General features: G+C 66.6%; 50 protein-coding genes (1 of these 50 cut by a window edge). 20 read left to right on the plus strand and 30 right to left on the minus strand.

Features of this window, described 5'->3' with window-relative positions; genetic code table 11:
• Nucleotides 1-997, minus strand: partial view of a phospho-N-acetylmuramoyl-pentapeptide-transferase gene (mraY, locus tag KBY77_RS09050; protein ID WP_255103403.1) — the 5' portion only. The gene continues 92 nt to the left of window position 1, outside the view; 997 of the gene's 1,089 nt are visible here — the first part of the coding sequence; it begins with the start codon at nucleotides 995-997; its stop codon lies off the left edge, out of view.
• A gap of 73 nt (nucleotides 998-1,070) precedes the next feature.
• Entirely contained in the window at nucleotides 1,071-1,322 is a 252-nt protein-coding gene (locus KBY77_RS09055) for a DUF3134 domain-containing protein (protein ID WP_006172708.1), read from the minus strand.
• 71 nt (nucleotides 1,323-1,393) lie between these two features.
• Between KBY77_RS09055 and KBY77_RS09060 the strand changes: the two genes are divergently transcribed.
• Both KBY77_RS09060 and KBY77_RS09065 read left to right on the plus strand, forming a co-directional pair.
• Nucleotides 1,394-1,582 (plus strand): hypothetical protein, encoded by a 189-nt coding sequence (locus KBY77_RS09060; protein WP_255103409.1) that lies wholly within the window; start codon nucleotides 1,394-1,396, stop codon nucleotides 1,580-1,582.
• A 44-nt stretch (nucleotides 1,583-1,626) separates the two neighbouring features.
• Nucleotides 1,627-2,850: an argininosuccinate synthase gene (locus KBY77_RS09065; RefSeq protein ID WP_255103411.1), complete on the plus strand. Its 1,224-nt coding sequence runs from the start codon at nucleotides 1,627-1,629 to the stop codon at nucleotides 2,848-2,850.
• Nucleotides 2,851-2,882: 32 nt separating this feature from the next.
• On the opposite strand, the gene KBY77_RS09070 is transcribed toward KBY77_RS09065, so the two are convergent.
• The 4 genes from KBY77_RS09070 to KBY77_RS09085 all read right to left on the minus strand — a co-directional run bounded on the left by KBY77_RS09070 (nucleotide 2,883) and on the right by KBY77_RS09085 (nucleotide 5,363).
• A complete protein-coding gene (locus KBY77_RS09070; protein WP_255103414.1) occupies nucleotides 2,883-3,356 on the minus strand; it encodes a hypothetical protein in 474 nt (157 codons plus the stop codon).
• A gap of 68 nt (nucleotides 3,357-3,424) precedes the next feature.
• Nucleotides 3,425-3,778 (minus strand): 30S ribosomal protein S6, encoded by a 354-nt coding sequence (rpsF, locus tag KBY77_RS09075; protein ID WP_006172704.1) that lies wholly within the window; start codon nucleotides 3,776-3,778, stop codon nucleotides 3,425-3,427.
• Nucleotides 3,779-3,893: 115 nt separating this feature from the next.
• Nucleotides 3,894-4,385: a Tic20 family protein gene (locus KBY77_RS09080; RefSeq protein ID WP_255103533.1), complete on the minus strand. Its 492-nt coding sequence runs from the start codon at nucleotides 4,383-4,385 to the stop codon at nucleotides 3,894-3,896.
• A gap of 39 nt (nucleotides 4,386-4,424) precedes the next feature.
• The gene (locus KBY77_RS09085) at nucleotides 4,425-5,363 is read right to left on the minus strand and encodes a shikimate dehydrogenase (protein ID WP_255103417.1); all 939 of its coding nucleotides are present in this window, start codon (nucleotides 5,361-5,363) and stop codon (nucleotides 4,425-4,427) included.
• 154 nt (nucleotides 5,364-5,517) lie between these two features.
• On the opposite strand from KBY77_RS09085, the gene dnaK reads away from it, so the two are divergent.
• Nucleotides 5,518-7,434 carry a molecular chaperone DnaK gene (gene dnaK, locus KBY77_RS09090; RefSeq protein WP_255103419.1) on the plus strand — a complete coding sequence of 639 codons (1,917 nt, stop codon included), beginning with the start codon at nucleotides 5,518-5,520 and terminating at the stop codon, nucleotides 7,432-7,434.
• 151 nt (nucleotides 7,435-7,585) lie between these two features.
• Here dnaK and pstS read toward each other — a convergent pair whose 3' ends face one another.
• From pstS to psbQ, 3 genes are all read right to left on the minus strand, one after another.
• Nucleotides 7,586-8,602: a phosphate ABC transporter substrate-binding protein PstS gene (gene pstS / locus KBY77_RS09095; RefSeq protein ID WP_255103535.1), complete on the minus strand. Its 1,017-nt coding sequence runs from the start codon at nucleotides 8,600-8,602 to the stop codon at nucleotides 7,586-7,588.
• A 67-nt stretch (nucleotides 8,603-8,669) separates the two neighbouring features.
• Nucleotides 8,670-9,740: an FAD-binding oxidoreductase gene (locus KBY77_RS09100; protein WP_255103422.1), complete on the minus strand. Its 1,071-nt coding sequence runs from the start codon at nucleotides 9,738-9,740 to the stop codon at nucleotides 8,670-8,672.
• Nucleotides 9,741-9,790: 50 nt separating this feature from the next.
• Nucleotides 9,791-10,288 carry a photosystem II protein PsbQ gene (psbQ, locus tag KBY77_RS09105; protein WP_255103424.1) on the minus strand — a complete coding sequence of 166 codons (498 nt, stop codon included), beginning with the start codon at nucleotides 10,286-10,288 and terminating at the stop codon, nucleotides 9,791-9,793.
• Nucleotides 10,289-10,404: 116 nt separating this feature from the next.
• On the opposite strand from psbQ, the gene purU reads away from it, so the two are divergent.
• Nucleotides 10,405-11,259 carry a formyltetrahydrofolate deformylase gene (purU, locus tag KBY77_RS09110; RefSeq protein WP_255103426.1) on the plus strand — a complete coding sequence of 285 codons (855 nt, stop codon included), beginning with the start codon at nucleotides 10,405-10,407 and terminating at the stop codon, nucleotides 11,257-11,259.
• On the plus strand, nucleotides 11,256-12,536 hold the full coding sequence (locus KBY77_RS09115) for an O-antigen ligase (RefSeq protein ID WP_255103428.1): 1,281 nt from the start codon (nucleotides 11,256-11,258) through the stop codon (nucleotides 12,534-12,536). The genes purU and KBY77_RS09115 overlap by 4 nt, the downstream gene beginning before the upstream one ends.
• Here the strand turns inward: KBY77_RS09115 and KBY77_RS09120 are convergent.
• The 6 genes from KBY77_RS09120 to acnB form a co-directional block, all read right to left on the minus strand.
• Entirely contained in the window at nucleotides 12,508-14,091 is a 1,584-nt protein-coding gene (locus KBY77_RS09120) for a radical SAM protein (protein WP_255103537.1), read from the minus strand. The two genes, KBY77_RS09115 and KBY77_RS09120, sit on opposite strands and share 29 nt — an antisense overlap.
• 154 nt (nucleotides 14,092-14,245) lie before the next feature.
• A complete protein-coding gene (locus tag KBY77_RS09125) occupies nucleotides 14,246-14,695 on the minus strand; it encodes a hypothetical protein (RefSeq protein WP_255103430.1) in 450 nt (149 codons plus the stop codon).
• A 754-nt stretch (nucleotides 14,696-15,449) separates the two neighbouring features.
• Entirely contained in the window at nucleotides 15,450-15,575 is a 126-nt protein-coding gene (locus KBY77_RS09130; RefSeq protein WP_255103432.1) for a hypothetical protein, read from the minus strand.
• 40 nt (nucleotides 15,576-15,615) lie between these two features.
• Nucleotides 15,616-16,311 (minus strand): exopolysaccharide biosynthesis protein, encoded by a 696-nt coding sequence (locus tag KBY77_RS09135; protein ID WP_255103434.1) that lies wholly within the window; start codon nucleotides 16,309-16,311, stop codon nucleotides 15,616-15,618.
• A gap of 220 nt (nucleotides 16,312-16,531) precedes the next feature.
• Nucleotides 16,532-17,977 carry a ClC family H(+)/Cl(-) exchange transporter gene (locus KBY77_RS09140; protein WP_255103438.1) on the minus strand — a complete coding sequence of 482 codons (1,446 nt, stop codon included), beginning with the start codon at nucleotides 17,975-17,977 and terminating at the stop codon, nucleotides 16,532-16,534.
• Between the two features lie 8 nt (nucleotides 17,978-17,985).
• Entirely contained in the window at nucleotides 17,986-20,613 is a 2,628-nt protein-coding gene (gene acnB, locus KBY77_RS09145; RefSeq protein ID WP_255103440.1) for a bifunctional aconitate hydratase 2/2-methylisocitrate dehydratase, read from the minus strand.
• 130 nt (nucleotides 20,614-20,743) lie between these two features.
• On the opposite strand from acnB, the gene KBY77_RS09150 reads away from it, so the two are divergent.
• Together KBY77_RS09150 and KBY77_RS09155 are read left to right on the plus strand one after the other, a co-directional pair.
• On the plus strand, nucleotides 20,744-21,817 hold the full coding sequence (locus KBY77_RS09150) for a 3-deoxy-7-phosphoheptulonate synthase (RefSeq protein WP_255103443.1): 1,074 nt from the start codon (nucleotides 20,744-20,746) through the stop codon (nucleotides 21,815-21,817).
• A gap of 170 nt (nucleotides 21,818-21,987) precedes the next feature.
• Nucleotides 21,988-22,302 carry a hypothetical protein gene (locus tag KBY77_RS09155; protein WP_315856472.1) on the plus strand — a complete coding sequence of 105 codons (315 nt, stop codon included), beginning with the start codon at nucleotides 21,988-21,990 and terminating at the stop codon, nucleotides 22,300-22,302.
• On the opposite strand, the gene KBY77_RS09160 is transcribed toward KBY77_RS09155, so the two are convergent.
• From KBY77_RS09160 to KBY77_RS09175, 4 genes are all read right to left on the minus strand, one after another.
• Nucleotides 22,292-22,936: a diacylglycerol/polyprenol kinase family protein gene (locus KBY77_RS09160; protein WP_255094840.1), complete on the minus strand. Its 645-nt coding sequence runs from the start codon at nucleotides 22,934-22,936 to the stop codon at nucleotides 22,292-22,294. The genes KBY77_RS09155 and KBY77_RS09160 overlap by 11 nt on opposite strands.
• A gap of 49 nt (nucleotides 22,937-22,985) precedes the next feature.
• Nucleotides 22,986-23,966 (minus strand): RpoD/SigA family RNA polymerase sigma factor, encoded by a 981-nt coding sequence (locus KBY77_RS09165; protein WP_255103447.1) that lies wholly within the window; start codon nucleotides 23,964-23,966, stop codon nucleotides 22,986-22,988.
• Nucleotides 23,967-24,149: 183 nt separating this feature from the next.
• Nucleotides 24,150-26,285 (minus strand): polyphosphate kinase 1, encoded by a 2,136-nt coding sequence (ppk1, locus tag KBY77_RS09170; protein ID WP_255103449.1) that lies wholly within the window; start codon nucleotides 26,283-26,285, stop codon nucleotides 24,150-24,152.
• Between the two features lie 41 nt (nucleotides 26,286-26,326).
• A complete protein-coding gene (locus KBY77_RS09175; RefSeq protein ID WP_255103540.1) occupies nucleotides 26,327-27,583 on the minus strand; it encodes an MFS transporter in 1,257 nt (418 codons plus the stop codon).
• Nucleotides 27,584-27,600: 17 nt separating this feature from the next.
• Here KBY77_RS09175 and KBY77_RS09180 point away from each other — a divergent pair, with 17 nt between their 5' ends.
• From KBY77_RS09180 to KBY77_RS09190, 3 genes are read left to right on the plus strand one after another with little or no spacing between them, the layout of a single operon-like run.
• Complete coding sequence (locus tag KBY77_RS09180) at nucleotides 27,601-28,416, plus strand: glycosyltransferase (protein WP_255103452.1); 816 nt, start codon at nucleotides 27,601-27,603, stop codon at nucleotides 28,414-28,416.
• A complete protein-coding gene (locus tag KBY77_RS09185; protein WP_255103454.1) occupies nucleotides 28,413-29,756 on the plus strand; it encodes a hypothetical protein in 1,344 nt (447 codons plus the stop codon). Before KBY77_RS09180 ends, KBY77_RS09185 begins: the two co-directional genes overlap by 4 nt.
• The gene (locus KBY77_RS09190; protein ID WP_255103456.1) at nucleotides 29,753-30,601 is read left to right on the plus strand and encodes a DUF547 domain-containing protein; all 849 of its coding nucleotides are present in this window, start codon (nucleotides 29,753-29,755) and stop codon (nucleotides 30,599-30,601) included. The genes KBY77_RS09185 and KBY77_RS09190 overlap by 4 nt, the downstream gene beginning before the upstream one ends.
• A gap of 12 nt (nucleotides 30,602-30,613) precedes the next feature.
• Here KBY77_RS09190 and KBY77_RS09195 read toward each other — a convergent pair whose 3' ends face one another.
• The 6 genes from KBY77_RS09195 to KBY77_RS09220 all read right to left on the minus strand — a co-directional run bounded on the left by KBY77_RS09195 (nucleotide 30,614) and on the right by KBY77_RS09220 (nucleotide 37,255).
• Nucleotides 30,614-31,681, minus strand: coding sequence for a methyltransferase domain-containing protein (locus tag KBY77_RS09195; RefSeq protein WP_255103458.1), 1,068 nt, complete (start codon nucleotides 31,679-31,681; stop codon nucleotides 30,614-30,616).
• A gap of 87 nt (nucleotides 31,682-31,768) precedes the next feature.
• The gene (locus KBY77_RS09200; protein WP_255103468.1) at nucleotides 31,769-33,988 is read right to left on the minus strand and encodes an FAD-dependent oxidoreductase; all 2,220 of its coding nucleotides are present in this window, start codon (nucleotides 33,986-33,988) and stop codon (nucleotides 31,769-31,771) included.
• Nucleotides 33,985-34,989 carry an arsenosugar biosynthesis radical SAM (seleno)protein ArsS gene (arsS, locus tag KBY77_RS09205; RefSeq protein ID WP_255103471.1) on the minus strand — a complete coding sequence of 335 codons (1,005 nt, stop codon included), beginning with the start codon at nucleotides 34,987-34,989 and terminating at the stop codon, nucleotides 33,985-33,987. The genes KBY77_RS09200 and arsS overlap by 4 nt, the downstream gene beginning before the upstream one ends.
• Before the next feature lie 15 nt (nucleotides 34,990-35,004).
• Nucleotides 35,005-35,727 carry an anti-sigma factor domain-containing protein gene (locus KBY77_RS09210; RefSeq protein WP_255103474.1) on the minus strand — a complete coding sequence of 241 codons (723 nt, stop codon included), beginning with the start codon at nucleotides 35,725-35,727 and terminating at the stop codon, nucleotides 35,005-35,007.
• Nucleotides 35,724-36,320, minus strand: coding sequence for a sigma-70 family RNA polymerase sigma factor (locus KBY77_RS09215; protein WP_255103476.1), 597 nt, complete (start codon nucleotides 36,318-36,320; stop codon nucleotides 35,724-35,726). Before KBY77_RS09215 ends, KBY77_RS09210 begins: the two co-directional genes overlap by 4 nt.
• Entirely contained in the window at nucleotides 36,287-37,255 is a 969-nt protein-coding gene (locus KBY77_RS09220) for a DMT family transporter (protein WP_255103479.1), read from the minus strand. Before KBY77_RS09220 ends, KBY77_RS09215 begins: the two co-directional genes overlap by 34 nt.
• A gap of 134 nt (nucleotides 37,256-37,389) precedes the next feature.
• Between KBY77_RS09220 and KBY77_RS09225 the strand changes: the two genes are divergently transcribed.
• The 3 genes from KBY77_RS09225 to glp are packed head-to-tail and all read left to right on the plus strand — an operon-like array spanning nucleotide 37,390 to nucleotide 39,701.
• Nucleotides 37,390-37,866 (plus strand): DM13 domain-containing protein, encoded by a 477-nt coding sequence (locus tag KBY77_RS09225; RefSeq protein ID WP_255103481.1) that lies wholly within the window; start codon nucleotides 37,390-37,392, stop codon nucleotides 37,864-37,866.
• Nucleotides 37,867-37,918: 52 nt separating this feature from the next.
• Entirely contained in the window at nucleotides 37,919-38,422 is a 504-nt protein-coding gene (gene moaC, locus KBY77_RS09230; protein WP_255103483.1) for a cyclic pyranopterin monophosphate synthase MoaC, read from the plus strand.
• Nucleotides 38,423-38,435: 13 nt separating this feature from the next.
• Entirely contained in the window at nucleotides 38,436-39,701 is a 1,266-nt protein-coding gene (gene glp, locus KBY77_RS09235; protein WP_255103485.1) for a gephyrin-like molybdotransferase Glp, read from the plus strand.
• 42 nt (nucleotides 39,702-39,743) lie between these two features.
• Here glp and KBY77_RS09240 read toward each other — a convergent pair whose 3' ends face one another.
• The 5 genes from KBY77_RS09240 to KBY77_RS09260 form a co-directional block, all read right to left on the minus strand.
• The gene (locus KBY77_RS09240; RefSeq protein WP_255103487.1) at nucleotides 39,744-40,217 is read right to left on the minus strand and encodes a molybdenum cofactor biosynthesis protein MoaE; all 474 of its coding nucleotides are present in this window, start codon (nucleotides 40,215-40,217) and stop codon (nucleotides 39,744-39,746) included.
• A 4-nt stretch (nucleotides 40,218-40,221) separates the two neighbouring features.
• A complete protein-coding gene (locus tag KBY77_RS09245; RefSeq protein ID WP_255103489.1) occupies nucleotides 40,222-40,473 on the minus strand; it encodes a MoaD/ThiS family protein in 252 nt (83 codons plus the stop codon).
• Nucleotides 40,470-41,453, minus strand: a complete 984-nt coding sequence (locus KBY77_RS09250) for a class I SAM-dependent methyltransferase (protein WP_255103491.1) — start codon at nucleotides 41,451-41,453, stop codon at nucleotides 40,470-40,472. The genes KBY77_RS09245 and KBY77_RS09250 overlap by 4 nt, the downstream gene beginning before the upstream one ends.
• A gap of 50 nt (nucleotides 41,454-41,503) precedes the next feature.
• Nucleotides 41,504-41,836: a divalent-cation tolerance protein CutA gene (gene cutA, locus KBY77_RS09255; protein ID WP_255103493.1), complete on the minus strand. Its 333-nt coding sequence runs from the start codon at nucleotides 41,834-41,836 to the stop codon at nucleotides 41,504-41,506.
• 127 nt (nucleotides 41,837-41,963) lie between these two features.
• Entirely contained in the window at nucleotides 41,964-43,097 is a 1,134-nt protein-coding gene (locus KBY77_RS09260; protein WP_255103495.1) for an acyltransferase family protein, read from the minus strand.
• A 153-nt stretch (nucleotides 43,098-43,250) separates the two neighbouring features.
• On the opposite strand from KBY77_RS09260, the gene KBY77_RS09265 reads away from it, so the two are divergent.
• The 7 genes from KBY77_RS09265 (at nucleotide 43,251) to KBY77_RS09295 (ending at nucleotide 48,396) form a co-directional block, all read left to right on the plus strand.
• Nucleotides 43,251-44,666 carry a YbaY family lipoprotein gene (locus KBY77_RS09265; protein WP_255103497.1) on the plus strand — a complete coding sequence of 472 codons (1,416 nt, stop codon included), beginning with the start codon at nucleotides 43,251-43,253 and terminating at the stop codon, nucleotides 44,664-44,666.
• Between the two features lie 555 nt (nucleotides 44,667-45,221).
• Nucleotides 45,222-45,860, plus strand: a complete 639-nt coding sequence (locus KBY77_RS09270; RefSeq protein ID WP_255103499.1) for a DUF4393 domain-containing protein — start codon at nucleotides 45,222-45,224, stop codon at nucleotides 45,858-45,860.
• 411 nt (nucleotides 45,861-46,271) lie between these two features.
• On the plus strand, nucleotides 46,272-46,529 hold the full coding sequence (locus KBY77_RS09275; protein WP_255103501.1) for a ribbon-helix-helix protein, CopG family: 258 nt from the start codon (nucleotides 46,272-46,274) through the stop codon (nucleotides 46,527-46,529).
• 2 nt (nucleotides 46,530-46,531) lie between these two features.
• Nucleotides 46,532-46,939 carry a type II toxin-antitoxin system VapC family toxin gene (locus KBY77_RS09280; RefSeq protein ID WP_255103504.1) on the plus strand — a complete coding sequence of 136 codons (408 nt, stop codon included), beginning with the start codon at nucleotides 46,532-46,534 and terminating at the stop codon, nucleotides 46,937-46,939.
• 125 nt (nucleotides 46,940-47,064) lie between these two features.
• Nucleotides 47,065-47,274 carry an LLM class flavin-dependent oxidoreductase gene (locus tag KBY77_RS09285; RefSeq protein ID WP_255103507.1) on the plus strand — a complete coding sequence of 70 codons (210 nt, stop codon included), beginning with the start codon at nucleotides 47,065-47,067 and terminating at the stop codon, nucleotides 47,272-47,274.
• Between the two features lie 3 nt (nucleotides 47,275-47,277).
• Nucleotides 47,278-47,556: an ester cyclase gene (locus KBY77_RS09290; RefSeq protein ID WP_255103510.1), complete on the plus strand. Its 279-nt coding sequence runs from the start codon at nucleotides 47,278-47,280 to the stop codon at nucleotides 47,554-47,556.
• Between the two features lie 54 nt (nucleotides 47,557-47,610).
• Nucleotides 47,611-48,396, plus strand: coding sequence for a methyltransferase domain-containing protein (locus KBY77_RS09295; RefSeq protein ID WP_255103513.1), 786 nt, complete (start codon nucleotides 47,611-47,613; stop codon nucleotides 48,394-48,396).
• The last annotated feature ends 366 nt before the right edge of the window (nucleotides 48,397-48,762 follow it).

Here is a 48,762-nt window from a genome sequence, read left to right on the forward strand (position 1 = left end):
CGAAATGGTGGTGCAGCGGTGCCATGCGGAAGAGGCGACGGCCCTGGCCATCCGGGCCCTTGGTGGCCTTGAACACCCACACCTGCAGGATCACCGAGAGCGATTCCGCCAGGAACACGCCTCCCATCAGCAGCAGCGGCCAGAGGCTGTCGCTGAGCAGGGCCACCGCGCTCAGGGCCGCTCCCATCGCCAGGGAGCCGGTGTCGCCCATGAACACCCTGGCCGGGTGGCGGTTGTGGGCCAGGAACCCCAGCCAGGCCCCGGCCATGGCGGCGCAGAAACCGGCCATGGCCGGATCCCCCAGAGACCCCCGCACCATCAGCTGGGCGCCGAAGCCGGTGAAGACGATGGCGCCGCAGCCGGCCGCCAGGCCATCGAGGCCGTCGGTGAGGTTGGTGGCGTTGCTCTCCGCCAGAAACACGAACAATCCCAGCGGCAGGATCAGCAGACCGAGGGGCAGCACCCAGCCCAGGGCCAGGGAGACATCCGGGCGGATCCAGAGGTTCCACTGGGCCCAGGCCAGGAACAGGGCCGCCGCCAGGGCCTGCAGCAGCAGCTTGCCCCGTGGGGTCAGTCCGGTGTTGGTCTGGCGGGTGAGACTGCGCCAGTCGTCGATGCCGCCGATGGCCAGGTAGGCCAGGGTGATCGCCGCCACCGCCAGCAGCCGGTCATCGCCTGGTGAGACCAGCCCACCCACGATCACCCCCACCGGCACCACCAGCAAGCCACCCATGGTGGGCGTTCCGGCCTTGCCGTGGTGGCCCTGGGGACCCTCCTCCCGGATCACCTGGCCGAGCTTCAGGACCCGCAGCCTGGGAATCCCCCATTGGCAGAGCGCCCAGCTCACCAGGGCTGCCACCAGCAGGGGCGGTGTGAGCTGGGGAGCGCCGCTGAGGCGGTCAACGAGCACGCAGGCGACCAGCACGGCCGCGGCCAGCAAAAGGGTGCTTGGCCGACCATCGGCTGGGGTTGCTGGAGACCCTGCTGGGGCCGGCATTTGGGTTGTTCTGGCCAAGACTCCTGGCGCCGCCGCGGCGCTGTGGCGATGCGGCCGGACCTTAGGTCAGGACTCAGTCCTCCCAGTTCTCGTCGGACTGCTCATCGGCCTGGTTGTACTCCTCCTTCTCGCCCATCAGAGCCGAAAGCTCCTCTTCTTCCACCGTGCTCACATCCGGAGCTGCCGTTTCCTCATCGGCCACCAGGCGTCCACTGCTCTCCAGCCAGCTGAGCAGATCGGGCTCATCCCGCAGTGGTAGCACCGGAGCCGGCTCATCCCGCCGGTAGCGGGTGAGCGAGGGGTTGATGCTGTCGAGGGTGCTCATGGAAGGCCTGTTAAGCGTGCAACCGTTGGACGCCGATCGACCAGCATAAGCCAGCAGCTCGAATCCTTACCTTGATCACCGGCAAACTCACCACGCTGGTCTTCGGCTGGAGCCTGGCCCTGCTTATCAGTGCCCTGCTGGTGTCAGCAGGCCAGCGCTGGCCCGACCCTCTGCCCGTGGTGGCCTGGCAGGTGTGGGGATTGGTGCTCATCCCGCCACTGCTGATGGGGGTCTGGATCGCCAGCCGCTGGCGCCGGTGACAAGGGACAATCCTGCAACAGCTCGCACGCACAGGACTGACGGGATGGCACAGGAGCAGGGCGCCAGGGCAAAACGGGTGGTGCTCGCCTACTCCGGCGGGGTGGACACCAGTGTCTGCATTCCCTACCTGAAGCAGGAATGGGGCGTGGAGGAGGTGATCACCTTCGCCGCCGACCTCGGCCAGGGCGATGAGCTGGAGCCGATCCGCCAGAAGGCGCTCGACTCCGGCGCCAGCCAGTCGATCGTGGGGGATCTGATCGATCCCTTCATCCGCGAGTTCGCCTTTCCGGCCATCCGTGCCAATGCCCTCTATGAGGGGCGTTATCCCCTCTCCACGGCCCTGGCCCGGCCCTTGATCGCCCGTCGGTTGGTGGAGGTGGCCCGCGAACTGGGCGCCGATGCCGTGGCCCATGGCTGCACGGGCAAAGGCAATGATCAGGTGCGTTTCGATGTGGCGATCGGCGCCCTGGCTCCCGATCTGAAGGTGCTCACCCCGGCGCGGGAATGGGCCATGAGCCGTGAGGAAACGATCGCCTACGGCGAGCGCTGCGGCATACCGGCGCCGGTGAGCAAGGCGAACCCCTATTCGATCGATCTCAACCTGCTGGGCCGCAGCATCGAGGCGGGTCCGCTGGAGGATCCGCTGGTGGAGCCTCCGGAAGAGGTGTTTGCCATGACCCGCTCGATCCGCGACACACCTGAGGAGCCACAGGTGGTGGAGGTCACTTTCGAGCAGGGCAACCCAGTCGCGATCGATGGCGTCAGCCTCGATCCCGTCAGTGTGATCCGCCGTGCCAATGAGCTGGCCGGCCTCCATGGCTTCGGCCGCCTTGACATCATCGAGAACCGGGTGGTCGGGATCAAGTCGAGGGAGATCTATGAAACTCCTGGTCTGCTGTTACTGATCCGTGCCCACCAGGAGCTCGAAAGTCTCACCCTGGCGGCCGACGTGGTGCGCTACAAGCGCCAGATCGAGTCCAGCTGGGCAGATCTCGTCTACCAGGGACTCTGGTTTGGTCCGCTCAAGCAGGCGCTCGATGGTTTCATGGATTGCACCCAGGCCACAGTCAACGGCATGGTGCGTCTGCGGCTGCACAAGGGCAATGCCGTGGTGATCGGCCGCACCAGCAGCAGCGACAGTCTTTATGTGCCCTCGATGGCCACCTATGGCAGCGACGATCGCTTCGATCACCGGGCTGCAGAGGGCTTCATCTATGTGTGGGGGATGCCGACCCGGCTGTGGGCTGCCAGCCGGCGCCAGGCCTGAGGCTGCTCGAATCGCCCTGGCCTGGTGTTGATTCAGGCAGGAGGTTGACCACGCCTGAGCCAGCGCTGCCGCAGGGCCCGCAATGGCTCAAAAGCAGACTGCTGATTTGAGCCTCGCGCTGGTCTGAGCTCGTTCTCAGGGGCTGGTGGGGGAGGCGGTGGTGCCGGAGGCAACAGGCGCCTGGCCTGCTCCCTGAGGGCGTGATTGTCCTGGGCCAGCAGCTGCTGCTGATCGAGCAGCGGCTGCAGGCGCTGATGAAATTTTCGCTCGAAGATCTGGGGCAGATCTCTGATCAGCTCCTCGAGATCGGCCAGTTGACGTCTTGCCCGCTCCAGGTCCTGCTGGCAGGTGATCAGCTGAGCCTTGGTGGCCTCCAGCTCCAGACTGGTCTCCCGCAGAGCGCTCCTGAGCCGATCGTTCAGTGGCTGCGACTCCGGCTCTGGACTCTGCAGTTCGGCCGGAATCGGCACTGGCGGGGTTCCTGGCCTGGGGAGGTCGTTAACCATCAGTTGGCCAGGGTTGGTGGCTGATCCATCATCCCCAGGTTGGGCGGGATCTGTTGATTTCCGCTGGTTCAGCTTTCAGCTGCCACCGGTTCTGCGGCCGCAGGAGCACTGCGAGGAGTGGGTAGCGGACCGTCCTGCTTGACGGTGAGATAGCGGATCACGTCTTCACTGAGGCGCATGGCGCGCTCAAGAAGTGCCACCTGCTGCCCGTCACCGTCGTGGTTGAGCTGCACGTAAATGCCTTCGCGGTGCTTGGCAATCGTGTAGGCCAGGCGACGTTTGCCGCGCATCTGGCAATCCAGCACTTCAGCACCCGCCTCGGTGAGCAGATCGCGGTACTTGGCAACATGGGTTTCCACCTCTTCCTCCGGGATGTCCGGACGAAGGATGTACATGGTTTCGTAGTAAGGCTTCTGAGACATGGGGGCTGAGGCTCCGTGATGGGCTCTTGGGAGGCCGGCGGCAGTACGCTGCCAGCAACGGACTGACCAGCCTACCTGCCTGTCTCCTCCGAATCCCGCTCTGCCGCCACTGGTGTCAGTAGAGCTGCATCCGCACCGCTTCCGAGACCGTGGGGATGTCGGCTTCACGGCCACGGATGCTCTGAACCACCGAGAACACCACCAGCAGCAGGGTGGCGAGGAACACTGTGTTGCTGAGGGTGCGCAGAGCGAAGCCGGCCCCCAGCGGGCGCAGCAGAACGCTGAAGGCCAACGAGAGCAGGATCAGCACGATGTCGATCAGGATCGCCTGCAGCACGTTGAAGCGGACGAAATAAGGCACCCGGGCATTGCGGACCACCGCCAGGAACAGCACCAGGAACAACAGAAACCCTCCGAAGGGAATCTGCTGCTGCAGGGCCATCAGCGGCAGGGCCGGCAGCACCAGCCACTGCAGGGCCGGCACCAGGCTGAACAGGGCCTCACCGAAGGGCACCCCGTCACTCCAGGGCAGCAGATAGGCCAGCACGGCCAGGAGCCGTTGCCAGAGCGGGGGGCCTTCCATTGATGAGGGGCGCGTTTGCTGAATTCCGGCCAGGCTAGGTGGGTAGCCCCTGGTGACTGGGAATCAGGCGCTGCTGAGCTGATCGAGCGCGGCCTGGCGCATCGCCGCCAGCGGCAGTGCCAGCGGCGTGGTTTCGAACTGGCTCGGCGCTGAGAGCCAGAGCCGCAGGGCGGCGGCTCCCTGCTGCACCAACATTTCCAGGCCATCGAGCACACTGCAGCCCCGCTGGCGGGCCTCCAGCAGCAGGCGGCTCGGCCGGGGGGTGTAGATCAGGTCGTAGATCAGGCTGCCTGGGCGCAGGGCGTCGAGGTCAGCCGCCTCCAGAGGGCAGGCGCCTGCGTTGGCTCCCATGCCCACCGGCGTGGTGTTCACCACCAGATCTGCCTCAGCCAGCGCCTGGAGCAGGTCGCCGCGCCCATGGTCCGCCGCCGGCCAGGTCACCCCGCTGAGCTGGGGTGCCCATGACCCGCACTCCGCCAGGAACGCCGCCAGGGCGTCGGGCCGACGTCCGGCCAGCTGAATGCGCTCCAGTCCCAGCTCCACCAGGGCCGCCACCACGGCCCGGGCGCTGCCGCCGCAGCCCAGCACCAGGGCCCGCCCCCCCGCCAGGTCTGGCACTGAACCCGGTTCTTGGCCGACGCTGGCCCGCAGCGGCGCGATAAACCCTTCCACGTCGGTGTTGGTGCCCAGCCAGCCGCCGCCCTCGCGTCTCACCAGGGTGTTCACGGCCCCGACCCGCCGGGCCAGGGGGGTGAGCTCCGCCGCCAGCTCCGCCACCGCCCGCTTGTGGGGCAGGGTCACGTTCAGTCCACGACAGTCGATGGCCTCCAGGGCCCGCATCACCACCGCCAGGTCACTTGCCTGCACCGGCAGGGCCAGGTAGATCCAGTCGAGGCCCAGCTCCCGCAGGGCGGCGTTGTGCATCGCCGGCGAGAGGGAATGGCGCACCGGATCGCCGAGAACAGCCACGAGCGAGGTGTGGGCGGAGATCTCAAGGGGCATGGCGGCTGGTATCAGGGGCGATGCCGGGAACGAAATGTACGGACCTGGCCGTCACCCGCCCGCCCTCTGTTCGGAAACCACACCTCGCCTGCGGTGGCCCCCACTGCTGAAGATGCATGGGACAGAACATTCAATTCAGAGGAGGTGAGAACCCATGGGTAAGGTTGTCGGCATTGACCTGGGCACGACGAACAGCTGCGTGGCGGTGATGGAGGGCGGCAAGCCCACCGTGATTGCCAACGCGGAAGGGTTCCGCACCACCCCATCGGTGGTGGCTTACACCAAGAACCAGGATCAGCTGGTGGGCCAGATCGCCAAGCGCCAGGCGGTCATGAACCCGGAGAACACCTTCTACTCGGTGAAGCGCTTCATCGGCCGTCGGGTCGATGAGGTGAACGAAGAATCGAAGGAAGTGAGCTATGGCGTTGAGAAGGCCGGCGCCAATGTCAAGGTGAAGTGCCCGGTGCTGAACAAGCAGTTCGCGCCGGAAGAAGTGAGTGCCCAGGTGCTGCGCAAGCTGGCGGATGACGCCGGCAAGTACCTCGGTGAAACCGTCACCCAGGCGGTGATCACGGTGCCGGCCTATTTCAACGACTCCCAGCGTCAGGCCACCAAGGATGCCGGCAAGATCGCCGGCCTCGAGGTTCTGCGCATCATCAACGAGCCCACGGCGGCGGCCCTGGCCTACGGCCTTGATCGCAAGAGCAACGAGCGCATCCTGGTCTTCGACCTGGGCGGCGGCACCTTCGACGTCTCGGTGCTGGAGGTGGGTGATGGCGTGTTCGAGGTGCTCTCCACCAGTGGCGACACCCACCTGGGCGGCGACGACTTCGACAAGGTGATCGTTGATCATCTGGCCGCCAGCTTCAAAGCCAATGAAGGCATCGATCTGCGTCAGGACAAGCAGGCCCTGCAGCGCCTGACCGAGGCGGCCGAGAAGGCCAAGATCGAGCTCTCCAGCGCCACCCAGAGCGAAATCAACCTGCCGTTCATCACGGCCACCCCCGAGGGGCCCAAGCACCTCGATCTCACCCTCACCCGGGCGAAGTTCGAGGAGCTTGCCTCCAAGCTCATTGACCGCTGCCGGGTGCCGGTGGAGCAGGCCCTCAAGGACGCCAAGCTCTCTTCCGCTGAGCTTGATGAGGTGGTGATGGTGGGTGGTTCCACCCGCATTCCCGCGGTGCTTGAGCTGGTCAAGCGAGTAACCGGCAAGGACCCCAACCAGACGGTGAACCCAGATGAGGTGGTGGCCGTCGGTGCCGCCATTCAGGGAGGTGTGCTGGCCGGTGAAGTGAAGGACATCCTTCTTCTCGATGTCACCCCGCTGTCGCTGGGCGTGGAAACCCTGGGCGGCGTGATGACCAAGATGATCACCCGCAACACCACCATCCCCACCAAGAAAGCCGAGGTGTACTCCACCGCGGTCGACGGTCAGACCAACGTGGAAATCCACGTACTCCAGGGGGAGCGCGAGCTTGCCTCCGACAACAAGAGCCTGGGAACCTTCCGTCTCGACGGCATCCCGCCCGCGCCCCGCGGCGTTCCCCAGATCGAAGTCACCTTCGACATCGACGCCAACGGCATCCTCAGCGTCACCGCCAAGGACAAGGGCAGCGGCAAGGAGCAGAGCATCTCTATCACCGGGGCCTCCACCCTCAGTGAGAACGAGGTGGAGAAGATGGTGAAAGACGCAGAGGCCAACTCGGCGGCCGACAAGGAGAAGCGCGAGCGCATCGACCTGAAGAACCAGGCCGAAACCCTCATCTACCAGTCTGAGAAGCAACTCACCGATCTTGGCGACAAGGTCAGTGCGGAGGTCAAAGCCAAGATGGATGAGAAGCGCAAGCAGCTCCAGGAAGCTGTCGACAAGGAGGACTACGAGGCGATGAAGACCCGCTTTGAGGAGCTTCAGAAGGAGCTCTATGAGGTGGGCGCCTCGGTCTACCAGCAGGCCGGTGCTGAAGCCGGTGCTCCCGGTGCCGAACCGGGCGGCAATGGTTCTGCCGGCGCCACATCCTCAGGCCCCAGTGCCGATGATGTGATCGATGCGGAGTTCACCGAGAGCAAGTGAACGGGTGGTGATCGTGGCCGGGTGGCTCTTGCTGCCTCCCGCCTAGATCGTCGACCATCGCCTCAACCAAAAAAGCCCTCTTTGCTAGTGCAAAGAGGGCTTTTCTGCTCCGGTACCGGAATGAGGTCCCGGAGCGATCGACTGGCGGGGATTACTTGCCGATGCTGGCCACGGCTTCCTTGGCCTTGGTCACCACTTCGGGGGGCAGGCTCACGTAGCCCAGCTCGGGAGCCAGTGACTGGGCTTTGGGCGAGAGGGTGTGCTCGAACACCTTCTGGAGCAGCTCGGTCTTGTCGCCGTTGCCGGTTTTGTAGAGCAGGATCCAGGTGAAGGTCACGATCGGGTAGCCGGCAGCCGGATTCGGATCGCTGCCCACCAGATCCGGACCGATGTCGATCGAGCCCAACGCCGCACTGGCGGTTTCGTTCGTGGGTTTGAGCATCTCACCGCTCTTGTTCTGCACGGCAGCCGCCTGCAGTTCTCCCTGCACGTAGGCGGTTTCCACATAGCCGATGCCGCCGGGTGTCTGCTTCAACGTGGCGGCGATGCCTTCATTACCCTTGGCACCCACGCCGGTGGGCCAGGCCACCGACTTGTCCGCCCCGGGTCCGTTCTTCCACTCGTCGCTGAAGGCCGCCAGGCTGTTGGTGAAGTTGTAGGTGGTGCCGGAGCCATCGGAGCGGTGCACCACGGTGATCGGCTTGTCGGCGCAGCCCAGATCCTTGTAGTTCTTGATCTTGCCGAGGAACACTCCCACCACCTGCTCCTGGCTGAGTTTTAGATCACAACCCGGCAGGTTGTACGCCACGGCGATGGCGCCCGCCGTCATCGGCACCTGAACCACGCCTCGCTTGACCTTGGCGATGTCGTCCGCCTTCATCGGCGCGTCGGAGGCGCCGAAATCGATGGTGCCCGCCACGAACTGACGCACGCCAGCTCCTGACCCCACCGACTGGTAGTTGACGTTGATGCCCTCGCTGGCCAGATCCTGGAACCAGCGCTGATAGATCGCGGCCGGGAAGGAGGCTCCGGCTCCATTGAGGCTGCCTGTGACGCCGCCGCCGCCACCACCGCTGCCGCCGCAGGCGGAGAGGGCCAGGCTGAGGCTGAGGCTTAGACCCAGGGCCGTACCGACCTTGGCGAGGGAATTGGGCTGGCTTGGTTTCATGGTGGGGAGAAAACTCTTCGGGCCTGCGGTCACCCGGTGACGCTATCCAGCCATCTCCCCCGATTCGTTAACAACAGGTAAGGGAACTTTCGATCTGCTCCACGGCCCACTGGGCGGAGGCCGGTGCCAGCAGCACACCATTGCGGTAGTGACCACTCAGCAGCAGCAGTCCATGCTCCAGATGCTCCAGCAGCGGGGCTGGCCTGCCGAGGGGCCTGGCGCGCAGGCCCTGCCAGCGGCGGATCACTGTCGCCTCCCGCAGCCAGTCGCAGCCCAGGGCCCTGCTGGTGAGCTGTCGCATCGGCCCCAGCAGCTCCGGGTCGGCCTGATCCCCCGGCTCCAGGGTTGCCCCCAGCCAGAGACCCCCGCCTGGTCGCGGTACCAGGTTGAGCCCTTGCCAGACCACTGGGCAGGGCCAGCGGATCGCTGTGCTGGTCGCCAGCTCCAGGCACTGGCCCAGCACGGGCTGCAGCGGTCGCTGGTGTCCCAGGGGGGCCAGAAGCCCTTCGCTGGCCAGGCCCGCTGCCACCACCACCCAGTCGGCCTCGATGGCCTGCGCGGCTGAGTGGCCGTGCACCTTCCAGCCTGCCGGCTGCCGCTCCAGCCCCACCACCCGGTCGCTGAGCAGCTCCAGGCCCTGCCGCAGGCCATCACGGCGAAACGCGTCCATGGCGGCCAGGGGATCCAGCTGTCCGTCCTGGGCGGAGTGGAGGCCACCCACGTTGTTATTGGTTTCAGCCAGACTCAGACCCAGCTCCTGCAGCCGAGATGGCTCCCACCAGCTCAGGGGCAGACCGAGGGCCTGGCGTTCCTGCAGCAGCTGGCGCAGCCGTTTGACGTCGCCGATGTCCTGCGGCAGCAGAAGCAGGCCGGCCTGGAAGGGGATCGGCCAGCCACGCCCGCTCAGCTGCTGGCGCCACTCAGTCCAGAGGCTCAGGGAGATCTGGCGCAGGTGCCAGGCGCGGCCCCTGCTGCGCTGGAACACCTGGGCCATCAACACCCCCAGGGCCGCGGCACTGCCGTTGCCGCAATCCTGCGGATCAGGCCCATGGCCATCGGGTGCGATCAGCCGCACCCGATGGCCGCGGCCCTGAAGCAGCCAGGCCGTGGCCAGGGCGACGATGCCGGCGCCTATCACCGCGACCGAGCGAGGCTCGGCCGGACGCTCAGGATGTGCTGGGGAAGCGCTCAGGCTGCGGAGCCGCTGGGCAGCGCAGCGGCGGGGAGCACTTCGGCGTAGGAACCGAAGCCCCTGGCCACCTTGATATAGCCCTTACGCAGCCGTTCTCCGTCCTGGAGGCGCGCGGCCTCATCGAGCTCGGCCAGAGCGCTCTTGAGCTGTTTGGCCCTGGCGGTGGCTTCGGCGCGGTCGGCGGGCAGAAGGCGCTGGTTGATATAAAGCATTTCTCGGCCCACTTCCTGCATGGGGCCGTGGATCAGATTGCGGGTGAACACCCAGTTCCTGTCGTTCACCAGTGAGGCCAGCTCGGGCAGCCGGTCCTTGGCTGCCAGGAATCCCTCGGCCTGCCGCTGGATGATCGCCAGATCGGCTGGACTGATGCTTGGGGCTTTCTTGGCCTGGCCGCCATCGCAGGCAACCAATCCGAAGCTGAGCACCACGGCGAGGGCCAGGAGGCCCATCTGCCTCAGCGCTTGACGAAGGGTGGAAACCAGCTGAACGGCCATGGTGAGCACCGAAGTCAGGCGCGACTGTACGTCGCACCGGCATGGCTATCTGCCTTGCTGGCGACTGGCCTGGAGAGCGCCGGGCACAATGCCCTTCGAGACAGGCCCTGGTACCGATGAGCGTGCCCACAGCAATCCTGCAGGTGATCTGCCCCGACCGTCCGGGTCTGGTCAGTGAGCTCTCCGGCTGGGTGGCGGCCAACGGTGGCAACATCCGCCATGCCGATCACCACACCGACGCCGGCGCTGGGCTGTTCCTCAGCCGGATCGAGTGGCAGCTGGAGGGTTTCGGACTGCCGCGGGAGGCGGTGGCGCCGGCGGTGACGGCCCTGGCGGAGCGGCTCGGTGGTGACGGCCAGGTCCATTTCTCCGATGCCGCAGCACGGGTCGCGATCTTCGTGAGCAAACAGGATCATTGTCTGGTGGATCTGCTCTGGCGCACCCGGGCAGGGGAGTTGCCGATGCAGGTGCCGCTGGTGATCTCCAATCACTCAGATCTGCAGTCCCTGGCCGAGGATTTCGGCGCACGCTTCGTCCATCTGCCGGTGCTGCCCGACTCCAAGCAGGAGGCAGAGCGGGCGCAGTTGCAGTTGCTCGAAGACCACGGCATCGAGCTGGTGGTCCTGGCCAAGTACATGCAGGTACTCAGCCCCGACTTTCTGTCCCGCTTTCCCACGGTTATCAACATCCACCATTCCTTCCTGCCGGCCTTCAAGGGCGCTCAGCCCTATCACCGGGCCTGGGAGCGGGGCGTGAAGCTGATCGGAGCCACGGCCCACTACGTGACCGAAGATCTAGACGGCGGTCCGATCATCGAGCAGGCCACCGTGCCCGTCAGTCACCGGGATGACGTGGAGGACCTGATCCGCAAGGGCCGTGACATGGAGCGGCTGGCCCTTGCCCGGGCCCTGCGGCTGCACCTGCGCCGCCAGGTGATGGTCTACCGAGGTCGCACCGCCGTGTTCTCGTGAGGCAGGAGTGGCTGCGGCGCCTTGATGCGACCAGGCCCGAGGGCACCTCGCCCCTGGGCTGGCGTTGTTTTCAGCTGGGCTTGCTTTTGCTGGCCAGTTCAGCCCTGCTGGCCGGAGTCCTCTTGCTGGTGGCGCTGATCCTTGGTTGCCGCCAGCGCCTGCCCTGGTGGCGGGATCGGGTCAATCAGGTGCTGCTGCTGGTGTCAGCTCTGATGGTGCTGGGCTGTTTCACCGCCTCCAGCGGCTGGCTGGCCTGGGTGGGCCTGGGCAACTGGCTGCCCTTCTTCTGGGCGTTCTGGGGGTTTCAGCCCTACCTGGCCTCGGCCCCGGCCCGCCGGCGGCTGGCCCTCTGGCTGGTGGCCGGCACCGTGCCGGTGATCGTCACCGGCCTCGGACAAATCGTCTGGGGGTGGAGCGGGCCGTTTCAGACCCTGGGGGGAGCGATCATCTGGCACCTCAATGCCGGTGGCAATCCGCCCGGGCGCCTGGCCGGTCTGTTCGACTACGCCAACATCGCCGGAGCCTGGCTGGCCCTGGCCTGGCCCTTCGCCCTGGCGGCCCTGCTGCAGCGCCCTCAACCGTGGCCGAAGCGCTTGCCGGCCTTGCTGATCACGGTGGGCCTGGTGGCCGCCATCGCTCTCACCGACTCCCGCAACGCCTGGGGGGCCCTGGTGCTGGCGCTCCCCCTGGTGGCGGGTCCGGCCCGCTGGATCTGGCTCTTGCCCCTGCTGCTGCTGCTGCTGATCCCCGTGGGCCTGGCCAGCCTGCCAGGGGTACCACTGGTGTTGCAGCAACCCGCCCGCGCCCTGGTTCCCGCTGTGATCTGGGAGCGGCTGAGCGATCTGGAATTCGCCGGGCGCCGGCCCCTGGCCATCACCCGGGTCAGCCAGTGGGGGGTGGCCCTGCAGCTGGTGGCGGAACGTCCCTGGCTCGGCTGGGGCGCTGCCGCCTTCAGCGTGATCTACCCCCTGCGCACCGCGGGCATCTGGCATGGCCATCCCCACAATCTGCCGATCGACCTGGCGGTCAGCCATGGGGCCCTGGTGGCGGTGCTGCTCGTGGGCCTGGTGCTGGCGCTGCAGATTCAGGCGGCCCGCCGGGGCATGGCCAGCGGGGCCCTGTTCGATCGGGCCTGGTGGGCGGCCTTCCTGGTGCTGATGGCGCTCCACGCCACCGATATTCCGCTCTATGACAGCCGCATCAACATTGCCGGCTGGGTGCTGCTCTGCGGCCTGCGCGCCTACTCCCTCAGCCCGGAGCCGCGCAGGCGGTTCTGACGCTGGCTGCCGCGAGGGCCTCCTGCCTGTGACGGGCCAGGGTGGTCTTGGGCAGGGGGCCCTCCAGGTGCTCCCAGGGCAGCACCCGTTCCGTGTCCCAGAGACCATGGATTGTGTCCTGCCAGGGCGGGAGCGGGGGCAGGGTTCCCTCAGGTTGCTCGCTCACGCTGCGGTAGGCGGCCTTCCATCCCCCCTGGCTGCCGTGGCGGCCCCGCACGGCGGCGATCACGGCGGCCAGGCGCCGGTCGCTGCGGGAGAGCAGCGCCTGGATCACGCTCCAGCCGTAGCTCTCGGGCCGTAAGTCGATGCCCTTGGGCTGCAGGCGGCGCGCCAGCCGTTTCAGGCGCTTCTCCGCTTCGGGCCGCACCGGTTCCCACTGGAACGGGGTGTGGGCCTTTGGCACGAAGCTGCTTACCCCCAGGCTCAGGCGCAGGCCGGGGGTGGCCTTCTTCAAAGCCAGAAGCAGATCGGCGGTGGCTTCGATGTCATCGTCGTCTTCGGTTGGAAGGCCGGCCATCCCGTAGAGCTTCAGGCCGCTGAGCCCGCCCTCCTTGGCGTAGCGGGCCGCCGCGAAGATCTCCTCGGTGGCCAGCTTCTTGTTCACCACCTGCCGCATCCGTTCGCTGCCGCTCTCGATCGCAATCGTGAGCGACTTGCTGCCCCGTTTGGCCAGGATCTGCCCCAGCTGCGGCGTCACCGTGGCGGCCCGCACCGAGCTCACGCTCACCCGGGTGTCATCGAAGCGGTCCTGGTCGAGCCAGCTCAGCAGGTCGGCGAACTGGGGGTGCTGGGTGACCGAGGCCCCAAGCAGGCCCAGCCGGCGGGTGGCCCCCAGGCCCGCTTCGACCGCGGGGATCAGGCCGTCTTCGAGTGACGGGGTGCGGAAGGGCAGGGTGAGGTAGCTGGCCAGGCAGAAGCGGCAGAGCTCGGGGCAGCTGCGCACCACCTCCACCATGTGGATCGAGGGCCAGGCCGCCTCGGGGGTGATCACCATCGAGTGGCTGAGGGTGTTGCCCCGCCAGGTCTGCTTGGCCACGGTCGCCGGGATGTCCGCCTCGATCGGCTCCACTGCCAGCAGGGTTCCGGCGCTGTCGTAGCGGGGGGCGTAGAGCGCTGGCACATACACCCCCGGCACCCGGGCCAGAGCGCGCAGCCGCTCGGCCCTCGGGGCCTGCCGGTGGGCGATCACCGCCTCCACGAAGTCGGGCAGCAACTGTTCGCCATCGCCAAGCAGCACGGCGTCGAAGAAGGGGGCCAGGGGCTCGGGGTTGGCGGTGAGCACCGGCCCGCCCCCGAAGACGATCGGATCGTCCTCGCCCCGCTGCCGGCTCCAGAGCGGAATGCCTTGCTGCTCCAGCAGGTCCAGCAGCACCGGGCCATCCAGTTCCCAGCTGAGCGAGAGACCGAAGAGGTCGCAGTGGCGGTGGGGGGGGTCGCCGCGGTCGGTGAACAGCCGCCGCACATCCAGGTCGGTCCGCCGTGCCAGGGTCGCCCAGACCACCTGATAACCCAGGCTGGTGATGCCCACGGAATAGGTGCTGGGGAAGGCCAGCACGGTGCGCAGTGCATGGGCGGCCGGTTGGGCCGGCTCGAACAGCAGGGTCTCCTGGTCCAGGGAAAGGTCTTCGGCGCAGTGAACCCAGGCTGTCACCCTCTGGGACTGGCCGTTGCTCCTGCCGGCGGCCGGCTGGTGGGGTGGAGACGTCTGCTCAGTTGGTCTTGAGCCCGTTCAGCAGGCTCATCAGGCCTGAGATGGCCGCACTGCCGCTCTCGGCGGTGGGGGGGGTGGCACCGCCGAAGGTGCTGATCACCTGTTGGGCGGCGGCTTCGATCGCGGGCCACTTGTCGCCGGCCAGGGGCTGGATCAGGGGCCCCACCTTTTTGAACACCCCCTCGAACCCGCCCATGGTGGCCATGGCGCCCTGGAGGTCACCGGCCTTGATCTGGCTCTGGCCCTTGTTGAGGATGTCCATCAGGGGAGCGAGTGCCGGGGTCACGGCGGTTCTGGCGGCATCACCGGCTGCTTGCTTGGCCGCATCCCCCATACCGTCCCCTGCCTGCTTCATGCCCTCCTTGGCGCCCTGGCAGCTGGTGAGCAGCAGCGAGGCCAGAATCACCCCGCCCCAGGCGGAACGGGTCCAGAGGCGTGTCGCGTTCATGGGGGGAGAGCTGACGGTCCTCAAGTTATGCAGCGAAATCGAACACTTCAGATGGCGCGGCAATTTGTAATCTGAACTACAGAAATCACGGTTCAGGCTCCGTTCGCCTCAGGGTTGCCGCTGGAACAGCGACTGGCGATCCAGCAACCGGGCCGGCATGAGGCTGGCCAGGCTGGCCCACCTCTACAGAAACCCCAGGCTGGTGATGCCCACCTCAACGGTGCTCGGAAATGCCAGCACCGCCTTCAGGGCATCTGCCGCCGGCACGGGGGGTTTGAGCTGCAGGGTTTCCTGCTCCAGGGGTGGGAGTGCCGCTGGGTATGGGCACAGACAGGCTTGAGGGGCGGTGTGCGAAGCGACCGCAGGGGCTGGCGGTGATGCTCAAGCCGCTGTGTCGCTTCCTGTTGCATTTTGGCAAGGCGACGAACGGTTGGCTTTCAGCTCAGCTCAAGACTGGGCGGTTCGGAAGAAGGTCTGTTGAGACTTCATTGGGCAGATCGTGCATGCAGCTGGTGAGGTTGGGTAGTGGTCCTTGCTTACTCGGCTTTGCTTTAGTGTCAATCGTGACGCGAGGTATTGCTTGGTCGCGAGAAGTCTTCAATGTTTTTCTTATGCTTGGGCTGAGCACTTGACTGAGCACTCGACTGAGGAGGTGTAGGAACTCCCTTCAACCAGCTCGCCGGTTCTCTCCTGCCCCTGATCTCCGGCAAAGACAGAGCAGGTTCCTGATTGCTGGCACCTTCAATCCTGATGCTTACAGCTTTAGTTTGATTGCTGCCGCTCCAGTCAACAGCTTCAGGCCGCGCAGCAGCTCGCCTATGTAGCCGTCGATGGAGTAACTGCCCGCATCCGGCTTTGGCTGGTTGACGGAGTGCGCCATGTGACCGAAGACTTGGCAGGGCTGGAGCGGGTTGGTGACTTCAGCGGCCCAGGGCCTCTTTGACGATGTCAACCAGGCTGGTTCCGCCGAACACAATCGCCAGCAGAATGGACGACGACAGAACAAAGCCGCAGACGCAGAGGACCAATCCACCGAGGCTGATGGCGCCGTCGTCATCCAGCAGGCCGAAACCTGTGACGAAGATGCCCATGGCCGGGAGGGTGTTGGTGCCGGGGATGGGGATCATCATCGAAATCGACATCAGGGCAATGGCCAGGCCAATGACAGTGCGGCCGACAACACTTGTGCACACCGGGGTCAGACGGGGGCGGGAAATGGACTCGATCCGCCGCAGCCAGGGCAGGCCCAGTTTCAGCACCCGGCGCACCTGACCCACCTCGAATCCGTGCTTCCGCCAGCTGACTGGAAACCAGGGTTCCTCCCGCCCCAGCAGCAACTGCATCGCCAGCAGCAGCATGGCAATACCAAAGGGAACCGAATAACCCGGGGCGGGAATTGGTAGAGCCGATGGAAATGCCAGCAGCACAAAAAGAAAACCGAACGTGCGCTCACCGGCAAGGTCGAGCAGATCACTGAGGGTGACTTTGCGCCGCTGATCGGGCTGGGGAGGATCTAGAGGTGGTGCGGGGGCGGTTGTTGGGTCGTCCGCCTCGCCTGTCAGCCAACGATCCTGGTCGAAGAAAAACTGTTCGAGTTCGCTGGAGAGGGTGGGCACAGAGCAATCGCGCTGGGGAAGGGGCTGAATCGAGGCAAGCAACCCGGGCTGCAGATGTTCATGCGATCCGGATTGTGCGGTTCAAATGTGCGCGGGACGGCGCGAAACGCCACCGGCCGATCTTATGGCTTGCCGGGGAGTTGATCGTCAGGCTCGGTTGAGCCTCTTCTGACAGCAGCCATGCCTGGAGGATCCTGTGCAGGCGCCCGCTGCCTGCGGCTCAGAGTTTGCGGGGCCGCAGCGGCACGGAGGTCACCGCCAGGGCCTGGAGGTCGGCACCGGTGCTGGGTCCGGTGGGTCCGGCGGGGGGGTCGGGCTCCAGCGGCGGGATCAGGCGTTCGAACAGGGACTGGCGATGCAGTAGCTGCGCCATCAGGAAACCACCAAGACAGGCCACCAGCAGCGGTTTGAGGATCAGTGGGTCCTTGGTTAGGGCGAAGGTGAGAAACATGGCCGTGATCGGCGTGCGGGCGCAGGCCGCCACGAAGGCCCCCATGCAGGCGAACACCACCGTGCTGGGGGCGGCGGCGCCCAGCTGAGCGATCGCGCCTGCCACCGCCAGCCCAAGCGCCCCGCCCAGGGTGAGCATGGGCGCGAACAGCCCCCCCGGTGTGCCCACGGCGGCGGCCAGGCCGGTGGCCAGAAACAGCACCACGAAGATCGTCAGGGAACGGGAGATGTCGAGGTCTCCTTCCGCCACCGCCTGGCGGATGCCGGCCCGGTTGATGAAGTCCGCCGGCAGCAGGGCGTCGCTCAGGCCCAGCAGCACCCCCACCCCGGCCATCCCCGCCGCCAGCGGCAACCGCCAGCGCAGCCGCAGCGCATGCAGACCCACCACGAAGCGGCAATAGGCCTCGGCGGCACATGCCACCACAGCGCCGAGCGCGAACAACACCACCAGATCAAGCGGACGCACCTCGAAAAAGGCGAACACCTGAGCCTCCAGTGGCAGGGTGCCCGACCGGCTCAGGCCGGTGAGGGCCGAGCCCAGGCCCGCCAGCCCGAGCAGATCCGCCCAGGTGTCCGCCCAGAAGGTGGTGAACAAAACCAGCAGCATCACCACCGGCCGGGCCCCGCGCAGCAGCTCCTCCAACGCATAGAAGAAGCCCCCGATCGGCGCGTTGAACACTGCAGCGATGCCGGCCCCGCCGCCGCTGGCCACGATCAGGCGCAGGAAGACCTTCGGAGCCTGGATGCGGTTCGCCATCGCGTGCCCCACTGAGCTGCCCATCTGGATGGAAGGGCCGGATGGTCCGAGGGGAAAGCCACAGCCGATCGCCACGATGCCGGCCGTCAGCTTCACCAACGCCACTTTCAGATTCATCGGAATCGGTTGGCCCTGCAGGAACTGCTTCACCTGGGGGATGCCCGATCCCTGGGCTGCAGGGGCGCAGATCTGCACCAGCAGCCCGGCGATCAGGCCGCCAGCGCCGCCGATCGCAGGCAGCAGCAGCAGGTCGGGACCGAAATCCAGCAAGCGCAGCCTCCAGCGGCCCAGGCCATCCAGACCGAGCTTGAACAGCAGGCCAGCTGTGGCGGCCCCCAGACCGGTGAGGATCAGGGCCAGCACCACCGGCAGCAGGCGGTGTTCCAGCAGGCGGCGCAGAACGTTGGTGCCCTCCTGATGCCGCAGCAGCGTCCGCCTGGTGAGATCGTCCGCCGGCACCGCCTTGCTCAGACCCCTGCCAGCACCTTCTCCTCCTCCTCCACACTCACGACGCGGCCGGCATCACTGAACCCATCGATCTGGTCGAAGTTGAGGTAGCGGTAGAGCTCGCCTGAGAGGGGATCGATCTTGGCCGCCGCAATCTCCAGGTACTCGGCCGGGCTGGGAATGCGGCCCAGCAGGGCACACACCGCCGCCAGTTCGGCGCTGCCCAGATACACCTGGGCGCCGTTGCCGAGTCGGTTGTTGAAGTTGCGGGTGCTGGTGGAGAACACGGTGGTGTTGTCTTCCACCCGGGCCTGGTTGCCCATGCAGAGCGAGCATCCGGGCAGCTCCATGCGGGCGCCGGCGGCCTCGAACTTGGCGGTGTAACCCTCGGCGCGCAGCACTTCATCGTCCATGCGGGTGGGGGGGCAGACCCAAAGCCGCGCGGCGCTGCTGCCGGCCCCGTCGAGCACGGTGGCAGCGGCGCGGTAGTGGCCGATGTTGGTCATGCAGGAGCCGATGAACACCTCATCGATCCGCTCGCCCGCCACCTCGGAGAGCAGCTTGACGTTGTCGGGATCGTTGGGGCAGGCCAGCACCGGTTCGGTGAGGTCATCGAGATTGATCTCGATGATTTCGGCGTACTCGGCGTCGGCATCGGCGCCCATCAGCTGGGGATCGGCCAGCCAGGCCTCCATCGCCTGGATCCGCCGGGCCATCGTGCGCTCGTCGTGATAGCCGCGGGCGATCATGTTTTTGAGCAGCGCCACGTTGCTGCTCAGGTATTCGGCCACGGTGGCTTCCGAGAGCTTGATCGTGCAGCCTGCACACGACCGTTCGGCGGTCGCATCCGTGAGCTCGAACGCCTGCTCCAGCTTGAGATCGGGCAGCCCTTCGATCTCCATGATCCGGCCGGAGAACACGTTCTTCTTGTTGGCCTTCTCCACCGTGAGCAGACCCTTCTGGATCGCCACCCAGGGGATGGCGTTGACCACGTCGCGCAGGGTGACGCCGGGCTGGAGTGAACCGCTGAAACGCACCAGCACCGATTCGGGCATGTCGAGCGGCATGGCGCCGATGGCGGCGGCAAAGGCCACCAGGCCCGATCCTGCGGGGAAGGAGATGCCCAGGGGGAAGCGGGTGTGGCTGTCGCCGCCGGTGCCCACGGTGTCGGGCAGAAGCATGCGGTTGAGCCAGCTGTGGATGATGCCGTCGCCGGGGCGCAGGGCGACACCGCCGCGGGAGGCCATGAAATCGGGCAGCTCGGCGTGGGTTTTGAGGTCGACCGGCTTGGGGTAGGCGGCGGTGTGACAGAAGCTCTGCAGCACGAGATCGGCGGAGAAGCCCAGGCAGGCCAGCTCCTTCATCTCGTCACGGGTCATCGGCCCGGTGGTGTCCTGGGAGCCGACGGTGGTCATCAGCGGTTCGCAGCTGGTGCCGGGGCGCACGCCCGGCAGGCCGCAGGCCTTGCCCACCATCTTCTGGGCCAGGGTGAAGCCCTTGCCGGTATCGGCCGGGGCCGCGGGGCGGATGAACAGCTCGGAGGGCGCCAGACCCAGCTGGGCCCGCACCTTGTCGGTCAATGAGCGGCCGATCAGCAGGGGGATGCGGCCACCGGCGCGCACTTCATCGGCGATGGTGCTGGGCTTGAGCTCGAAGCGGGCCACCACCTCACCGGCGCCGGGTTCGCCTTCAGCCCACTCGATCGTGCCCGCATATGGACGGATCGTGATCACATCTCCCGAATTCAGCGCTGAGACATCGCATTCGATCGGCAGGGCACCGGAATCCTCGGCGGTGTTGAAGAAGATCGGTGCGATCTTGCCGCCCAGGATCACGCCGCCGCCGCGCTTGTTGGGAACATGGGGGATGTCGGTGCCGGTGTGCCAGAGCACGGAGTTGATCGCCGACTTGCGCGAGCTGCCGGTGCCCACCACATCGCCCACGTATGCGACGGGGTGACCCTTGGTCTTGAGCTGCTCGATCAGCTCAAGACCGCCCGGCATGCGGGTTTCCAGCATCGCCATGGCGTGCAGGGGGATGTCGGGGCGGGTGGTGGCGTGGGTGGCGGGGGAGAGGTCGTCGGTGTTGGTTTCTCCCTCCACCTTGAACACCGTGACGGTGATCGCCGCCGGCAGTTCCGCCTTGGCGGTGAACCATTCGGCGGCAGCCCAGCTGTCGACCACCTGCTTCGCCCAGGGGTTGCTGGCCGCCAGCTCCAGCACGTCGTGAAACGAGTCGTAGACGAGCAGGGTGCGGCTGAGGCCACGGGCCGCTTCGGCGGCGACGGTGGCATCGGCGTGGCCGAGCAGGCTGATCAGGGCACCGACGTTGTAGCCGCCGATCATGGTGGCCAGCAGCCTGGTGGCCTCGATCGGGCTGACCAGGGGGCTCGCGCTCAGTCCCTGGGCGATGGCGCTCAACCAGCTGGCCTTGACGTAGGCGGCCTCATCCACTCCCGGCGGGATGCGTTCACTGAGCAGATCGAGCAGAACGTCCTCCTCACCGGCGGGAGGCTTCTCCAGCAGCTGGGTGAGGGCCTGGGCCTGGGCGGCGGTGAGCGGCAGGGGCGGGACCCCGAGAGCCGTGCGCTCCGCCTCCGCCTGGCGGTAGCTCACCAGCAGGTCGGTGTCACTCTCTGGAGAGGGCATGGCGAAACAATGGGGTTGTCTCCATTGTTTCTGGCCGTGGTCCCCCGCTCAGTCACCATCGCTGCCAAAGATGCTGCGGGGAGAGTCTCTAGGGTGTGAGATTGGCCCTCGGTTCACGACCGCTCCCGGCATGCTCACCACCTCCGACCTCCACATCGTGGAGACACGGCCGCTGGTGGCCCCGGCGGTCCTCCACCGCGAACTGCCTCTGAGCCAGACGGCGGCGCGCACCGTGCTTGATGCCCGTGAGCGGATCAAGGCGATCCTGCATGGGCAGGACTCCCGAGTCCTGGTGATCGTCGGTCCCTGCTCGGTGCACGACGTGGGGGCCGCCCGGGCCTATGCCGATGCGATCGCCGAGGTGCGCGAGCGCCACCGAGACCAGCTGGAGGTGGTGATGCGGGTGTACTTCGAGAAGCCCCGTACCACCGTGGGCTGGAAGGGTCTGATCAACGATCCCCATCTCGACGGCAGCTACGACATCAACACCGGTCTGCGCCTGGCGCGGGGCCTGCTGGTGCATCTGGCCGAGATGGGGCTGCCTGCCGCCACCGAGCTGCTCGATCCGGTGGTGCCCCAGTACATCGCTGATCTGATCGGCTGGACGGCGATCGGGGCACGCACCACCGAAAGCCAGACCCACCGGGAGATGGCATCCGGCCTGTCGATGCCGATCGGCTTCAAGAACGGCACTGACGGCAGCGCCGTCACGGCCATCCATGCCATGCAGGCCGCCTCCAAGCCCCACCATTTCCTGGGCATCAGCCAGCTGGGCCACGCCGCGATCGTTTCCACCACAGGCAATCCCGATGGCCATCTGGTGCTGCGCGGCGGCAAGGGAGGAACCAACTATCACTCCGAAGCGATTGAGCAGGCGGCCCATGCCCTTCAGAAGGAGGGTCTGCCGGCGAGGCTGATGGTCGACTGCAGCCACGGCAACTCAAACAAGGACTACCGGCGCCAGGGGGAGGTGCTGACCGAGGTGGCTGGCCAGCTGCGCGGGGGCTCCCGTCATGTGATGGGGGTGATGATCGAAAGTCACCTGGTGGCAGGCAATCAGAAGATCCCTGCCGATCTGAGCCAGCTTGCCTACGGCCAGAGCATCACCGATGCCTGCATCGACCTTGAGACCACCCGTACGGTGCTGGAGGGGCTGGCCGAAGCCGTGGCTGAGGCCCAGGCCAGCAGCCTCGCCCCGGTCTGATTGGATTAGTTCTGGCACTCCCGGAGTGAGACTGCCAGAATCATGTTCTTGCAACAGGATGTTCCTGTTGAACAGTTGATTCTGATGGGCGCACTAGGTTGCCGTTCCTTGAGGCATCCGGTGATGCATCAGGAGTCAACCCAATGTCCTACCTCCTCCAATTCTGCGGCTTGAGCGAACCCCTCCAGCTGTTCTATCTTGAGCAGAGTGGTGCCACCCGGGAGCCCACAGGGCCGGTGTTTGCCGGCTTTCGACCCTTCCAGCTCGATGACCTGCTCGGCTGGGCCCTGGGTTCAGCCCGTCAGCGGGGCTGGGATCCCGAGAGCATTCAGAACACCGTTCTCCAGGCCTGGATGGAGCGTGCCGAGGTGATCCGCCAGTGGCAGCTGCGCCTAAAGGCTGAGCCCAGCGATCGGCTGGTGGTGGCCGGCCTCGGTACCCCCTCCGACTGGCAGCGCCGCTGCGAGGGGATGCTCAGGGCCTGAGCGACAGCCAGCTCCAGAGCAGGCCTGTGGCCACTGGAACGCTGAGGTTGTCGAGGCCGACTACGGCGATCTGCTCCAGCAGAGTGGCCGTAAGGCTGATCAGCACCAGGGCGGCTGGGCCGGGCCCCGAGCCCCCCAGCTGGCGCAGGAGCACCACCACCATCAGGGCCATGCCGGCCATGGCCCCGGTGCCCACCACCGACTTGCGTTGCCCGAGGATCTGCCAGCTCGGTGAGGAGATCAATGGTCCCAGCAGCCCGGCGAAGCCATCCCCCAGGGCCATGACCAGCACCCCCGCCACCACGGCCTGGGGCTGGGCCGGCCAGAACAGCGCCAGCAACAGGGTGATCGCGGCGCCGTAGGCCACTGTTCCGTAGCTGTGGCGCCCCACGTCCTCAATGGCCGGCAGTAAGCGGTAGCGGTGGTTCAGCGCCGCCAGCAGGGTGACCACGGCAGCAGCCGGCAGGGCGATCCACCGATCGATCCCGACGGCCCAGGCGATCAGCACCACCGGTCCGGAACCGATATGCAGCAGTTTGCGGCTCCACTCGGGTTGATCGGGCCAGCGTTGGCGGGCCCAGATCGCCAGACCGAGGACACAGGCCAGCCAGACCAGCACCAGGGCCACTCCCATCAGCGCTTCAATCCCAGCCGGCGGGGCCCAGCCTGACAGCCGCTCTGGCTCAGGCGGCCTGCTGCAGGTTGCTCATCAGCCGCAGTTTCATGATCGCCTTGGCTTCAAGCTGACGGACGCGCTCGCGTGAGACATTGATCTTGCGGCCGATCTCAGCGAGGGTCAGAGGCTCCTTGCCTTCCAGACCGAAGCGCAACCGAAGGATTTCCTGTTCCCGCTCGTTCAGCTGCGAGAGCCAGGCGCCGAGGTGCTCCTTCTGGATCGAGCGGTCCATGTGATCCATGGGCTCGGTGCTGGCCGGATCGGCGATCAGCTCGCCCAGGGTGCTGCGGTCCTCCTCGCCCCTGGCGTGGGCATCAAGGGAGGCGCAGGGGGCGCTCTGGGAGATCAGATCCTCCAGATCCTTGATGTCCATGCCCATGGCATGGGACAGCTCCAGTCGGTTGGGCTGGCGGCCGAAGCGGTGGGAGAGCTCCCGGGTGATGCGACGCATCTTCGAGAGTTTTTCGCTCACATGAATAGGCAGGCGAATCGTGCGAGCGCTGTTGTCGATGGCCCGCGTCATGCCCTGGCGAATCCACCAGTAGGCATAGGTGGAGAATTTGTAGCCCATGGCCGGATCGAACTTGTCAACGGCCCGCTCCAGCCCGATCGCCCCTTCCTGGACGAGATCGAGAAGTTCAAGCCCCTGGTTCTGATACTTCTTGGCGACGCTCACCACCAGACGCAGGTTGGCGGCCATCATGCGGTCGCGGGCACGACCCCCCATGCGGATCTGGTGCCGCTGGCGGGGAGTGAGGGAAGCGTCAGGTAGCTCCAGCAGGCGCTTCATTGCCTGCACGTGGTGAGCCAGCTCAATCTCTTCAGCTGCCGTGAGCAGGGGAACGCGGCCGATATTGCTCAGGTACCAGCCGATGGAATCGGCGCTGAGCCGACCTCCTCCGGTTTTGGGCTGCACCGCCCGTGCCGCTGACTTCGCTTTTTTGGGAGCGAGACCTGTGGCAGGGGTGGATTGCAAAGGTGTCCCCATCACCCCAGCCTCCGGATGAGTTGTGCGCGGAACATAGCAGGGTCCAGAGGTGGCCTGCTGTAAAAATCCGAAGACTCCGTGAAGATGGACAAGCTACTTTTCTTCATTGAGTTGTGCATGCTGCCGATTCAGCAGGTCGTGTAGCGATGCTTACCAGAATTGGTGATCATGGTTCGCTATGCCTCAGGCCGGTGCATTCAGCCCTGTGCGCCACTGCTTGATCAGATTGAGCTGGGCGCAGCGGGGGTCGCCACTGGGCCGTCGCTGGATGAAGCTGCCGTCGCTCTGCATGTCCCAGGCGGCGCAGTCGTCGTTCTGGTAGGTGTCCAGCAGGCGCTCCAGCTGGCTGCGCAGCTGTGGATTCTTGATCGGCGTCACCGCTTCGACGCGACGGTCGAGGTTGCGTGGCATCCAATCGGCACTCCCGATGTACATCTCTGGCTCACCGGCATTGGCGAACCAGAACATCCGGGAGTGCTCGAGAAAGCGGCCGATGATGCTGATCACCTGGATCGTTTCGCTCACACCAGGGATCCCGGGCCTCAGGCAGCACATCCCGCGGATCACCAGCTCGATCACCACCCCGGCCTGGGATGCTTCATAGAGCAGGGCGATGATCGCTGGATCCACCAGGGCATTCATCTTCGCGCGGATGTGTCCGCCTCTGCCCTCGCGGGCGTGGCTGATTTCCCGCTGGATCAGGGCCTCCATTCCCTTGCGCAGGGTGACGGGAGCCACCAGCAGACTGCGGAAGCTCTGCTGTTTCGAGAAGCCGGTGAGGTAGTTGAACAGCTCCACCAGATCCTGTCCAAGCTCAGGTTGGGCCGAGAGCAGGCCGAGGTCGGTGTAGAGGCTGGAGGTTTTGGAGTTGTAGTTGCCTGTGCCGATGTGCACGTAGCTGCGCAGCCGCTCTTTTTCCTTGCGCACCACGAGCATGATCTTGGTGTGGGTTTTTAGGCCCAGCACGCCATAGACCACGTGAACGCCCGAGTGCTCGAGCTGACGGGCCCATTGGATGTTGTTGTCCTCGTCGAAGCGTGCCTTGAGCTCCACCAGGGCCATCACCTGCTTGCCGTTCTCGGCGGCGCGGATCAGCGCCGCGATGATGGGTGAATCCTTCGAGGTGCGGTAAAGGGTCATCTTGATGGCGAGCACCGAGGGGTCGTCGGCGGCCTGGTTGATGAACTCCTCCACCGAGGTGGAGAAAAGGTCGTAGGGGTGATGGAGCAGCACATCGTTGCGCCGGATCGCAGCAAAGATGCTCTCGAACTCCTCCGCCTTGATCGAGCCATCGCCCAGGCGGCTCTTCTGGGCCCGACTCAGGGCGGTGGCGGTGCGGCCCTGGTGGGGCTTGTCCTTGAGCTGGGGCAGGGGGATCGCCAGCAGGCGCATCAGGTCGTCGAGGCCCAGGGGTCCATTGATCCGATAGAGGTCGGCCAGATCCACATCGGTGCCCTCCATCAGCAGATCCACCACCTCATCGGGCATCTCGTTGGCCACCTCGAGCCGCACCACTTCTCCGCCGCGGCGGCGTTTGCGCAGGCCCTCCTGCAGAGCCTCCATCAGATCGTCGGCCTCCAGGTCGCGCAGCTCCAGGTCAGCGTCGCGGGTGATGCGGAAGAAGTAATGCCCCTCGATCGTCATGCCGGGGAAGAGCAGCTGCAGGTTGAACGCCACCACCTGCTCCAGGGGCACCACGGTGTACACGGGGGAGGGCTCGCGAGTGCAGAGTTCGGTGGGAATCTCGACGAAGCGCGGCAGGGTCTTGGTGGGCACCTTCACCCGGGCGAACTGCTGTTGCCCGGTGTCGGGATCGCGGATCAGGGCCGCCACGTTCAGGCTGAGGTTGCTCATGAACGGGAAGGGATGGGCCGGATCCACCGCCAGGGGGGTGAGCACCGGAAAGATGGCGGTCTGGAAGTAGGTGTTGACCCAGGTCTTCTGCTGTTTGTTCAGGCGTTGGTAGTCGATCAGTTGAACGCCCTGATCGAACAGCTCCTGTTTGAGGTGATGGCGGTAGTGGGCCTGCTGTTGCTCCAGCAGTGGGCGCAGTTTCAGCTGGATCGCCTCCAGCTGCTCCCTTGGGGTGAGACCGTCGTCGCTGAGGGTGGAGACGCCCGCCTCCAGCTGTGACTTCAGGGATGCCACCCTGACCATGAAGAACTCATCAAGGTTGTTGCTGAAGATGGCGCTGAATTTCGCCTGCTCGAGCAACGGCGTGGCGGGATCAAGGGCCTGGGCCAGCACACGGCTGTTGAACGCGATCCAGCTCAGCTCGCGGTTGATGTAGAGCTCTGGTGCCACGACGGGCTCATTCATCACCGGATCCATGGCTGGGGCTGTTGGGTGGAAGGTAGCAATCAGGGCCTGGGAGGCACGGTCGTGGACTTGCTTGCGGAAAGGCTGCTGAGGGGTCCAGCTCCGGCCACCAGCAGCCCCACCACCAGAAACAGGGCGATGCCGGCCCAGAAGGGGCTGGTCTTGCCCACCAGGTCGTAGGCCAGGCCCGCCAGGGGTGGGCCGATGAAACTGCCCAGACTCTGAAGACCCTGGAGGCTGCCCAGGGCTGCTCCCTGGCCACTGTCATCCAGCCGGCGTGACACCTGGCTGCGCAGGCAGGGGGTGACCAGTCCGGTGCCGAACGCCAGCAGGGCCAGGGCCGTGAAAACCACCTGCAGGGCGTTGGCCTTCGTGGCCAGGGGAATCAGGAGACAGCCCACGACCACCAGACCCAGGCCGACCTGGCTGAGGCGTACCTCACCGAAGCGTTGCACCAGCGGTCCGATCAGACCTCCTTGCACCACCGTTGCCACCACCCCCACCACCAGGAAGGCCATGGCGGCCAGCTCCGGCCCCCAGCCGAACACCTGCTTGAAATAGAGCACCAGCACGGCGGTGAAGCCACCGAAGCCCAGAAAGAACAGAAAGAAGGCCAGGCTGAGCCGCCGCACCCGGGGGTTGCGAAACACCCGCATCAGCTGGGTGAGCGGGTTGAGCTCCCGCTTGCGCGGCAGTGCCAGGCGCGCCGCCGGGGGATGGGTTTCCGGCAGCACCGTGATCACCAGCACCAGGTTCACGGCCGCCACCGCCACCGCCAGCAGCAACGGCAGCGTCACATTCACCCCCGCCAGCAGCCCCCCCAGGGCCGGCCCGAGGATGAAGCCAAGCCCGAAGGCCACGCCGATCAGCCCGAATGCCTTGGCCCGCTTTTCCGGCGGGCTGATGTCGGCCAGCACGGCGCCGGCAGTGGCGGCAGTGCCGCCGCTGACCCCATCGATCAGCCGGGCGGCGAACAGCAGCGGCAGCGGCCAGGCGCTGCCCGCCGGCCAGGGCAGGGCCAGGGTTAGGGCAAAACCGCCCAGGCCGAGCACTGAGCCGGCCACACAGCCGGCGATCACCGGCTTGCGTCCGAAGCGGTCGCTGAGAGCACCGATCAACGGGGTGAACAGGAACTGGGCCAGGGCGTAGCTCCCCGCCAGCAGCCCCAGGGTGCGCCCATCACTGGTGAAGCTGGCCAGCAGGAACGGCAGCAGGGGAAAGACGATGCTCTCCCCCAGGCGGTCGTTCAGCAGCGTCAGGAAGATGCAGAACCGCGTGGAGGGGCGCGACCAGCCCATGGCGACGACCCGCAACAATGCCGTTACCTTCCCATGGTCGGCCGCCCAATCCGATCTCCCCGCCGGCCGGTATACCCGGGGTGGACTGCCTGAGCCGACCCATCCGCCACCCGTCGCCCCGGCCAGCCGCCGCCTTCCTGCAGGTGCTGATTCCCGTGCGTAACGAGGCCAGCACGATCGCGGCGGTGATCCAGGAGCTGCGCGGCCAGGGTCTGGAGCGCATCCGGGTGGTGGATAATGGCAGTGTCGACGGCACGGCGGCGGTGGCCGGTGCCGCCGGTGCCGAGGTGGTGGTCGAGCAGCGGCCGGGCTATGGCCGGGCCTGCTGGCGGGGCCTGGTCGGACTGCCGCCCGCTGTGGAGTGGATCCTCTTCTGCGATGGCGATGGCAGCGATGATCTGGCGTCCCTGCCGCGGCTGCTGGCGGCGGCGGCCGAGGCCGATCTGGTGTTGGGCAATCGCCTGGCCGGCGCCGAGGGCCGGCGGGCGATGTCTCCACTGCAGTGCTTCGGCAACCGTCTGGCCACCCGCCTGATCCAGCTGGGCTGGGGTCACCGCTACAGGGATCTCGGCCCGATGCGCCTGATTCGCCGCCCCTGCCTTGAGGCGCTCTGTCTGCGCGACCGGGGCTTCGGCTGGACGCTTGAAATGCAGGTTCGGGCGGTGGAGCAGGGCTGCCGCATCCGCGAAGTGCCGGTGGGCTACCGGCCGCGCCAGGGGGGGCACTCGAAGATCTCTGGCTCGCTGCTGGGCAGCCTGCGGGCGGGGGAGGTGATCCTGCGCACCCTCGGGGGTCTGTACCTGGCACGGATCCTTCGTGGGCTCCGCCGATGAAGGATCCGGCCGGCCAGCGGATGCTCCGGTGGCTGTGTGCCCTGCTGCTGGTGGGCGGGGCCGCCTGGATGGCACCCCATGGCCAGCTCAGCGATTGGAACGTGCTGCAGGCGTTCTGGGGAGCGGCGGCGGTGATGGGCCTGGGTTTCGCTCTCTCCTGGTGGATCGTGGCGCTGCCGGTCGTCTGGTTCTGGGGCGTGGCGATTGCCTCCCGGCTGCTGCTGCTGGCCATGGAGCCCGGCGATGACGTCTGGCGTTACCTCTGGGAAGGCACGATCCAGCAGCACGGCTTCAATCCTTACGAACTGCCGCCCGACGCCAGCGCCCTGCAGGCCCTGCGACCCGCCTGGTGGGGCCAGATCAACCATCCGGGGGTGACGGCGATCTACCCGCCACTGACCCAGCTCGGCTTTCGCCTGCTCACACTGGTCCCCGCCAAGGTGCTGCTGTTCAAGCTGGCATTCCTGGCCAGCGATCTGGGGATCTGCGCCCTGCTGAGCCGGCGCTTCGGTGCGGTGGCAGCGTTGCTTTGGGCCTGGAACCCGCTGGTGATCTACAGCTTCAGCGGCGGTGCTCACTACGACAGCTGGTTTCTGCTGCCGTTGGTGGGGGCCTGGTTCCTGCTCGATCCAGCCACTGGTCCTGATTCAGGGCCTGCGCCATCCACGACGCAGGGACCAGGGACCGCCGGCCGCTGGGCCTGGGCGTCCCTGTTGATCGGAGTGAGCGTGGCGATCAAGTGGGTCTCGCTGCTATTGCTGGCCTACCCCTGCTGGCGGGCGCTGCGCAGTGGCCGGACCCTGTTGGCGTTGGGGCTGGTCCTGCTGGGGCTGATGCCCCTGGGCCTGGGGTCGCTGGCCTTCTGCGAGTCGCTCGGCTGCCCGCTGATCCCCACGGGTTCGGCCTTCGTGGCCCATGCCCGCAGCTCAGAATTCGTGCCCCATCTGCTGGCGCGGATCTGGCCGGCCACCACCAGCAGCAATGCCATCCACCTCTTGCCGCTGGCCGTGGTGGTGGCCCTGTTGCTGTGGCGCTGCCGCCGCTTCGGCGGGTTTGCGCAGGCCTACTGGTTCGCCCTGCTCATGCTTTCGCCGATCGTTCATCTCTGGTACTTCAGCTGGATCGTGCCCTTTGCCGTGCCGACGGCGAACTGGGGCGTGCGGCTGGTGAGCCTGAGCGGCTTCATCTACTTCGTGCTGTTGCACCGCCACCCCCACTGGAACCTGCTGGAGATCGAGCGCGGCTTGATCTGGGTGCCGTTCGTGGTGGGTTTCGCCATCACTCAGCTGAGGCCGTCCAGGTGCCAGCGCCCAGATCTCTCCATCCCGTCCGTGCCATGACCAGCCTGAGACTGTTCCTGATGGCCGGAGTGACCACCGTCCTGGTGGGTTGCTCGCTGCCACCCTTCGCCACGCCCGGCTCCCCAGGGTCATCCGGAGCGGCAATGTCCTCAGCGGCGATCGCTCTGCCCGACGCACTGGATGCCTACGGCCGGGTGCTGCAGCGGCATGTCAACGCCCAGGGCCTGGTGGATTACGAAGCTCTGCAGCGCGAGCCGGCCGATCTGGAGCGCACCGTGGCCGCGATCGGAGCAGTGGCCCCGCAGGAGTACCGCTCCTGGAGTGAAGCGGAGCAGATCGCTTTCCTGCTCAATGCCTACAACGCCATCACCCTGGCATCGATCATCCAGGAGACGCCGCTCAAGCCCAGCATCAGGGACATCTGGGGTGTCTGGAACCTGCGCCGCCATCCGGTGGCGGGCCAGCCGCGCACGCTCGATGCGATCGAACATCAGATTCTGCGCAAGGAGTTCAATGAACCCCGCATCCATACGGCCCTGGTGTGTGCGGCGATCAGCTGCCCGCCCCTGCGGCAGGAGCCCTATGTCGCTGCCCGCCTGGAGCAGCAACTGGATGATCAGACGCGCCGCTGGCTGGCGGGTCCCCATGGCCTGCGGATCGATCGCGCCGGGGAGCGGGTGCAGATCTCACAGATCTTCCGCTGGTTCGGTGAGGATTGGAGTCGTGCCAACCCCACGCCGGTACCGATACCCGGCCATGTCAAGGACAGTGCGGTGCTGGCCTTCATCGGTTCTTACCTCAGCCCGGAAGACCGGCGCTATCTGGAGCGGGGCCGCTATTCCCTGGACACCCTTCCTTACGACTGGGCCCTCAACCGCCGTTGAGGGCGGCAGCCCTCAACAGCAGGAGCCGGAGCCTGCCGTGGCTGGTGCGGCCATTGCCGGCGTTGTCGTGGCCGGTGTGAAGGGCATCACGCTGCCGCAGCCAGGAAACAGGCCGAAGTGGGCGCTGGAGTCGGTGCCGATGAAGCTGAAGTGGGGCGCCAGCCGGCTCTGGTGCAGCATCTTGAAGCTGTTGCCGCAGACAGGAAACACCCGGCCCGTTTCGAAGCTGTGGTGGGTGTCGAGGTCGAGGCGGTGCGGGTGGCCGGGGATTGTGCCCTGGTAGATCACGGCCTGGCCGTGATCCTCGCAGGCATCCTCGAGGCTGTCGATGTTGAACAGCCGGTAGGTGGCGGAGAAGAAGCGCAGCTCGCCGGTGCGCACGGCCAGCTCCGGATCGTTGATTTCCAGGGGACGGTCGCTCAACAGGCGCGGATCGGCGAAGCCAGCCTGGCGGGCCAGGCGCAGGAAGTCGTTCCAGTAGAGGGCGCCACTGAGGCATTCGCCGTAGAGCACTGGATCGGCCTGCAGGGACTGGGGCACGCGCCGGTCGGCATAGACATCGGCGAAGTGGAACTCACCGCCCGGCTTGAGCAGCCGCCTTACGCCGCGCAGCACCGCCAGCTTGTCGGTGGAGAGGTTCACCACGCAGTTGGAGATCACCACATCGAAGCTGGCGGGCTCCAGGTCGAGCTGCTCCAGCTGCTCGATGTAGCCCTCCAGAAAACGGACGTTGTCGTAGCCGAAGGCCTCGGCGTGAAAGGCGCGGTGGTACTCCGCCACCGCCAGCTGCTCCGCCGTCATGTCGACCCCAACGACGCTGCCGCCCGGTCCCACCAGCTGGGCGAGCAGATAGGCGTCGCGGCCGCTGCCGCAGCCCAGATCCAGCACCCGCGCCCGCTCCAGCAACGGCGGGCAGACCAGGCCGCAGCCGTAGTAGCGGGAGAGCACCTCGGGATGGAGGCGGCCCAGCAGGGGCCGGAGGGCGGCGGGCACGGCGCTGGCATCGCAGCAGGCGTTGGTGCGCAGATCGGCGCTGCTGGAAAGGGTGCTGCCGTAATAGGTCTGCACGGCTTCGCGCACGCCTGGACTTGGTGGGGAAGCAGTCATCACGGAATGGAATGAAGAGGGGTGGGGGTGGCGATGGAAGCCAGATTGGTGCAGTTCGGGTCAATGGCCCCGGCGCCAGGTGTGGAAGCGTTGCAGCAGCGCCAGCGTGCGCTGGGGGGCGTGGGCCCGTTTCCAGGCGCCGGCTGCGTACTTGTTGGCTTCCGAGAGGGTGGGGTAGGCGTGGATGGTTGAGAGGATCTTGCCGAGGCCCAGTCCCCACTTCATCGCCAGCACGAACTCGGCCAGCATCTCGCCGGCTTGCTCGCCCACGATCGTGACCCCAAGGATTCTGTCGCTGCCGGGCGGGGTGAGCACCTTGACGAAGCCCGTTTCGGCGCTCTCCACGATCGCCCGATCGAGTTCATGCAGCGGAAAGCGGGTCACCTCCACCGCCACCCTCTGGCGGGCAGCCTCGCTTTCGCTCAGCCCCACACCGGCCACTTCCGGATCGGTGAAGGTGGTGCGCGGAATCACGCGCCCGTCGACACGGAAGCGACGTAAGGGCCCGAACAGGGCGTTGACGGCGGCGTACCAGGCCTGGTGGGCGGCGGTGTGGGTGAACTGCCACGGGCCGGCCACATCACCGGCTGCATAGATGTTGGGGAAGAGCGTCTGCAGGGAGGCGTTGGTGTCGATGGTGCGGCCTGTGGGGATGCCCAGCTCTTTGAGGCCATAGCCCGTCAGCCGAGCCCGCCGGCCGATGGCGCAGAGCACTTCATCAAAGAGCAGTTCGCTGGCCTCGGGCATCACAGTGCCGTCGCAGGTGAACAGCACCGCGGTGCCGGCTGGCCGTCGCTCGAAGCCCCGCACCGTGCAACTGGTGAGCACCCGCACCCCATCGGTCTCCAGGGCCTGCCGCACCAGCTCCGCCGCATCGGGGTCTTCGCGGCGGAGCAGCTGCGGGCCCCGCTGCAGCAGGGTGACCCGTGCGCCCAGCCGGGCCAGAGCCTGGGAGAGTTCGCAACCGATCGGACCGCCGCCCAGCACCACGATCCGTGGTGAGGCCAGTGGGCCATCCCGCAGGGCCTGCCAGACCGTTTCGCTGGTGAGCAGGCGGACCGCATCGGCCCCCGGAAGATCGGGCAGCACCGGGCTGGCGCCGGTGGCCAGCACGACCGCCCGTGTGGTGAGCTGTTGCTCCTGGCCGTCGGCGCCTGTGATGGCCACGGTCCAGGGGTCGATCAGGCGGCCGTGGCCGCGCAGCACCTCCACCCCCAGCCCCTCGTAGCGCTCGACGCTGTCGTGGGGGGCCACTGCCGCCACCTTGGCGAACACCCGCTCCAGCACCAGCGGCAGCGACACACTGGGCTCATGGGGCTCAAGGCCGTAGCGATCAGCCAGGCGCATGCGCGCCGCCGCTCGGGCCGTGGCGATCAGGGCCTTGCTGGGCACGCAGCCGGTGTTGAGGCAGTCGCCACCCATGCGCTCGGCCTCGATCAGGGTCACCTTGGCCTTCACGGCGGCGGCGATGTAAGAGGTGACCAGGCCCGCCGCCCCGGCGCCGATCACGATCAGGTTGCGATCGAAGCGAGCCGGCTTGCTCCAGGGGCGGTAGAGCCGCCAGAGCTTCCACCGCTCCAGGGCCAGCCGCGCGATCCAGGGGAAGGCCCCCAGCAGGGCCAGCGACAGCAGCAGCGGCGGCGTGAGGATGCCCTCGAGGCTGCGCAGCTGGGCCAGCTGCGTGCCGGCGTTCACATACACGAGGGTGCCGGGCAGCATGCCGATCTGGCTGGTGACGTAAAAGGAGAGTGTGCGGATCGGGGTGAGCCCCATCACCACGTTCACCAGAAAGAAGGGGAACACGGGCACCAGCCGCAGGCTGAGCAGGTAGAGCACCCCGTCGCGGCGCAGGCCCTCCTCGATTGGGGCCAGCCTGGCCCCAAAGCGTTTCAGCATCGGCTCGCGCAGCAGGGTTCGGGCCAGCAGGAAGGCGATGGTGGCCCCGGTGCTGGAGGCGAATGAAACCAGCAGGGTGCCGAGCCCCAGCCCGAACACCGCGCCTCCGGCCAGGGTCATCACCGCCGCGCCGGGCAGGGAGAGCCCGGCGACCAGCACATAGGCCAGGCCGTAGAGGGCCGCGGCGCTGAACGGCGCCCGCTGGCGCCAGGCCAGCAGGCTGGTGTGGGCGTCGCGCAGGGCGTCGAGGCTGAGGTGCCGGGGCAGATCCAGCAGGAAGAACAGCGCCACCAGTGCGGCCACCGCCAGCAGCAGCAGCCAGCGACTGGAGGTTGGGCTGGAGGTTGGGCTGGAGGGGACGTCTCGCTCGGATTTTGCCGTCATGCGGCCAGTGCCCCGCCGCAGCTGGAGCCGCTGCCGGCGGTGCAACCAAAGCAGTGGTCGGCCACCTGGATCGGATCGCCGCTGGGGTCGCGCCGCAGCAGATCCCGCAGGTGGGAACGTTCACCTGGCTCAGCCCCAGCTGCAGCGGCCGGATCGCCAGCGATCGCCAGCCCCAGCTGCTGGTTGAAATCGCAGTCGTAGAGGAAGCCCTGCCAGTCGACGCTGACCAGCTGGCGGCACATAACCTGCTCCAGGTTTGCGTCGCGGTGGCTGCGGCGCAGCAACTCCCGGTAGTCCTCCAGCTCCCCCTGGGCGCTCAGCACCGCTGCGAAGCGCTGGACCGGCATGTTGGCCAGGGCATAGAGCCTGTTGAACACCACGCCGTGGTCGGCCGCCAGCACCTGCCGGTAGTCGGCCTCCAGCGGCCCCTGCGCCGGGGGCAGCACCGCCCCCTGGGGGTTGTACACCAGGTTCAGCTCCAGACCCGAGCCCGGCTGTCCGTAGCCGAGCGCGTTCAGCTGACGCAGGCCGTCGATGCTGCGCTGGAACACCCCGGAGCCTCGCTGACGCTCCACGTTGTCCTGCAGGTAGCAGGGCAGCGAGGCCACCACCGTGACCCCCTCGGCGGCAAGAAAGGCGGCCAGATCCTCCTGGCCCGGCTCCTGCAGGATCGTCAGGTTGCAACGGTCGATCACCTCCAGCCCCAGGGCGCGGACCCGTCGCACCAGTTGCCGGAACTCGGGGTGAAGCTCCGGCGCGCCGCCGGTGAGATCGAGGCAGCGCAGCTTCCTGGCGGCCAGCACCTCGGGGATCAGGGCCAGGGTGGCGGCCTCCATGCTTTCGGTGCGGGTCGGGCCGGCATTCACGTGGCAGTGCACGCAGGCCTGGTTGCAGCGGTAGGTGAGGTTCACCTGCAGGGTTTCCAGGCGGCCTCGCCGCAGCGGCGGGAAGGGTGCCGGAGCCGTGGCGGGCCTGGGCAGGGTGGGGGGTTGGGGTGGCATGGCTGGGGTGTTGGTTCAGATCGTGCCGCCAAGCACCTGGCGGCCCTCCGGCTTGGCGCCGAGGCCGCCGAGCGGTTCGATGCTGACGGCCACGCTGCTGGCCTGGCTGGTGGGAGAGGTGGGGATCGGCATCGCCACATGCCCCTTGTCATCGGGCACGAAGGGCACGCAGCCCACCAGCCGGCCATTCACGGTGGCCCAGAGCCGGTAGGTGTGAGCCGGCGGTGGGGGCGGCAGACCCTCCACCATCAGCATGTTGTGGGTGGGGTTTCCGGTGACGATCACCTCGCCGCTGGCGGCCCCCTCCTCCGCCATCGCTCGCAGCGGCAGCCGCCGGCTGGTGGTGCTGAACGGAGTGCCGCTGGCCAGTTGCCGCTGCAGCTGGGCGATTTGCGCCTGGGTGCGGTGCAGCTGCACTCCCATCACCAGCAGACCGAGGCCAAGGGCGGCGGTGGCGATCAGGCCGGGAAGGCGCGGGGCGGCGGGGCCGGCCAGCAGCCGTTGACGCAGCGAGGCCGGCGGGACGGTGTTGGCGGGAAGGGCCAGGGGCAGCAGCTCCAGGGTGGTGCTGAATTCATCGAGCCGCTGGCGCAGGGCGGGCTGCTGGCGCAGGAGCTCGGCCAGTTGGGCGCGCTCCAGCTCGTCGAGGTCGCCGAGGGCGTGGCCGGCCAGCAGGGCATCCACATCGAACGCCTGGCCGGAGTCGTCGCGGAAGCTGGGGTGGTGGTCGCTGCTCATGGCTGGGAGTGGAAATCGATCAGCAACGTGCGCAGGCGGATCAGGCCCTGCCGGGCGCGGGTCTTGACGGTGCCGAGGGGCAATTGCAGGCGCTCGGCGATCGCCGACTGGCTCAGTCCTTCGTAATAGGCCATCTCCAGCACCTGCCGCTGGTTGGCGGGGATCGTGGCCAGGGCGGATTGCACCCGCCCGGCCAGGTCGTCGGCTTCGGCGCATTCCTGGGGGTTGCGCACCGCGGCCGGGAACAGCTGGGACGACCAGCGTTGCACCAGTTGCCAGCGGTTCTGGCGTTGCTGGATGCGGTTGAACGCCATCGAGCGGGTCATCATCAGCAGGTAGGCCAGCACCGGGCCCCGCTTCGGGTCATAGCGGCACTGCTGCCAGTAGCGCACGAACACGTCGTGGCAGAGGTCTTCGGCTTCCTGCGGCGAGCGGCAGAGGTGCAGCGCCAGCCGGTAGACCGGGGCGCCGCAGCTGTCGTAGAGGGCCGCCAGATGCTGAGGCTGCCCACTGCCTGCTGGCAGAGGAGGCGTGGCGGCGGCCCCCGGTTCGAAGCGGCTCACGGGCACGGCGCTGGCGGATCGGAACGGCATGGTGGATGTACCGGCGATGTGCCGAGTCGGATTGGGCTGGACCAGCGGCTCCAGCTGGCGCCCGTCATCAACAGCAGCAGGCCACCGCCGCCGGCCCAGCCGATCGGTTCCCCCAGCAGCAGAGCGGCGCTGACGGCGGCCACCGGGATCGAGAGCGAGCCCCACAACGACACGGTGGCCACATCGAAGTGCCGGTAGGCCTGCCGCAGGCTCAGTTCACTGCCCAGCGACAGGCACAGGGCGTAGATGAGGATCACCCCCACCACCCACCACAGCTGCAGCAGCTGGAAGTGCTGCGGGCCGAACAGCACCAAGGCCAGCAGGCCGAACACCAGGGCCATGGCGCTGGAGGGCACGCCGACAGTCACCGCCAGAGGTAAGCCGCGGCTGGCGATCCGGCGGCCGCTCACGGCGGAGCCGCTGTAGGCCGCGACCCCCAGCAGTGCCCAGCCCACCCCCGCCAACTGATCCATGGAGGTGCTCACCGGGGTCATCCCCAGCTGGGCGAGCAGCAGGCCGGCGACGATCAGCGTCAGGCTGACCCAGAAGCCGTTGGGCAGGCGTTCGCGCAGCAGCGTCCACGCCAGCAGGGCCGAGGCGGGCAGCACCAGGGCGAACAGGAGTGTCTGGCTGATCACCGAGAGCGACTGCAGCGCCATGTAGTAGGCGATCGGGGCGATGAACAGCCCCAGTACCGCATCGAGGCCGAGCAGGCGCCGGTCGGTCGGCCTCAGCCGGGACAGATCACGCCCCAGCGTGGTGCGCCCGGGCAGCAGCGCCGCCAGCCCCACCACCAGCTCGGCGACGAAGAACACGTTGCAGAAGCTGATCGGGTTCTCGCCGTTAACCAGATGGTTGGCGCCGTGGTTCTGCAGGCCCTTGAGCACGGTGGCGTCAAGCCCCCGCAGCAGCACATAGAGCGCCAGGGGAACCATCCAGCCTCGATCGGCAGGCCCAGCCTCCAATCCGTTCGCACCTGTCATCGGTACCTGTGCCGTAGGGCGGCCCCACGGCCAGTGGTCCCCATGATCCACACCCTCACAGCCAACCCCTGACTCCGTTACTAGACATGTCGTTCCTTCCCTTCTCCGTCACCCGCGGTGTTGCTGTGCTGGGCCTCAGCGCCGCCACCATGCTGGCGGCCCAGGCTGCCGAGATGAAGCAGCACCAGGGCAGCTTCATCAAAGCCGAAGCGCCGGTAAGCGGCAGTTTCGTGATCAAGCAGGAGGGTGGCAAACGGCTGCTCATGCTCAGCCGTGATTTCAAAACCAGCGACAGCGCTCCCGACCTGAAGCTGGCCTTCAGCCCCTCGGCCACTCCGCTGGCGATGAGCAAGCCGCCCAAATTCGCTCTCAAGCCCGGCAGCTACACAGTGCTTGCGCCGCTGAAATCCAGCAAGGGTGGCCAGAGCTACGTGATCCCCGCCTCGATTGATCTGGCTCAGCAGAAGTCGGTGCTGATCTGGTGCGAGAAGTTCAACGCCACCATGGCCTGGGCGCCGCTGGGAGGCTCAGCCATGCCAAAGGACGGGATGATGAAGAAGTGAGCTTCGGCCCCCTCCCCAGCCGTCGGCTCCAGACGGCGCCATGATCGCCGGCATGGATTCAGCCCCGGGCCGGCTCAGCCACCTCAACGCCAGCGGTGAGGTGCACATGGTGGAGGTGGGTGATCGTCCCGCCACCGATCGCCGCGCCGTGGCCGAGGGCTTCCTGACGATGGAGGCTTCGGTGCTGGCGCTGGTGCTCGCAGGCCGGGCCCCCAAGGGGGATGTGCTGGCGGTGGCGCGGGTGGCTGCGATCCAGGCGGCCAAGCGCACCTGGGAGCTGATTCCCCTCTGCCACCCGATCGGTCTCACCGGCCTGGAGGTACTGATCGAGCCCAGCGCCGATGGCCGCGGCCTGCGCCTCGAAGCGTCCGCCCGCACCACCGGCCCCACTGGGGTGGAGATGGAGGCACTCACCGCTGCAACTGTGGGTCTGCTCACCCTTTACGACATGGTGAAATCCGCCGATCCGGCCATGACCATCGGCCCGGTGCGGCTGCTGGAGAAGACGGGGGGACGCCACGGCGCCTGGCACCATCCCGCCGCCGTACCCTCCTGAGCCGTGAGCACCGATGAGCACCAGCGCTGCATCGCCTGAGCCCTACCCCCGCGAGGGTCTGCCCCTGGAGGAGGCCCGCCGACAGGTGCTGGCCGCCTTAACGCCCCTGGCCGGCAGCGAGCGGCTGCCGCTGCAGCAGGCCCTGGGCCGGGTGAGTGCCGAGCCGGTGCTGGCCGCGGAGGCGGTTCCCGGCTTCCGCGCCTCGATCATGGATGGCTATGCCCTGGCGGCCATGAGTGTCCCGCGGGTGGGACACTCATGGCCTTTGGTGGGTCGCTCGGCCCCTGGGGCCCCTTACCCCCGGGCCCTGGCGGAGGGCGAAGCCATCCGCATCCTCACCGGTGCTCCCCTGCCGCAAGGGGCCACCCGGGTGCTGCCCCAGGAGCTGGTGGCCGCCGATGGCGAGCGGCTGAGCCTGATGCGCGAGGCGGGGGCCAACCCCTGGATCCGCGCCGCCGATGAGGAGGCCGCCGCCGGCCAGGAGCTGCTGGGCGCTGGAGTGCGTCTCGGCCCCGCCGATCTGGGCCGTCTGGCCAGTTGTGGCGTGGCGGAGCTGGTGGTGCGGCGGAGCCCCCGTGTGGGGCTGCTGATCACGGGCGATGAACTGGTGCCTGCGGGCAGCGCCCGCGGGCCGGGGCAGATCTGGGAGAGCAACGGCACGCTGCTGGTGGCGCTGCTTGAGCGGCTGGGGCTGGCGGTGGCCGAGCGACTGGTGGTGGCCGATCAGCCCGCCGCCCTGCGCGCCGCCCTGCTGGAGCTGGCGGCCGGCTGCGATCTGGTGGTGAGCACCGGCGGGGTGTCGGCAGGTGACAGTGACTGGATCCGGACGCTGCTGGCGGAGCTGGGATCGGTGGCGTTCTGGAAGCTGTTCCTCAAGCCCGGTCGGCCGTTCGCCTTCGGGCGGCTGGGGGATGGGGGCGCTGGCACGCCATTTTTTGGCCTGCCGGGTAATCCGGTGGCGGCCGCGATCACCGCCCTGCAGCTGCTGCTGCCGGCGCTGCAGCTGCTGGAGGGAGCGCCGGTGCAGCCGCTGCCGCGCCTGAAGGTGCGCCTGGCCGCTGATCTGAAGCGAGGCTCAGGCCGCCCCGAGCTGGCCCGCGCCCGTCTGCAGGTGGGGCCCGATGGCGAGCTGCTGGCACTGGTGGGGGGAAGCCAGGCCTCCTCCCGCATCGGTTCGCTGCAGGGTGCCGACCTGCTGCTGGAGATTCCGGCGGAACTGGGAGCGCTGGCGGCCGGCACGGAGCTCTGGGCCCAGCTGCTGCGCCTGCCCATCTTCTGAAGGCTGTCGCTGCGTTGAACACGCTCCTGCATGCCGCTGCGCTCAGAACGCCGTGTTGCCCTCCACCCAGGTGCCCACACCGCCGCACCACTCCCGCTTCCAGAAGGGGGCCTCGTGTTTGAGGGCCTCGAGCAGCTCCTGGCCGCCCCGCTGGGCCGGCCCGCGCCGGTCGGCGGCCACGGCCACCAGCACGATCGCCTCCCCTGGCAGCACCCGGCCCACCCTGTGATCCACCCGCACCGCCAGCAGGCCATGGCGGTGGCTGATGGCGGTGGCGATCCGCTCGATCTGGGTTTCGGTCATGCCGGGGTAGTGCTCCAGCTCCAGGGCTTCGAGCGCTGCGCCATGGGCGGTGCGGCCGCGCACCCGACCGATGAAGTGGGCTTCTGCGGCAGGCGCTTCGGCGCCGCCGGCCGTGAGATTCCGCTGCCAGTCCGCCAGGGCCGAGAGCGGGTCGAAGCAGGCGGGATGGAGCCTGAGCTGCAGCGGGCGTTCCTCTGCCGATGGGTGTGCCATCGGCTCAGCCCCCACTGATCGGCGGCAGGAAGGCCACCTCATCGCCGCTCTGGAGGGGCTGATCGAGTGCGGAGAACGCCTGGTTCACCGCCACCCGCACCTGGGGCGGGATGGCCGCGCCCAGCCCCAGCTGCGGCCAGAGGCTCGCCGGTGTGGGCGACGGAGAGTCCGGCGTGATCGCCAGGCTTAGCTCCCCCCAGCCCGCCTGCTCCCGCAGCGAGGCGAACAGGCGCACCGTGATCGATGCGGTGCTCACGGCCGCGTGGCCACCAGCACCCGGTGCCGGTGGTCGGAGGCCACCCGGCGGATGGCCGTGAACCCCGCCTCGGCCAGGGCGGCGGGCAGATCCAGACGGAAATAGTCCTCGAGGTAGGGCTCGGTGGCCTTGAGCAGGGTGGCCAGGGCCGGTGGCATGGCGCGGATCACCTCCGCCTCCGGGTCTTGGTCCACCAGGGCCAGCACGCCCTGGGGCCGCAGCAACCGCGCCGCTTCTCTCAGCACCGCCCGGGTGGCATCGCCCGGCAGTTCGTGGCAGAGGAACTGGGCCGTGATCAGATCGAAGCTTGCCGCCGGCAGGCCCGTGGCTTCAGCGGCGCCGTGGTGCCAGGCCTTGATGCGGCCGCTGGTGTCGCGCACCCGCGCCACCGCCAGCATCTGGGGGGAGAGATCGAGGCCGCTCACGTGCACATCGCTGTGGCCGTGCTGCTCGAGCCAGTCTGTGAGCGCCAGGGTGCCAACCCCCACGGAGCAGCCGATGTCGAGCACGTCGCGAACCGGGCCGCTGAGGCTGGGTTCAATCGCGGCGTAGATGCCGTCGCGCATGCGCTGCTGGGCGGCCTCGGGGGTGAGTTGCTTCTCCTCCTTCCACACCCGCAGCGCCACCGAATCGGTGGCCTGCTCGGTTTCGCAGGCGGCCTGCCAGCAGAGGTTGCCCTCCTCGTAGGCGTGAAAACGGGCGCGGTAGTAGGGGGGGATGACGGTGGCCGGGTTGGTGGACGCCACCAGCAGGGGCTCCGCCAGCTGGCGCAACTGCTCGCGCCGCCGCCTCCAGGGGATGCCCCGGGTTTCGGCGGTGCGGATCATCATGCGCCGGGCCTGCAGGAACAGCAGCTGACGCACGGGCTCCACCGCCAGCACCGCGGCGATCAGCCGCCCCAGGGGCGTGCGCGCATCCACCCAGGGAGGGGGCGGCGGCGAGCCGATCACCGGGCCGGTGGGGATGGCGCTGGTGTTCATCGGGACGCTGGGATCGGCGGCGTGGCTGCCATCCTGACGCCCCTGGCGGATCAGCTGGGGAGCGTTTGCTCGATCACCCAGCGCCGGTAGGCGGGATCGGGATCCTGCAGGGGTGTGGCCATGATCGCGGGGATCTCGTAGGGGTGGACCTCACGAAGCCGCTCCATCAGCGCCTGCCGGTGTTGCTGGGTGGTCTTGAAGGTGATCCGGATCTCCGGCTCCTCCACCAGCTCCCCCTTCCAGACGTAGATGCTCTCGATCGGCTCCAGCTGGGCGCAGGCCGCCAGGCCCGCATGCACCATCTGCCTGGCCAACCGTCTGGCGTCGTCGCGGTTCGCCACCGTGGTGAGCACGGCCAGCAGCGACGACTCGGGGGTGGTCATGGCGGATCGGCTGGCTGTCGCCTGGAACGGATGAAGTTCACCATCTGGCAGAGATGGGTGAGGGTGTCAACCGCCCGGCGGAAGCCGATGGCTGAAGGGCTGCTGAAACCCCGCCAGGCGCAGCCGATCAGATCACCCGTCCGACCGGGGTGTGCCGCAGCAGGATCGTGAGCAGCCAGCTCCCGCTCAGGGCCACACCGAAGCTGACCAGGAACTTGAGTGCGGCGGGCAGCGGCGCGCCCAGCAGGGCGAACTGGCTCCAGGTGACCAGTGGGTAATGCAGCAGGAAGATGCCGTAGGAGTTCTGCCTCAGGCTCTCGGCCAGCCGGCTGGGGGCGCCGAGATGGCGGCGGGCGAAGCCCAGAGCCGCCAGGATCGTGAACGTGGCGCAGGCGGCACTGCTGAACGCAAGGGCCAGGCGCAGGCTGAAGGGTGGTTGAGCGGCCAGGCCGGCCGGTTGGGCCTGGAGCAGCACGGTGAGCAGATAGGCGAGGGCGCCCACTACCGCCCAATGGCGCCAGGGCCGCAGCAGGGTCATCGAGAGCGCTTCTTCCAGGTTGCCCGCCCCCAGCGCCACGCCCAGCAGGAACCAGGCGGCGTAGAGCAGCAGGCGCGAGGTCTGGGCCGACATCGGACCCACCAGGGTGAACCAGTGGTTGGCACCCACGACCAGTGCCATCGCGCCGCTGGCGATCCAGCTGGTGGCCAGGCAGACCGCCAGCAGCCGTGCGGATGAGCGCGGCTGCCAGCTCCAGCGGCGCAGGCTGGCGGGGGCCAGGGCATAGGCCAGGACGACCCCCAGGCTGAAGGCCAGCAGCAGCCACAGGAACCAGGCGGGCCCCGGTGACCAGCCATCAATGCCGTAGTAGCGCTGCAAGAAGGGCAACCCGGCCTTCTGACCGCCCATCAGCCAGGAGGGATAGAACGCCAGGGGGCTCAGCAGCCCGGCGGCCACCAGGAAGGGCAGTCCCAGCCGCTGAGCGCGCTCCAGCAGGAAGCGCCGGATGCCCTTGCGCCGGAGCGCCGGCAGCACGAACAGCCCTGACAGCAGGAACAGCAGAGCCATGAAGTACAGGTCGTTCCAGCTCACCAGTACATCCAGGGGCCACCAGCGTTGGGGGTCCACCACCGGGGCGGTGGACTTCATGTAGTGCTTCGGGTCGTGGTGGGCGTGGCGGATGTAGGCCAGGGCGGCATGGTGGGCCACCACCAGCACGATCACGGCACTGCGCAGATCGTCGATCGGCCGGATCCGGCCCAATTCCTCGCTCCGATGGGCTTGGCGCAGAGGAACATTCTGAAGGGGGGCTCAGCCGGCCTGTACCGTCCACCCCAAAACCACGCTCCGTCGATCGTGCCGATCTCGATTTCGCTTCGTCTGTGGGGCTGGCCTGTCGCTGTGGTGAGCAGCTTGATGGCCAGCAGCATGGTGATGACGGCCCCCGCGATGGCTGGCACGGTCAGTGGCACTGCCACCTTCCGCGAGCGGATCGCCCTGCCGCCCGATGCGGTGTTCGAGGTGGTGATCGAGGATGTCGCGCGTGCCGATGCTCCCGCCACGGTGATCGGCCGCCAGCGGATCGAGTCAGCCGGCCAGCCCCCGTTCCGTTTCTCGATTCCGTATAAGGACAGCGACGTGACACCCCGCGGCCGCTATACGGTGCGGGCCACAGTGCGGCACCAGGGGCGGCTGCTGTTCACCACCGACACGATCACGCCGGTGCTCGATGGCAGGAACCAACCGGTGGAGCTGCTGCTGAAGAAGGTGGGCAGTGGCCCAGCGGCCCAGCAGACCTCCCCCCCGGCTCCCTTCGGTGCGCTGCCGGCCAGCTGGCAAGGGGACATCCCCGGTGCGGGCGGCGCAATCCGCTGGCATGTGGATCTGGCCGCCGATGGCACCTACCAGCTGCGGCAGACCTTTCTGAACCGGCCCCAACCGAATGCATTCGATGACATCGGCCGCTGGCGCCTGGAGCCCGGCACCGGGCGGCTGGTGCTGCGGGGCGGCCGCGAGGCGCCCGTCTTTCTGCAGCCGCTCGATGCTGGTGCTGCGCTGCGCAAGCTCGACCTGGATGGTGCGCCGATCAGCTCCGCCCAGAACGATCGGCTGAAGCGGCTGCCCCAGGCAGCGCCGATCGACCCACGCCTGCAGCTCACAGGGATGTTCACCTACATGGCCGATGCGGCCAGCATCCGGCTCTGCGCCACCGGCCAGCGGCTGCCGGTGGCGATGGAAGGCGACTTCCTGGCCCTGCAGCGCGCCTATCTCCAGGCCCGTTCCGCCGACAAGCCCGGCCAGCCGCTGCTGGTGGGGCTGCAGGGGCTGATCACCCAGCGGCCGTCGATGGAGGAGGGGCAGCCGCCACGCCGCACCCTGGTGGTGGAAAAATTCGGGACGATCACGCCCGCTCAGGGTTGCCCCAAGCCCGCCATGGATCAGAAGAGGTCGGGTCGCGGTCAACCCCGCCGGCAGCTTGTTGCTCCGTTGCGTGGGACCACCTGGCGGCTGCTGGCCCTCGCTGGGGAGACTGTCGTCCCCCAGCAGCCCCCCGGCCGGGCGATCCAGCTGCAACTGTCTGCCGAGAACCTGCGCCTGGCCGGTAGCGGTGGCTGCAACCGCTTGATGGGCGGGTTCAGCCTCGAGGGCGAAACGATCCGGTTCTCCCAGCTGGCCAGCACCCGGATGGCCTGCGGCCCGGAAGTGATGGCCATCGAGCGGCGCTACACCGAAGCCCTGGCTCTGGTGCGCCGCTGGAGCATCGACAAGCGCAGCCTGATGCTCCAGGACGCCAGCGGCAAGACCCTGCTGCTGTTCCAGGCGGGCGAGTAGCCAGATCCGGGCTGTGGATTCAACCTTTGGTTCGATCTTGGCCAGCTGCCACAGCTTCCGTCACTCTCTGAGCCATTACCTTCTGAAGCGAGTGAAGGGGAGTGACACGATCCAGGAGTTGTTGAAGCACAACGACATGAGGACCTCGTTGATGACCGGTGTTGATGACCCGTTTGTGTTGAATCGTGGTCCCTGTGGTGCGTGGAGACCAGTCGACCTTTTGTAACTGTTTGAACATCTGGTTATTGGACCCGCCCATCTTCCCCGCTGCCAGGAGCCGATCTCTGCAAAAGCCATATGCTGGAAGAAGTTTCAGGAAAAAGCGCATGGGTTTGATGGCTTCTTATACGGCTGCAGATCTCCATCAATGGTGGATACCGGCCCCATCGAAATACTGTTATATCTATGGGGGTACAGGCGTAGATGAGTATTTCGACTTCCTGATGGGGTATTTTAGGTGAGCCTCTTCTTCACTGGCTCCTGTGTTCGGTTTTCCGTCCCTTTCGCGCCACAATTCGAACGCGATACTCTCAGCACAAAAGTCTTCTGCTTGAAATGACCAACGACTCCAAGGTGGAAGGGGCCATTAATGCTGTCTCTGGCCTGATAGACAAGGTCCCTATCTATGAAGATGCTATTCAGCTGTTGGCACAAGAAGCCGGAAGGGCGTTGGCAACTGTTGGCAAAACAGTTAACGCAGCTTTAATGCCCCTTCGCGGACTTGTATGGGGCATGGAACAGATTGAAGCCTATGTTCAGGCTAAAGTTAGCAAGAAGCTAGAGAATGTGCCCCCTGAAGACATCGGGACTCCAGATCCTGCCGTTGCTGGTCCTGCAATCGAGTCGTTGAGATTCACTGGCCACAAGGAAGAGCTTGCAGAGCTATATGCAAATCTGCTTGCAACATCCATGGATAAGAAAACAGCTAAGACCGCCCACCCTGGCTTTGTCGAGATTATTAGAAGCATGAGCGGTGACGAGGCAAAGATCTTGTCATTCCTGGCGATTGCCAAAGCGGCCCCGGTTGTGGATATCCGCCAGGATCTTGGGGGATCGAAAGGTGGGGTAACACTTCACTCATATGTAACAACAATAGGCCACGACTCGGGCTGTGATCATCGCGAACTAACTGGAGCCTATCTTAGAAATCTTGAAAGACTTGGACTCATAGACATTCCAAGGGGTAACCCTTAACAGCTGAAAATGCGTACGACCGCATCCTTAGCGATCCGGCTGTCAAGGCTATAGAAGAGGCTCTGGGTCAAGTTGATGGGCAAAGAGCTGATTTCGAGAAGTATTACGTGGCCATTTCTGAGCTGGGATCTTTATTCAACGAAGCTTGTGTCAAAAGCAGGGACAAGATATAACAAGCCCCTCGAGTGGACAGGCCACCAGCGGTTAACTGCTCACGATTAAACTTGATGCCTGCCACTCAGGGGCAGCGTTCGAAGGATCGGTAAGAGCGAGCAGAAATTTCCCGTGGAGGAGGCCGCTGCTGTTGGCATAAGTAGACCCTGCAGCCAATTCCGGGCAAAGCCCGCCAACGATGGCCATAATACCGTTTGGCGGCTGGTAGGATGATGGGCTAGTGGCGGGGTGTTTGCCATGGCGGTGATCTCACTCAAGTTGAGCGAAGCCCTTGATGCGCAGCTCACAGAGCAGGCTCATCGTCGTCGGCTGAGCAAGTCTGAGTTGGTTCGACGAGCATTGACGGCGTTTCTCCAGTCCTCAGAGCAGGGTGTGGAAGGCTCAGCACCACAATCCGCAGCTGATCTGTTGGCCGATTTGGTTGGTTGTTGTGAAGATGGACCAGTAGATCTGTCATCCAATCCTGCTTACATGTCTGACTTCGGTACAAACTGATTATGGCGGTGCTACTGGATACAGGCCCTTGGGTTGCCCTGTTGAGTCGCAACGACACCCACCATAGATGGGCTGTTGAACAGTTTCGGTGTTTTCAGCCTCCAATGCTAAGCTGTGAGGCTGTCGTTGCGGAGACTTGCTTCCTGCTGAAGCGCTCCGGTTTTGATCCTTCCTTGGCGTTGCAGTTCATTGAGCGAGGGGTCGTTCAATTGCCTTTCGTGCTCCAGGAGCAGATCGGCTCTGTTAGTTCACTCTTCAAGCGGTATGAGAATGTTCCTGCGTCTCTAGCTGATACTGCTTTGATTCGGCTGGCGGAGATGAACGACTCGCCATTGCTTCTCACTACCGATAGCGACTTCCATATCTACCGCCGCCATGGAAGGCAAACGATTCCTTTGGTCAGCCCGTGATCGCTATGGATCCTGCAGCAGATGCGAAGGTCTGCGGACGTTGCCTATGGAAAAGCAACACTTCGAACACACCCCTCGAGTGGACAGGCCAAGACCAGCTCTTTGCTGAGACACCGCAGGGCTCCATGCCTGCCATTCAGGGACAGCGTTGGGCGTCTAAACTCGCTATTCAACAATTCAACCGGAGGGAAGGGATCATGCAATCCAACAGCAGCGTTGTCCTCCAGTTTATTGAGAAGGTTCTGAACCGAGGAGAAGTCGATGCTGCCGGGGAGTTCTTCTGGGAAGACATGGTCGAGCAAGTTCCGCTTCCTGGTCAAGGGCCGGGTGTGTAAGGGTTGAAGGATGCATTGCGTGGCTTGCTGGAGGCGTTTCCTGACATGCATTGGACGGTCCATGAACAGATAGCTGAGGGCGACAAGGTGGTGTCACGCTTTGAGTGGACAGGTACGCATCGTGGGTTATTTCTAGGCGTGCCAGCCACGGATCAAACTGTGACGGTCTGGGGCATGGTGATCGACCGCTTGGATGGCGGAAAAATTAAGGACACGCGCATCATCATGGACACACTTGGACTGATGATGCAGTTGGGCGTGGTTCCGCCGCCACAGGGATGACTCCGACTCCGCCCAACTCAGAAGTAAGGCGTCGATGATGCTGCTCCCGTTCCCATGAATGACACCGCCCCAGACCCACTGCCCGTCGGGTTCCGCGATGTCGATGCGACCGCTCCCGACAAGATCATCCGCTGTCTCGACTGTCTCCAGTCGATGGCCGCTGGGCGGGCGTACAAGGCGCGCGCGCTCGACCTTCTGGGGCTCGAACCGGGAGCCTCCGCCCTCGACGTGGCCTGCGGACTCGGCGACGATGTGGTGCGGATGAAGGCGCGAGGCGTACGGGCCGTGGGCGTCGACCGCAGTCGGACGCTCATCGCTGCGGCGCAGTCGCGGCATGCTGGGAGCGGCTGCGAGTTCAACGTGGCCGACGCCGCGGTGCTCCCGTTCGCGGACGGCAGCTTCGGCGCGGTGCGGATCGACCGCTCCCTCCAGCACATCGCCGACCCGGGCCGGATCGTTCTGGAGATGGCCCGCGTCGCCCGCCGGGGCGCGGTGGTGCTCTGCGCCGAGCCGGACTGGGGCACGTTCCTGCTCGGCGGACGCCACACCGCGGTGACCGAACGGATCCAGCACGACTGGATTCGCTCGTTCCAGAATCCGTGGATCGGCCGCGAGCTGTCGAGCCTCATGGCCGCCGCCGGGGTGGGCGACATCCGCCAGGAAGGATTGTGGCTGCCCACCCACGGGTTCGCCGAGTCGGATCTGCTGTTCGAAATCGACGCCACCGCCAGGGATCTCGCAGCCGAACTCCCCGAGTCCCTCCCCTGGCTCGAGGCCTACCGCCGGGGTGAGGCCTATGCGGGCGTTCTGATGCTGATCTGCTGGGGCCGCAAGCACTGACCGGATATGCAGGACACCCCCATTCACTTCTGCCGACGATGCTGACGCTGGCAAGAGCCGAGCGCCCCCGGCAACCCAATACCCAGCCCCATGGTTGTTCGGGTGCAGGGGATGCACAGAACGTGGGGCTCCTTTTCATCGGTGGGAAATGTGACCCGTGCCACGGACTTAAGGGAACCTCGAAATATTGCGATTATCGAAGCAGCCTTGAGAACACACAGTCTCGTCCTCTGCACGTGCAGATTTGCCAGATAACTGACATCCATAACTTCAAGGCGGGGCGATTATCCAGCTAACTGATGATCAGGCGGCCAGCGATAGCCTTGATGAGCAGTGCAGGTAACGCAGGAAGTTGTATGTCAGATT

This window comes from Synechococcus sp. Cruz-7E5, from assembly GCF_024345995.1.
GTDB lineage: Bacteria > Cyanobacteriota > Cyanobacteriia > PCC-6307 > Cyanobiaceae > Regnicoccus_A.

Excerpts from the sequence above, each read along its gene's own strand:
- KBY77_RS09055 (WP_006172708.1), bottom strand. The coding sequence starts at position 1,322 with ATGAGCACCCTCGACAGCATCAACCCCTCGCTCACCCGCTACCGGCGG.
- KBY77_RS09065 (WP_255103411.1), top strand. The coding sequence starts at position 1,627 with ATGGCACAGGAGCAGGGCGCCAGGGCAAAACGGGTGGTGCTCGCCTAC.
- KBY77_RS09070 (WP_255103414.1), bottom strand. The coding sequence starts at position 3,356 with ATGGTTAACGACCTCCCCAGGCCAGGAACCCCGCCAGTGCCGATTCCG.
- rpsF (WP_006172704.1), bottom strand. The coding sequence starts at position 3,778 with ATGTCTCAGAAGCCTTACTACGAAACCATGTACATCCTTCGTCCGGAC.
- KBY77_RS09085 (WP_255103417.1), bottom strand. The coding sequence starts at position 5,363 with ATGCCCCTTGAGATCTCCGCCCACACCTCGCTCGTGGCTGTTCTCGGC.
- dnaK (WP_255103419.1), top strand. The coding sequence starts at position 5,518 with ATGGGTAAGGTTGTCGGCATTGACCTGGGCACGACGAACAGCTGCGTG.
- pstS (WP_255103535.1), bottom strand. The coding sequence starts at position 8,602 with ATGAAACCAAGCCAGCCCAATTCCCTCGCCAAGGTCGGTACGGCCCTG.
- psbQ (WP_255103424.1), bottom strand. The coding sequence starts at position 10,288 with ATGGCCGTTCAGCTGGTTTCCACCCTTCGTCAAGCGCTGAGGCAGATG.
- purU (WP_255103426.1), top strand. The coding sequence starts at position 10,405 with ATGAGCGTGCCCACAGCAATCCTGCAGGTGATCTGCCCCGACCGTCCG.
- KBY77_RS09125 (WP_255103430.1), bottom strand. The coding sequence starts at position 14,695 with ATGAACGCGACACGCCTCTGGACCCGTTCCGCCTGGGGCGGGGTGATT.
- KBY77_RS09130 (WP_255103432.1), bottom strand. The coding sequence starts at position 15,575 with ATGGCGCACTCCGTCAACCAGCCAAAGCCGGATGCGGGCAGTTACTCC.
- acnB (WP_255103440.1), bottom strand. The coding sequence starts at position 20,613 with ATGCCCTCTCCAGAGAGTGACACCGACCTGCTGGTGAGCTACCGCCAG.
- KBY77_RS09150 (WP_255103443.1), top strand. The coding sequence starts at position 20,744 with ATGCTCACCACCTCCGACCTCCACATCGTGGAGACACGGCCGCTGGTG.
- KBY77_RS09160 (WP_255094840.1), bottom strand. The coding sequence starts at position 22,936 with ATGGGAGTGGCCCTGGTGCTGGTCTGGCTGGCCTGTGTCCTCGGTCTG.
- KBY77_RS09165 (WP_255103447.1), bottom strand. The coding sequence starts at position 23,966 with ATGGGGACACCTTTGCAATCCACCCCTGCCACAGGTCTCGCTCCCAAA.
- ppk1 (WP_255103449.1), bottom strand. The coding sequence starts at position 26,285 with ATGAATGAGCCCGTCGTGGCACCAGAGCTCTACATCAACCGCGAGCTG.
- KBY77_RS09175 (WP_255103540.1), bottom strand. The coding sequence starts at position 27,583 with ATGGGCTGGTCGCGCCCCTCCACGCGGTTCTGCATCTTCCTGACGCTG.
- KBY77_RS09180 (WP_255103452.1), top strand. The coding sequence starts at position 27,601 with ATGCCGTTACCTTCCCATGGTCGGCCGCCCAATCCGATCTCCCCGCCG.
- KBY77_RS09185 (WP_255103454.1), top strand. The coding sequence starts at position 28,413 with ATGAAGGATCCGGCCGGCCAGCGGATGCTCCGGTGGCTGTGTGCCCTG.
- KBY77_RS09190 (WP_255103456.1), top strand. The coding sequence starts at position 29,753 with ATGACCAGCCTGAGACTGTTCCTGATGGCCGGAGTGACCACCGTCCTG.
- KBY77_RS09200 (WP_255103468.1), bottom strand. The coding sequence starts at position 33,988 with ATGACGGCAAAATCCGAGCGAGACGTCCCCTCCAGCCCAACCTCCAGC.
- arsS (WP_255103471.1), bottom strand. The coding sequence starts at position 34,989 with ATGCCACCCCAACCCCCCACCCTGCCCAGGCCCGCCACGGCTCCGGCA.
- KBY77_RS09210 (WP_255103474.1), bottom strand. The coding sequence starts at position 35,727 with ATGAGCAGCGACCACCACCCCAGCTTCCGCGACGACTCCGGCCAGGCG.
- KBY77_RS09215 (WP_255103476.1), bottom strand. The coding sequence starts at position 36,320 with ATGCCGTTCCGATCCGCCAGCGCCGTGCCCGTGAGCCGCTTCGAACCG.
- KBY77_RS09220 (WP_255103479.1), bottom strand. The coding sequence starts at position 37,255 with ATGGTTCCCCTGGCGCTCTATGTGCTGCTGCGGGGGCTTGACGCCACC.
- KBY77_RS09225 (WP_255103481.1), top strand. The coding sequence starts at position 37,390 with ATGTCGTTCCTTCCCTTCTCCGTCACCCGCGGTGTTGCTGTGCTGGGC.
- moaC (WP_255103483.1), top strand. The coding sequence starts at position 37,919 with ATGGATTCAGCCCCGGGCCGGCTCAGCCACCTCAACGCCAGCGGTGAG.
- glp (WP_255103485.1), top strand. The coding sequence starts at position 38,436 with ATGAGCACCAGCGCTGCATCGCCTGAGCCCTACCCCCGCGAGGGTCTG.
- KBY77_RS09240 (WP_255103487.1), bottom strand. The coding sequence starts at position 40,217 with ATGGCACACCCATCGGCAGAGGAACGCCCGCTGCAGCTCAGGCTCCAT.
- KBY77_RS09250 (WP_255103491.1), bottom strand. The coding sequence starts at position 41,453 with ATGAACACCAGCGCCATCCCCACCGGCCCGGTGATCGGCTCGCCGCCG.
- cutA (WP_255103493.1), bottom strand. The coding sequence starts at position 41,836 with ATGACCACCCCCGAGTCGTCGCTGCTGGCCGTGCTCACCACGGTGGCG.
- KBY77_RS09265 (WP_255103497.1), top strand. The coding sequence starts at position 43,251 with ATGGCCAGCAGCATGGTGATGACGGCCCCCGCGATGGCTGGCACGGTC.
- KBY77_RS09270 (WP_255103499.1), top strand. The coding sequence starts at position 45,222 with ATGACCAACGACTCCAAGGTGGAAGGGGCCATTAATGCTGTCTCTGGC.
- KBY77_RS09275 (WP_255103501.1), top strand. The coding sequence starts at position 46,272 with ATGGCGGTGATCTCACTCAAGTTGAGCGAAGCCCTTGATGCGCAGCTC.
- KBY77_RS09280 (WP_255103504.1), top strand. The coding sequence starts at position 46,532 with ATGGCGGTGCTACTGGATACAGGCCCTTGGGTTGCCCTGTTGAGTCGC.
- KBY77_RS09285 (WP_255103507.1), top strand. The coding sequence starts at position 47,065 with ATGCCTGCCATTCAGGGACAGCGTTGGGCGTCTAAACTCGCTATTCAA.
- KBY77_RS09295 (WP_255103513.1), top strand. The coding sequence starts at position 47,611 with ATGAATGACACCGCCCCAGACCCACTGCCCGTCGGGTTCCGCGATGTC.